The organism is Butyricicoccus porcorum, from assembly GCF_002157465.1.
GTDB lineage: Bacteria > Bacillota > Clostridia > Oscillospirales > Butyricicoccaceae > Butyricicoccus_A > Butyricicoccus_A porcorum.
Window position 1 is genome coordinate 113462 of the sequence record NZ_NHOC01000004.1, and the last position, 56227, is coordinate 169688.

The following is a 56227-nucleotide window of genomic DNA, read 5'->3' on the forward strand; positions in this document are numbered from 1 at the left end:
TACCCTCCAGTGACACGGAGGGAACTGCCATATCGTTCATGGAGGCGATCATGCACCCCATGGTGCACAGCAGCACCGGAACGCTGCCCGGCTTTTCGCCGAACACCTCGTTCATGACCGTGAGGAACGCCCCACCCTTCCACAGCAGCAGGATGCCGCAGACGGGCAGCATCAGGATGCCCAGGCCGCAGTTGAGCATATAGTTGGGGTTGGCGAGAAACCGGGAAAATTCTTTCCCCAGCAGGGCGGAGGAGACGCTTTTCTGCCTGACGGCGGTTTCCTTATAGACCTTCCGTTCCGATTTCCCGGTGGAGGTGACCAGCTTCAAAAAGCTGCGGGAGATGAGCGCCCACATCAGGGCGAACAGTGCCGCCACAACCAGAGAAATAACCAGACACGGGATGGGGTCGCCCACGCCCACTTGGCCGAACAGGTAGAGGGGATAGGCGGCGCCCTTGACGGCCTCGCCAAAAGCCTCTGCGTTGGATAGCAGCTCGCTGATCAGGGTCTGGGCCTTGAACACCGCGAAGTAGTACACGGCGAAAAACGCCAGAGAGACGATGACGGTAATGAGGCTCTTGCGCTTTAGCTTCAGGCTGATCTTGGCCACCACCCAGCCCAGGGCGCAGGAGACCGTCATGACAAAAACGGAGATCAGCGCGGTAAGCAGCAGCGAGCCCAGCACGGTTTGCAAGCCGAATGCCGCCTCTACCCAGTAGACAAGTATCGCCGGAAGGATCACCACGCCGGAATACAGAAGGCCCATGAGGTAAACCGTGGTCATCCGGGAGGCCATCAGCACACTCACCGGAATGGGCAAAGACAGCAGTAAATCGTTGTCCTTGGCCAGGTACAGCGTGGAGTAGGTGGTGAACACGCTGCCGAAAGCCCCCAGCAAAACGGCGATCATCCCCATCATGGCAAAGTAGAGCCAGCCCACACCGGCAGCGTGGAGAGGAGCGCAGAGGGTCTTGGCCAGCATCGCGAACATCCCACCCAGGACACCCGCCATCAGAAGGGCAAAGAGGACAAAATAGGCCGCCGTGGCCCCCTTGGAGCGGGCCTTGTTCTTTTTCGCGTTATAGAAATAGCTGCGGAATATTTCCGCCAGCTCCTTTTTTACCAAGACCTTCAGCATACTTCTCCCTCCAACTCCAGGAACACGTCCTCCAGAGACTCGTCCCCCTTGACCTCCTCCATGGCGCCGGAGCGGATGAGCCTGCCTCCCTTGATGATGGCAACTTTATCGCACAGCTTTTCCGCCACCTCAAGTACATGGGTGGAGAAGAAGATGGCCCCGCCCTCGTCGCACACCTCCCGCATCATTTCTTTCAGCAAGTGGGACGCTTTCGGGTCCAGCCCCACGAAGGGTTCATCCATGAGGATGAGCTTCGGCTCATGGAGCCAGGCGGCGATGATGGCCAGCTTCTGCTTCATGCCGTGGGAGTAGGCGGCGATGGGCTGCGCCAAATCGGCGGTGAGTTCAAAGTCGTCGGCGTATTTGCGGATGCGCGCCTGCCGCTCATTTGCGCCTACGCCGAAAATGTCGGCGATGAAATTCAGGTACTTGATGCCCGTCATGTAGTCGTACAGGTCGGGATTGTCAGGGATGTAGGCAAAGCGCCGTTTGCATTCCAAGGGATTTTCCTTGATGGATATCCCGTCAATGGTGATTTCTCCTGCGTCAAACTGCAAAATGCCCACCACGGATTTTAATGTTGTGGTCTTTCCCGCCCCGTTGTGGCCGATAAAGCCGTAAATCTCGCCGGGGGCGATGTGTAAGCTTAGATTGTCCACGGCTTTCTTCTCACCGTAGGCCTTTGTCAGATGTTCGATGTTCAGCATGGTTTTCTCCTCCATCATTTTCATTTTCTAATATTTTAAGTCCTGTTTTAGCATCCGTTCCCAATAGCTCCTGCGCTTTTTTGAAATCATAAACCTCATTCAGCTTATCGTGGACGTGTAAAAGCTTTTCCTTGCCGTATTTTCTGATAAACAAAGCCTGCGCCTTTGCAGCCCTGCTGTCGCTGCCATTCCACGCAATCGGAAATAGCCTTCTTGATTTCAACTCCATGTCCTGCCATCAAATAATCGCCTCGTCCTCCACGATTTGACCGTCGGCGGTGACGGTGAGATACATTTTCTCCTTGTCAGCGTCAAAATGAAGCTCCCTGGAAGCCAGAACGGTTCCGTTCTTACCTTTTGCGGTGATCGTAAAGGGGACAGGCGCTTCCGCATCCTTTGCGGCCATCATAATATCGTTGTCCAAAAAAATGTATTTGCCGCTCTCCCAAGCGCCGCCGTCCGCGCGAAGCCCGCCGCGGCTGGAGCCGTCATAGGACATGGAAACGGAAAATATGTCGTCCCGCTCCGGCTTTACATACACTCCATATCGCTCCGATTGCGGAAAAAATCCCGTCTCCCGTTCCCACAGCGTTGACTCGTTCATGCTGGTCTTGAGAACCACCTCGCTGATTTCGCCCTTGACGGGGATGGTCACATCAAAATCTCCTGTCTCAAAAAAACCGAACACCGCGCTAAAACGAAATCCCACATAGATCGTCCCGTCCCGTTCCTCGCTATAGCAGCCGCAGAACCCCTCGGGAAAAGAGCCGGGATAAAACCCAGAGATATGTACTTTGTCCTCGCTTACCTCCACGGCTTCAATTCCCGCGCCCTGACAGGCTCGGAAGCCAAGCAGCTTCCACCCATAGCGGCCCGCCAGAAAGACCGCCGCCAGGATAGCCGCGGCGACCGCCAGCGCGATCACGATTCTTTTCCATGCTTTTAGCGGTCTGCTTCCCAATTTCTGTTCTGAAGCGTCCATTTTTGTGGTCTCCTTTTCTCGGTTTTGTTCCCATGCTACCGTAACCGTCGCCGCGCGGATAGTACGTTTCCGCAGACATTTGTGTCTATTTTATAAATCTGAAGAGTCTGCCTGGTGCCATAGACAGAGTGAGAAGCACACCTCTGTGCCTTCGGTGTTTTTGTGAAGGGCACATAACATCCCCGCTATAACGCCAAAGCTCTTTTTCCGGGACGCTCATTTCCATATGCTCCGCTTTTGCCCATTGGGGCATATTCATTATTTTATTCTGTATCTGCTTATATCGCAGGTCATTGTCGTATATCTGCATGTATCCTCCTTCGGTGTCCTGCACTGTAAAAACGCAGCGCACACCGCAAGCCCCGTGTCTAAGCATCAGGCTCTCTTGTCATAAACGCTCTCTTGTACATTGGTAAAACAATTCTCCAAAACAGCAGGCAATGGATCACCAACATTACTCCAAAAAAGATTCTTACAGCCCATTCAGGGAACAACAGTGCAATTCCATTCATATCGCCTCCGCCGAAAAAACCGCACAATATGCTCAGATACAACGGATCAATCAGCAGCATGGCAATCGTAATATAATACAGACAGACTTTGAAGGTTTTAGATTTGACCTTGCAAATTTGAGCTGATGTCAATGTCAGCACATAAGCTGTTATCATTGTCGCCGCAACACCGACACTGCAAAAAATACCAAGCCCTGTTTCACTCATTCGTTCCTCATATATTCCAATCTGCATACCAAGCCCCATAAAATTGATCTTGCGAAACGCTCCGACAGACAGCGCATAAATCAGATGCGCGCCTTCGTGTATGATATAGTACATCAACACCGCGGAAAGCAGCCCAATATATTGACGTATGCGTTTATTCATATAATGTATCCTCCTGCTGCTTAATTTTTGCTCATTTTCCTCGTACTTCATGGATTCGGAATTCTATCCTCCGGAATCCCTGCCTGCTTGAGGAAACTATTACCTGCCTGATGTATCATGCTCATGATTTCTCCTTCCGATAAGTGCATCATACCGGTTGCTAAAAAGGAAGCGATCCCATGTGTATATATTACAGTGTTTTGAACATACTGCTCTGCGCTTTTCTCTGATATCTGAAATTCCGCCGCTATCATTTTGATCAGCTCACGGTTATCTTTATCGTCAAGAATCACATCAGAATCTCCCACAGGATAGCAGTCACTTCCATTCAGAAATACAAATTGAAAAAGATTAGGTTCATACAACGCCATTTTTATATAGGCTTGCCCTACCTGCTCAAAAGCATTGACTGACTCACTGGCTGAGGGGCGCATTTTGCTGTTCGCGTATTTCAGCGCGTGATCGGCTAACGCCTTGCGGAGTCCCTCCATGTTATCAAAGTGCCATACCAGGGGCTGCGTAGAGCAGCCGATTGCCTTTGATAAGGTCTTGATATTGATTGCGGAATACCCATCACGGATCAGCATTTTCAATGCCGCTTCCAAAATAACTTCTTTGGAAATCTGCGTTTTTCTTGCCATTTTAGTTTCCTCCCCCTAATTGTATAAATTATTTTATATAATTTGATTTATATTATAGGCTCGATTTAGAACCTTGTCAAGCACTCTAAATGATTTATTTTTTTCAATCAAATCCTATCTGGACCCGACTTCTTGAGGAGCCTACTTCTTGTGCAAGCAATTCCTTCCTGATCAGGAAGGCCCAAACAAAAAGATTCCGCCCGTAGGCGGAACTTTCTGTTTATGCTTGTTGGGGCAGCCTCGTCTCCCGACTCGATCCGCGCTAAACGGTCTCCACCGGAGACCGGCGCCCCCAATCCCCTTATGAACGAAGATTGCACCTTCGGCGACGCTCGTCCTCGCAAGTTTCAAGTCCTCCACACCGGTAAAGCCGTGCTGCTGATAATAGAGCAAAGCCATGGCCTGTTGTTTTGTGATCTGATTCTGAATCGCCCGGTCGTAATACTGACCACGCCCCTGATTCCGCTTCGCCTCCAGAGAGCTGACCATTCATCTGCTGCTTAAAATTTGTGAGTTTTTAGACTGCACTTTTCTTGACAATTCCAGTATATTGGCTCTGACGGGAGAGAATAGCAAGTCAATCTGACCACATAATTGTCACAAGAATGTGCGTCAAAAACTGTGTAGAATTCTACCGGTTTTTAAGCTCATCACGCTGACAATAGTCCTATCGTCTCAACAGCGAAAAAAGTAGTTTATTGTCTCAACCCTGCCAAAACCCAGGCGATAGAACGATTGTCAAAGCAAAAAGAAAAGGGATTCCGGGAAACTGCCAAATACGGCAATCTCTCGAAATCCCTTTATTTCTGGGCTTTTCAGAACTTTTTTACTTGTTTCGTGACAGAAGAACTACGGTCTCAACATGCCACGAGACAATGGCTTGAATGTCCACAGTACACGGGAATAAATCTACTCCTTATGTATGGGGGAACATATCAGCCTTCGCAAGCCGTGTGAAAGAAGTCTTGGAATAACAGCCCGATTTTGTTTTGACGGGGTGGCTGAAGATTCCTATTACGAAATCAGGTGCAAATACAATGATTTTCGTAATAAGTTAGGCTGCCCATTCAATAGTCATCAGAGTTCATTAACCGACTCATTATGCTGTCCCGAGAAGTAATCGTTCCATAGACACAGTTTCAAAAAATAAAAAAATTTACGATTTTGAAACCGGCATCTTGCATATACTCTTTGCAGACAGTATAATAGCTACAGCAGAGCGGTTTCAAAAACCGAAAAAAAATTTAAGTTTTGAAAGCGGGCGGCTATATGAAAACAATTACGAGGACCAAATATCTCGATCGGATCATTGAACTGAACGGCACTCCCGACATCAAGATTATTACAGGCATTCGTCGTTCCGGTAAATCAAAATTGATGCAGGCATATATCGAGTATCTGAAAAGTCATTTTGAAAGCATCAACATCATCTTCATTGACTACATGGATTTGGCGTATGAAGAGATTAAGGAATACCATGCATTACACGCTTATGTAGAAGATCATTATCAAGCCGGGAAAACCAACTATCTTTTTGTAGATGAGGTTCAGATGTGTCCCAAGTTTGAGCTGGCAATCAACAGCCTTTACTCGAAGGGCAAATATGACATCTATGTGACCGGCTCCAATGCTTTTTTGCTGAGTGCAGATCTGGCAACCCTTTTTACCGGACGCTACATTGAGATTCATGTTTTTCCGTTTAGTTTCCAGGAGTATTGCCAGTATTATGATGGTGTTGGCGATAAAGATAAACTTTTTGATGAATACGCGATAAAAGGCGGTTTGTCTGGCTCTTATGCTTACAGAACGGAGAAAGACAGAACCAATTATATCAAAGAGGTATATGAAACCATTGTGACAAGAGATCTTGTACAGAAATATTCTCTGCCGGATACTCTGGTTTTGCAGCGTCTGGGTGAGTTCCTTATGGATAATATCAGCAACCTGACCTCTCCCAATAAGATCAGTCAGCTGCTGACAGCGAACGACACCCCAACAAATCATGTAACGATTGGCAGATACATGAAATATCTGTGTAATGCGTTCGTGTTTTATGATGTGAAACGTTATGATATTCGGGGGAAAAAATATCTGGAGAGCTCTGAAAAGTTTTACCTCTGCGACAGCGGTATTCGTTATGCAATCCTCGGAAGCAGAAATATGGATTACGGCAGGGTTTATGAAAATATGGTTTGTATCGAGTTGCTCCGCCGTGGATACGATGTTTATGTGGGAAAGCTGTATCAGAAAGAAATTGACTTTGTTGCACAAAGGGGCAGTGAGAAAATCTATCTTCAGGTGAGTGACAACATTTCCGGGCAGGAGACTTTTGAACGGGAAGTATCTCCACTGCTTCAGATTCGGGATGCTTATCCGAAGATGGTCATCGCCCGAACCCGGCATCCGAAGTATAGCTATGAAGGAATTGAAATTCACGATATAGCGGATTGGCTGTTGCAGGAATAAAGAACAATACATTTATATTGACCAAAGTGTGCAGGTCATTAGCAAACCAACCAACACCGCCGCCTTGTAGGGCAAGAAGCTGGTTATAAATGGTATCAATACACATGTATTGATGAGTTCGGGAGGGGCCTGCGGACAAAAAGTTGGACTCCAAAAGGAGGGAACTGAATGTATACAAAAGAGCAGGAAGAAATCGCACTAAGAGAATACGAGCGGCTGGGATCAATAGCTGCTGTAATCCGTCAGTTAGGATACCCGAGCGAGTCTACGCTTTACCGCTGGTATGAGCGCAAAAAAGCCGGGTTAGAGAACAGACATGGCCACACAGAAGAGTCTCCCACAGAGATGGATCATCACTGCAACACATCGGGGCATCCAAGGCATCCCTCAGCAGAATTCAAATATGAGGTAATTCACCGTTGCTTTGAATTAGGCGAAGATGTAGAATATGTATCAAGGGAAATCGGATACAGCCGTATGAGCATATACGTCTGGCGCAGGAAATATCTGAAGTATGGGATGGTGGGTCTGATGGCGAAGAGAAAAAGCATACCAAGGGAGCCGTTGCCTCAGGATCATGCATTGCCTGAATCTGAGGAACTGGAGAATCTTCGAACGCAACTCCAGGAACTGCAGTTTGAAGTAGATGTGCTGAAGGAGACCATCTCAGTTTTAAAAAAAGACCCCGGCATCGATCTAACGGTACTCAGAAACCGTGAAAAGGCAGTGATCATCGATGCCTTGAAGGGGAAATATGCACTGCCAGCGCTGCTGTCCCGTTTTAAGATGGCCAAAAGCAGTTACTATTACCTGCAAGCTGTTATGAACAAACCCGACAAATATCTATCCCAACGGGCACAAATCACCTCGATTTTTCACGAAAACAGGGGCATATATGGTTACCGTCGCATTTATCTGGCGCTGAAGCGCAAAGGGATTATGCTCTCCGAGAAGATCATCCGCCGGATCATGAAAGAAGAAAAACTGGTGGTTTTGCGCTCGAAGAAACGAAAATATAGTTCGTATTTGGGGAAATCACACCCGAAGTAGAGAACATCATTTTACGCGATTTCCATGCAAATCAGCCGTATGAGAAGTTGCTGACGGATATCACAGAATTTGCCCTTTCGAACGGCAAGCTATATCTCTCCGCCATGATCGATTGTTTTGATGGAATGGTTGTGGGCTGGACGATCGGAACCCGCCCCAATGCCGATCTGGTCAACACCATGTTGGATCAAGTGATTGCCGATCTGCCAGAGGGCTGTCATCCGATTGTCCATTCTGACAGGGGCTGCCATTATCGATGGCCCGGATGGATTGAACGGATGAATGGGGCTGGTCTCATTCGCTCTATGTCTAAGAAGGGCTGCTCCCCCGATAACGCAGCCTGCGAAGGTTTCTTTGGAAGGCTCAAAAACGAAATGTTCTATGGCCGCTCTTGGACAGGAGTCTCGCTTGACGATTTTAGCCGGGAGATTGACCGCTATATCAATTGGTATAACCATAAACGCATCAAGTTACCTTTAGGCGGGCTGAGCCCGATTGAGTATAGACATCATCTTGGTTTTGCTGCATAATCAGTCCAAGATTTTGTCCGCAGGCCCTTCACAGCTTTAAAGTTTGTTGAGCGGATTCTGCAAAGACAGACAAAAAAATAAAGCCACTATCATTTGCATGATAATGACTTAAAAAATCCCGTTCCGGTGCTGGGACACTGAAACGGGATCAAAGAGCAGATAAATTGCAAAAACCCATCTGCTCCTCTATTATAACCGATTATAGGAGGAAAAAACAATATGAATGCAGTTATTTACGCAAGATATTCTTCAGAAAACCAATCGGAAGAATCCATTACCGCACAGCTTCGAGCCTGCCGTGATTATGCCCGGCATAATAAAATGGTGGTAGTCGGAGAATACATTGACCGAGCACAATCTGCACGCAGTGACAAGCGTACCGATTTCCAGCGAATGATTGCGGATTCTAAAAAGCATCTGTTTGATGTTGTCATCGTTCATAAACTGGATCGTTTCAGCCGAGACCGATATGACCACGCATATTATCGGCGTGAACTGCGCAATGCCAAAGTACAGCTCCGTTCCGTACTGGAAAATCTGGATGATTCACCTGAGTCCGTCGTTCTGGAATCCGTTTTAGAGGGATTTTCAGAATACTACTCCAAGAATCTTGCCCGGGAAACCCGAAAGGGACTTCGAGAGACTGCGCTGGAAGCACGATACACCGGCGGTAATGTTTTATACGGTTACTATGTTGGTGAAGATCAGAAATATCATATCAACGAAGAAGAAGCAGTCGTTGTACGAAAGATTTTTGACTGCTGTGAATCGCAGTGCGGCTATGGCGGTTTGCTTGAAGAACTGCGGAACAAAGGCATCCATACCCGTCAGGGCAGAGTTTTTACAGCCAGTACATTTTATTACATTCTGAAGAACAGAAGATACACCGGTGATTATGTCTACTCCCCTGTCGGAAATTTGAAAGAGCATCGCTCACAGCCGATTATCGTGGAAAACGCAATTCCTGCAATCGTCTCAAAACCCCAGTGGGAAAAGGTTCAGGCAATTCTGCATAAACGTCAGACCAAGGGAATGGTAACAGCCCGTGAACCGTATCTTCTCTCCGGACTGCTGTTCTGCGGTGAATGCGGTTCCCCGATGTCCGGACATCGAAGCAGAAAGAAAAAGAATGGCGGAGAATATGTTTACTATTCATATGAATGTCAGGCAAAGGTTCGAAAGCACGCCTGCAGAAAACGGTGTGTGCCTCGTGATGAGATCGAAACAAAAATTCTGGACTACGTAAAAATGCTCTTTTCACAGCAAAGTGTTGCATACATTCAGAACTATATCCGGACCCACGCCAATGAATTAAATCTGGATATTCTCACCCAGCAGGAGCAGCTTCGGAAATCTGCCGAGAAACTGGATCGAAAAATTGACAACACGATTGAGCTTCTGATTGACTCCCCGTCTGACCGTCTGCGTGAAAAGCTGGACGAGCTGGAAGCACAGCGCAGAAAAATTGATTATCAGATTGATGAGCTGAACACACACAAGATTGATTCAGATATGCTGAAGGATTATATTGTGGAGGTTCGCAGCCTTGAAAATATGTCTCGTCTGGAGCTTCAGCAGATCATTCGGAAAATCATAAAAAAAGTGACCATCTATGAAGATGGTCACTTTGATGGTTTTTCGGTTTTCTACACCGAAAATGGAGGTGCCACCCAGAATCGAACTGGGGATCAAGGAGTTGCAGTCCACTGCCTTACCGCTTGGCTATGGCACCATATGGAGCGGATGACGAGGCTCGAACTCGCTACCTCCACCTTGGCAAGGTGGCGCTCTACCAGATGAGCTACATCCGCAAATTGTGGTGCCTCCGGGCGGAATCGAACCACCGACACGGGGATTTTCAGTCCCCTGCTCTACCAACTGAGCTACAGAGGCATATGCTTTCTTGTCAGACAACGTTTGTTATTATATCACTTTGTTGACCGATTGTCAAGCATTTTTTCTTCTTTTCAGAAGTTTTATCCCGATTCATCGTCCGAAGACGATGAATCGAAACAAATCTTGCTGGCGACCCAGAACGGGCTCGAACCGTCGACCTCTAGCGTGACAGGCTAGCGTTCTAACCAACTGAACTACTGGGCCAGATGGTGGAAGTTACAGGGCTCGAACCTGTGACCCTCTGCTTGTAAGGCAGATGCTCTCCCAGCTGAGCTAAACTTCCGTACCGTCCAGCGACTATTATAGTATACTCAACGGACGGCATTTTGTCAACAGTTTTTTTCAGTTTTTTGACTTTTTTCGAAAATGTTCTTTTTGGTGTCGAAATTGCGCAGAAATGGCGGAAATCAGCCGTTTTTCTGCTCTCTTGCAGTCGCCGCCGTGAGCAGGACATCGATATCTTCCCGCGTGAGGTTGTAGACCTTGTCGCAGAACTGGCAGGTGACCTCGATGCCGTCCTCCTCATCGCGCAGGCGCGTCAGCTCGTCCTTGCCGAGGCTGATAAGGGCACGCGTCACCTTGGCATGCGAGCAGCCGCAGCGGTAAGAAATCGGCACGCGCTCAAGTACCTCAATCTCAAAGCCATCCAGCACAGCGCGCGCAATGTCCTCCAGGCTCATGCCCTTCTCGAGCATAGTCGTGAAGGCGCCCGCCGCCGTAATGTTATGTTCCAGCCGCGTGATGTCCTCATCTGTCGCGCCCGGCATCAGCTGCACGATATAGCCGCCCGCCTGCTTGACGCTCTGGTCGGTGTCCACAAGCACACCAAGTGCCACAGCGGATGGAACCTGCTCACTCTCCGCGAAATACTTCGTGATGTCCTCGGCAATCTCACCGTTATGCAGCGCCGTGGTACCCGTAAACGGCTCACCTACGCCGATATCCTTGATGACCATCAGATAGCCGCGTCCGACGCCGCTGCCGACGTCCAGATGTCCATTCGGTTTGAGCGGCAGCTCTGCTGCCGGATTCTGCAAGTAACCGCGTACACAGCCATCACAGTCGCCGACAGCCGTAATCGTACCCAGCGGGCCGTTGCCCTTGATTTGCAGCGTCACAGAGCCGTTGTCATCCTTCAGCTCACGCCCCATCATGGACGCCGCGGACAGCGTGCGCCCGAGTGCCGCTGTCGCCAGCGGCAGGGTGCGGTGAATCTGGCGCGCGCGCTCGACCAGTTCAGTCGTGCGCACTGCAGTAAACTTGATCTCCGCATTGCGGCAGATCACGCGAATCAGTGTATCATTCATGCTTGTTCCTCATTTCAATGGTTTGCGCGCAATGAAAAAGATGCGCTCCTCATCCGCGCGCGGCGCGTCATCCGACAGTTCTCCGCGCAGCTCGATTTCTGCAAAGCCCGCCTGTTCCAGCATACCGCGCAGCATATCCGGCTCATAGATGCGCTCGACATGGTGCTCCTGATAGCGGTTCCACGCGCCGTCCTCATTCAGCTCAAAAATATCGAAATCATAGTGGCACAGAGCACCGTTTTCAATCACAGCCTGCCAGACACAGAATACATCCTCATCTTCGCGCACGAAGCTCTGTCCGTCGATGCGCTCGAGCTTTTTCCTCGTGTTGATATCAAAAATAAATACACCGCCCGGTTCCAAAAACAGATGCACGCGGCGGAATGCCTCGCGCAGAACATCCGGGTCGGTCACATAATTAACCGAATCCAGACAGCAGACACACGCGTCTATGCTGCCGTACAGGTCAAGCTGCTGCATCGGCTGGTGCAGCAGCAGGACAGGGGATTTGACATCCAATCCGCAGCAGTTCTCCTGCGCCATCATCAGCATATCCTCCGACTGGTCAGCACCAATCATGTCATATCCTCGCTGCGCGAGAATGCGCGTCAGCGAGCCGGTGCCGCAGGCGAGGTCGAGGATAATATTCGGCTTAACCTGCTTCTGTGCAAAAATCCGCTCAAAAAAATCCGCCCACCGTTCGTATGGTACGTCATCGGTGAAGCGGTCATAGTATTCCGAGAGCAATGCGTACTCTGAATATTCACTCATGCCTGCCGTTCCCCTTCATACGGTCGAGCGCCGTGCGATAGCCGTCCGAACCATAGGTCAAACACTTGTTAACACGGCTGATGGTCGCGGTCGATGCGCCGGTTTCGCGCGCAATATCACTGTAGATGCGCCCTTCGTCCAGCATCTGCGCAACCTGAAACCGCTGCTCCATGGCGCGCAGCTCACTGATTGTGCACAAATCCTCAAAAAAGTTGCTGCACTCGTCGATGTCCTTCAAATTCAGAATGGCCTGAAACAGATCATCCATAGATTTTCCTCTGAGCTTGCTGTTCATCAATTCTATGCCTCCGCCGGGAGTATTCTCCCGTCCCTTCGTTAATATCAGCTATATTGTAACACGTTAGTTCGTGAAAGTAAACATATAACCAATGGAAAGATAGGGACAGGCGCGCCGTTTCACAAAAACAGCACGCCTGTCCGGTTATCTGACGATACGTTTGGGTTTTACAGCTTCGCCAGTGTCTTGTTCAGGCACTGGTTAATCATCTTCGGGTTGCCCTTGCCCTTGGAGGCCTTCATGCACTGGCCAACCAGGAAGCCGACAACATTCTTCTTGCCGCCCTTGTAGTCTTCCACAGACTTCGGATTCGCAGCCAGAACCTCATCGACGAGCTTCTGAATGGCACCCTCGTCGGAGACCTGCTTCAGGCCGAGCTTTTCAACGATGGCATCGACCGAATCGTCCGTCTCAAACAGCTGGATCAGCACCTTCTTGCCTGCGTTGCCGGAGATGACATTCTTCTCAATCAGCTCGATCATATCAACCAGCTTGGCAGCCGTCAGCTTGGTATCCTTCAGCTCAATGCCCTTGTCGTTCAGGTACTTGGAAATATCGGACAGAATCCAGTTTGCAATCGTCTTGGAACCGACACGATTCATGCCAACACCCTCGTCGAGCAGACATGCCTTGTCAAACGCGTCGGAAATGATGCGCGCTTCCTTCGGCTGGAGGCCGATTTCCTCGATATAGCGCTTATAGCGCGACTGCGGCAGCTCCGGAATTTCCGACTTGATCTGTTCCATCCAGGCGTCGTCGATTTCCACTGCAACCAGATCCGGGTCCGGGAAGTAACGGTAATCCTGTGCATCCTCCTTGGAACGCATGACAAGGTTCTTGACCTTGGAGTCGTCCCAACGGCGGGTTTCCTGAATGATCTTGCCGCCGTCCTCGAGTACCTCGATCTGACGGTTTACCTCGTAGTCAATGGCGCGGACAGCCGCGGAAAACGAGTTAATGTTTTTCATCTCGACGCGGGTACCCAGCTCCTCAGAGCCTTCCGGTCTGACCGATACGTTGACATCGCAGCGGATGGAGCCTTCCTCCATGCGGCAGTCACAGATCTGGAGATAAGATAGCGTGGTTTTGATGGTCTCCAAAAACTCCTTTGCCTCGGCGGAGGAATGGATATCCGGCTTGGTTACCATCTCAATCAGCGGCACGCCGCAGCGGTTGAAATCGACAACCGTGCCCTCGCCCTCGTCGTGCAGCAGCTTGCCTGCGTCTTCCTCAAAATGAATGCGCTCAAAGCGGACACGCTTCGGCTCACCGTCGACCTCGAAATCGACATAGCCGTCTTCACAGATCGGTACATCGAACTGAGAAATCTGATATGCCTTCGGCAGATCCGGATAGAAATAGTTCTTTCGGTCGGACTTGCACAGCTGGTTGATGCGGCAGTGGGTCGCAACACCCATCTTCGCGGCATAGTGGACAACCTGCTTGTTGAGCACCGGCAGCGCGCCCGGCTGACCCGTGCAGACCGGGCACACATGTGTATTGATTTCTGCGCCGAATGCAGTGCTGCATCCGCAGAAAATCTTTGTCTTGGTAGAAAGCTCGGCATGGACCTCCAGGCCGATGACTGGCTCGTATCTCATGATTGTTGTTCCTCCCTTACAGCGCGACGATGTTGGACAGGCCGGATGCCTTTTCAAATGCCAGACCTGCGTTGACCAGCTTCTGCTCACCGAAGCGCGGGCCGATCAGCTGCATGCCAATCGGCAGCTTTTCCGCATCATAGCCGCACGGCTGAACCAGTGCCGGCAGGCCTGCGATATTGACCGAAACCGTGCAGATATCGCCCATGTACATCTGAAGCGGATCGCTGGTCTTCTCGCCGATTTTGTAAGCAGTCGTCGGCGCAACCGGTGTCAGAATGACGTCAACCTGCTCAAATGCCTTTGCATAGTCCGCACGGATGGCGCGCTGTGCGGCACGTGCCTTTTTATAGTAGGCATCGTAATATCCGGAGGACAGAACATAGGTGCCGAGCATGATGCGGCGCTGTACCTCCGGTCCAAAGCCCTCGCTTCTGGACTTGACATACAGGTCAACCAAACCGTCAAAATCCTTTGCGCGGTAGCCGTACTTGACGCCGTCGAAACGTGCCAGGTTGGATGATGCCTCCGCGGAGGACAGGATATAATAAATCGGCAGCGCATACTTGGACAGCGGCAGAGAGATTTCCACAACCTCTGCGCCCAGCTGCTTGTAGGTTTCCGCAGCCGCGAGAACAGCCTTGCTGACCTCCTCAGAGATGCCCTCCCCGAAGTATTCCTTCGGCAGGCCGATCTTCATGCCGCGGATGTCCGCATTCATGCCCGCGGTCAGGCTCGCATATTCGCGCGGCACGCTGGTGGAATCCATTTTGTCATGACCCATCAGCACATCTGCCAGCATGGCAGCATCTTCAACACAGCGGCCAAACGGGCCAATCTGGTCGAGAGAGGAAGCAAACGCAATCAGACCATAGCGGGAAACCGTGCCATAGGTCGGCTTCATGCCGACGACACCGCAGAACGACGCCGGCTGACGGATGGAACCGCCGGTATCCGAACCGACTGCAATCGAAACCTCGCCTGCTGCAACCGAGGCCGCCGCGCCGCCGGACGAACCGCCGGTGACATGGTCGAGATTGTGCGGATTGCGCGTCTTCTGGAGTGCGGAATTCTCACAGGAAGAACCCATGGCGAATTCGTCCAGATTGGTCTTGCCGGTCATGACAAGGCCTGCCGCATGCAGCTTGTCCATAACGGTCGCATTGTACGGCGGCAGGAAATTCTCCAGCATTCTGGATGCACACGTGGTCTTGACGCCCTTCGTACAAATGTTATCCTTCACAGAAACCGGGACACCGGCCAGCGGAGACAGTGTCTCACCTGCTGCGCGCTTTTCATCGATCGCAGCGGCATCTGCCAGCGCCTGTTCTTCGGTCAGCGTGATATATGCGCCGACCTTGTCCTCGACCTGCGCCGTGCGTGCAAAGGCCGCCTTCGTCAGCTCGACCGAGCTGACCTCTTTATTGTTCAGCATCGCCGAAAGCTCGGCTGCTGTTTTCTGGTACAGTTCCATTGTGTTGCCTCCCTTATTCTACGACACGCGGTACGCTGACACCGCCGCATTCCACGCTCGGTGCATTCGCCAGAATGGTTTCCTTGTCATACGACGGTACCGGCACGTCCTCACGCATTGCATTTTTGCGTTCGGTATCAATGACGTCCGTGATGTCGCCCAGATCCAGCTCCTGAAGCTGGTCGACCATCGCGACGATGCTCTGCATATCCTCCGCGATTTTGTCAAAGCCCTCGCCTTTCGGGTCGAGCCGCGCAAGATTGGCGATATATTCGACGTTTTCTCTGGTGATAGCCATTATTGTTCATCCTCCTGTATCAAATCCCGGAATTCCTGTTCGGTCAGAACCGGAATGCCGAGGTCATTTGCTTTTTTGAGTTTGCTGCCCGCGTTTTCACCCGCGACAACATAGGTGGTCTTTTTAGAGACTGAGCCGGAAGCGCGCCCGCCGAGGCGTTCGATGATCTCGGTCGCCTGCTTGCGCGTGAACAGCGTCAGCGTACCGGTCAGGACAATCGTCTTCCCAGCGAGCAGGTCGCTCTTGACCGTCTGTTCGCCTTTGAAGTTGACACCCAGCTCGCGCAGCCGCGCAATCAGATGCTTCGACTGCTCCTGTCCGCGCCACGCCACGATGGCCTGTGCGGTTGCACCGCCGATATCGCGCACCTCGGTCAGCTGTTCCACATCCGCTTCGAGAATTGCGTCAAGTGAACCGAACGTACCGGACAGAACCTTCGCCGCCTTCTGTCCGACATGGCGGATGCCGAATGCAAACAGCAGACGCGACAGATCATTCTGTTTGGATTTTTCAATTGCCGCAATCAGGTTTTCCGCCGACTTGTGCCCCATGCGCTCGAGCGGCTCAACCTCCTCCACCTTCAGTGTGTATAAATCCGCGGCAGAGTGAATCAAATCCGCATCAATGAGCGATTGCAGCACCGCCTGCCCGCAGCCGTCGATGTCCATCGCATCGCGCGAAACAAAGTGCATCAGGTTGCGCAGCAGCTGTGCGGGACATTCCGCACCCGTGCAGCGGATTGCGGCTTCATCCTCGTCCTCGAACACCGGCGCGCCGCACACCGGGCACACCTTCGGCATTTCATAGGAAACGCTGTCTGCGGGGCGCTTTTCCGGCACATATCCGAGAATTTCCGGGATAATTTCGCCCGCCTTGCGCACGCGCACAGTATCGCCGATGCGCACATCCTTCTCGCGGATAAAATCGCGGTTGTGCAGCGTCGCACGACTGACCGTCGTGCCCGCCAGCCGAACCGGTTCCAGCACCGCATTCGGTGTCAGCACACCAGTGCGCCCGACCGTTATGACGATATCGCGCAGCAGAGTCTCCTTGATTTCCGGCGGATATTTATACGCCGATGCCCAGCGCGGATATTTTGCCGTCGAGCCAAGCGCCTGCCGTCTGGCAAAGCTGTTGACTTTGACAACCGCGCCGTCGATGTCAAAATCCAGCTCGCCGCGGCTGTCGCCCATGCGCCGGATTTCCTGCTCAATCTCACCCGGGTCAGTATATACCGGATAGCGCGGAGAAACCGGAAAGCCCAGCTGCTTCAGATAATCCAGCGCCTGCACATGTGATGTGAGCGGCAGCTCACTGCTGTTCTGGATGTTAAAGCAGAAAATCGAGAGCTTGCGTGCGCGCGTCACCGCGCTGTCCAACTGCCGCAGAGAGCCTGCCGCCGCGTTGCGCGGATTGGCGAGCAGCGGCTGTCCGTCCAGCTCCCGCTGGGCATTGATGGCATCGAACACCGACCGGCGCATATATACCTCGCCGCGCACCACCAATTCGGGCGGTGCATCCTTCAGCACCTTCGGGATTTCCTCAATGGTGCGCAGGTTGTCGGTGACATCCTCGCCCGTCACGCCGTCGCCGCGCGTCGCGCCGCGCACAAAAATGCCGTTCTGATACTCCAGCGACACTGACAGGCCGTCAATTTTGTATTCGACCACATATTCATCCGCCTGTGCGCGCGTATAGAACTCCGCGAGTTCGTCAAACGAGAACACATCCTGTAAGCTTTCCAGCGGCCACGGATGGGTAACGGATGAAAACTTATCCGACGCACTTCCGCCGACATGATGCGTCGGGGAATCCGGGTCATCGTACTCCGGATACGCCTGTTCCAGCGTTTCGAGGGAACGCAGCATGCGGTCGTACTCGAAGTCCGAAATTTCGGGCGCGTCCTCATCGTAATATTTTTTGTTATGATAGCGCAGGGCTTCGCGCAAAGCCGCGACCTGCTGTGCGATTTCCATGCTGTTCATCCTTTCCAAACGTACATTTTATTATATCAAAAATATTCCTGTTGGAAAAGGGAAAAATACGTGTTTTTCCGCCTGTTTTACGAATTTGCGGCGATAAGGGGCACATCTCCGACAACAATCGTCTCTTCCAGTGGATATTCCGCCGAAACGGTGACTGTTTGCGCCCGTCCGAGCGTGCGAATGGAGAAATCCGCTGTCATACGGATGGTCAGCGTGTGAATCGTCTGGTTGATGCCCGCGTTGGAAAAATCCGACTTTACCTTCGCGCTCACGCAGCCGAGCGCCGTCACGCCGAACGGCAGCTCCGGCCCCACGCCTGCCAGATACTGTGGATCAACCAGTGTCCCAAGTGACACAGCTGTGTGCGCGTTTTCCAATGTGCCGATGTTGTCATACACCTGCCGTACCACAGCTGTGCGCAGACGATTGACTGCCGCCGTGTCCGTCGTGAGTGAGGTGACTGCACCGGTCTCATCCGTCTGCATGCGGCCGATTTCCTCCATCTCTCCGGCGCACGCCGCCACCGATTGCTCCATGATAGACGTAACCTGATACTGTACGTAGTTGACCGCGTATTCCGTCAGCCGCGGACGCAGCGCATGCAGTCCAACCGGGCAGGCAAACAGCACTACCAGAAAAATCCATCCGTATGTGTGGCCGCGTCCCGCGCGCCTTCTGGTGCGGTGGCGCGCCAGTGCCGTTCGTATGTGCAGATTCATACCCATTCCCCTTTCGGCTGACAGCAGGGTATGCGGGCATCGTGCGGGCGGTTCCTCTTTTTTTCCACGCAAAAGGAGCACCCGCAAAGGCGGATGCTCCTCGTGAATTCTTAAAAATTACTCGTCGTCCTGATTCAGCAGAGCGCGGATCGACAGGGAAACTTTCTTCTTCTCGGTATCGATGTCGATGATCTTAGCCTCTACCTCTTCGTCCTTCGTCAGAACCTCTTCCGGCTTCTCGATGCGGCGGTTTGCGATCTGAGAAATGTGGATCAGGCCGTCAACGCCCGGGATGATCTGAGCGAATGCACCGAACGGCATGAACTTCAGGATGCGTACGGTAGCGGTGTCGCCAACCTCATAGTTGGTGGTGAAGACGTTCCACGGATTGTCCTCCGGACGCTTGTAGCCGAGGGAAATCTTCTTGTTCTCGCGATCCAGGCCGATGACGTAAACATTGACGGTATCGCCGACGTTGACAACCTCGGACGGATGCTTGATGCGGCCCCAGGACAGCTCAGAGATGTGGATCATGCCGTCAACACCGCCGATGTCAACAAATGCGCCGTAGGAAGTGAGGGACTTTACGGTACCGGTGTACTCGTTGCCGACCTCGATGGTCTCCCAAACCTTCTCAGCAGCAGCGCGGCGCTCTTCCTGCAGAACCGCACGGATGGAGCCGACAACGCGCTTTCTCTGGCGGTTGATCTCGGTGATGCGGAAGCGTGCAACCTGGCCGACCAGCTGGCTCAGCGGCTGGCCCTTCGGGATACCGGTCTGGGAAGCCGGGATAAAGACACGGACGCCGAATGCGCTTGCAACAACGCCGCCCTTGTTCTCTTCGCTGACCTTGCCCTCGATGACGGTCTTCTCTTCCTTGGCAGCCTCGATGGACTCCCAGCCCTTCATCTGGTCAACGCGCTTCTTGGACAGTACGATGGTACCCTCCGCGTCGTTTACGCGAACAACAACTGCCTCGATCTCGTCGCCGACATGGATGCTCTCCTCCAGGTTGAAGGACGGATCGTCGGACAGCTCATGCATCGGGATATAAGCTGCATGCTTGACGCCCAGGTCGACATGCACTTCATTCTGAGAAATCTTCAGAACGGTACCCGTTACCTTATCTCCTGTATTTAAAGTCTTGAAGGATTCCTCCAGCATAGCAGCGAAGTCTTCGCTGCCGGTTTCAATTCTTGTCTCGTCACTCATCATGTTTCTGACCTCCTTAATTATCCAAGCCGGTGTGGACGCGCCTGCTGTAATCCCGATGAATGGTCGCTCCATACCCCGGACCTCCTGTCCTGTCAGTCCGCTGGCATCTTCGATGTATAGCACACGGTCACAAAGAGATGTGCTGATTTCATACAGACGCTTTGTGTTAGAGCTTTTCCTGTCGCCAATCACAATCATAATGTCCGACTTACCGGCCAGCAAACGAGCTTCCTTCTGACGCTCGTCTGTCGCATTACATATTGTATCAAATATTTTGGCATTTGTACACTCTTTTTTTATAAATTTACTGCAAATATCAAATATTTTTCGATTGATGGTTGTCTGCGCCACGATTCCAACCGGCTTTTCGCGCAGCTGTCTGGCTTTCTCCGTGTCGCCGGAGAGCGCTTTTTCCAGCTCCTCCGGTGTCTCGAAGACGTCCGACGCCCCACACCAGCCCTGAATCCCTACCACTTCCGGGTGATTTCTCGAGCCGATTATGATAATATGCCGCCCATTCTGGCTCTCTTCCCGCACAATATGGTGTATTTTGCCGACAAACGGGCAGGTAGCATCGACCGGTGTACAGCCCTTTTCCTTCAGCCGGAGCATGACCGACTCCGGCACGCCGTGCGCGCGGATGAGCACCGGCACATTGTCCGGCACATCGTCCACATGCTCTGCCTTGTGCACGCCGAGCGCTTCCAGACGCTCGACCTCATGCGTGTTGTGAATGATATCGCCCAGCGCCCAGATGCTGCCGTACTGCGTGCACGCCTGTTCAGCCATTTCGACCGCGCGGCGCACGCCGAAGCAGAACCCCGCCGTTTTGGCAACTGTAACCATCAGTCAGTCTCCTTCAGTGCATAAATGCGGCGCATGATCTCATCGGCCAGCTCACGGTAGCCCTCCTTGGAACGGGTCGGCTCCGGCACAAATGGCTCACCGATAATCACGCACACTTTGGATCGGAATTTCTTGTTTTCCGGAATATAAATCGGCAGAATCGGCGCACCGGTCTTGAGCGCAATGCGCGCTGCGCCTTCCTTTGCCTCGTCGCCTTCCTTGTGCTTGGTCGTCCCCTCCGGGAAAATCAACAGCTTTCTGCCGTCGCGCACCGCCTTGAGTGCCAGCTTGATGGCATTGATGTCGGCACGGCTGCGGTCGACCGGGAACGCTCCCAGCGCCGTAATCAGCGGGGACAGGCCCTTGATATCAAACAGCTCTTTTTTCGCCATTGCGGCGAAATCGTGCTTGTTGCCGAGCGCGGTGGCGACCATTGTCGGGTCTGCCCACTGGCTGTGGTTTGCCACGACAACACATCCGCCCTCCGGGATATTCTCACGGCCGACGACGTGGTAATCGTACTTAATATGGTCATACAACGTCACAAATGGAATGGCAAGCCATTGAAATCTGCGGTGATACTTCATACCTGTCCCTCCAGTACGCGGCGGATGACAGCTTCAACCGCATCCATGGACTCCTCAAGTGTCAGCTCACTGGTATCGACCAGAACGGCATCTTCTGCCTGACGGAGCGGTGCTTCCGCACGGGTGGTGTCATCACGGTCGCGCTGGATCATATCCGCCAGCACCTCATCCAGTGTCACGTTCTCACCCTTCTGTTGCAGCTCCAGATAGCGGCGTCTGGCGCGCGCCTCCGGCGAAGCGGTCAGAAAAATTTTGACCTCCGCATCCGGCAGAATGACCGTGCCGATATCGCGCCCATCCATGATGACGCTGCACTTTTTCGCCATATCGCGCTGGGTGTCCAGCAGGAACGCGCGCACCTCCGGTACAGCGGATACAAATGACGCATATTTCGACATTTCGGGTGTACGAATGAGGTCGGATACATCCTCCCCGTTGAGCAGGACATGCTGCACGCCGTCCTCATAGCTCAGATTGACCTCAATACCCGGCAGCACCGGCAAAATACCCGCCGTGTCGCCCAGCTGTACACCGGCACGACAAACCGCCAGCCCAATGGTGCGGTACATCGCACCGGTATCTACATAGACAAAGCCAAGACGTCCCGCAGCAGCGCGCGCAATCGTACTCTTCCCCGCGCCGGATGGGCCGTCAATGGCAACCGCAATTGATTTCATGTCAATTCTCCTACCTTATCTCTTTATTCTCCCGTGCTCTGTCCGGCATTCAACCCTGCCAGGTAGCCGGTTGACCACGCGATCTGCAAATTAAAGCCGCCGGTATACGCATCCACATCGATGATCTCGCCGGCAAAATACAGGTTCGGCACCTTTTTCGATTCCATTGTCTTCGGTGTGATTTCACGCACCGAAATACCGCCCGATGTGACAATGGCGTCTGAAACCGGGCGTGGCTCCGTGATTTCCAGTTCAAAATGCTTGAGCACGCGCACCAGCGCATGCCGCTGCTTTTTGGTAATTGCATTGACCTTCTGATGCGGATCAATGCCGGAACGCTCCACGACAATCGGAATCAGCTTGCGCGGCAAAAGCGCGCCGAGCGAATTGCGGAAATCCGTGTTCAGCTCACCGGAAAAATCCGAAAGAATGCGCTTGTCCAGCGTCGCCTCGTCCAGTGCGGGCTTGAAATCGATCTCCGCGCGGTATGTCGCCTTATCCCATTTACGCATGTGCGACGATGCGCTGAGCACCAGCGGGCCGGAAATGCCGAAGTGCGTAAACAGCATCTCACCAAAGCCCTCATGCAGCTTTTTGTTGTTTTCAAATATGGTCAACGTGACATTTTTGAGCGACAGCCCCTGCAAACGGGGGCAGTCCTTTCCCGCACAGACCAGCGGTACAAGGGATGCGCGCAGCGGTGTCACTGTATGCCCGAGCTTTTCCGCCCAGACATATCCGTCACCGGTCGAGCCGGTCAGCGGATAGGATTTTCCGCCGGTGGCAACAATCACGCGGTCAGCGCGCCGCAGCCTGCCGCCTGCCATCACACCGCAAACGGCACCCGTTTCTTCTTCCACGCAGAGATCCGTCACCTCATCGTGCACAATCGTCACACCACACCGGCGTACCCAGCCATACAGCGCATCGACGACATCCAGTGCCCGGTCGGAAACCGGAAACACACGGCTGCCGCGCTCGGTCTTGAGCGGTACGCCCAGCTTTTCAAAAAACGCCATGGTGTCCTGTACGGAAAACGCGCCGAGTGCGCTGTACAGAAAGCGCGGATTTTGCGGCACATTGGTCAGAAAGGTCTGCGCATCACAGTTGTTTGTGACATTGCAGCGACCTTTGCCTGTAATGGCGAGCTTGCGCCCGACCTTTTCATTGTGCTCAAACAGCAGCACACAAGCGCCCTGTTGTGCCGCTGTCCCCGCCGCCATCAGTCCAGCCGCACCGGCACCAATGACCGCAACGGTCAGATTATTCATTGTCGAGTTTTTCATATACCTGATATTCGTCCCAAATTGCTTCCAGCTTGTTAAAGGTATCGCTGATTTCATTCTGCTTGCGCATGCCGATGGCGACAATCAGCGCATTGATAACGCTGAGCGGCGCAACGAGGGAATCGACAAACGAAGCCATATCACTCTTTGCAAGCAGCGTATAATCCGCCGTCTGGCTGAGCGGTGACAGGCGGCTGTCGGTCAGCGCAATGACAGTTGCACCGGATTTTTTGGAATACTCCAATGCCTTGAGCGTGCGCTTGGAATAGCGCGGGAAGCTGACGCCGAGCACAACATCACCCTCGCCGACGCGCAAAATCTGTTCAAAAATCTCGCTGACGCTGTTGGTATGGATCAATCTTGCATTGTCAAACAGCAGGTTGAAGTAAAACCCCAAAAAGCTGGACAGCGCAGCCGAAGAACGCACGCCCAGAATATAAATATGTCTGGCTCCCAGAATCGCCTCTACCGCACCTTCAAAGGATCGGCGGTCGATTTCATCCAGTGTCATGCGGATTTTATCAATATCAGACGACAGCACGGTGCGCAGAATATCCTGATCGCCCATACGGTCGCTTGTGACCTCCATACGCTGGACGGCGGTGAGCTTGTTGCGGATCATCTCCTGCAATGCCTTTTGCAGATGCGGATAACCGTCATATCCCAGCTCCGTGGCAAACCGGACCACGGTCGATTCGCTGACGCCGACGGTCGCGCCCAGCTTGCTTGCGGTCAGAAATGCCGCCTTGTCATAATGCTCAATGATATACTTCGCAATCAGACGCTGCCCTTTGGAGAATTTAGACAGATTATTCTGGATTTTGCTCATTAAATCATTCATAGTTTGTGCCTCTTACCCTCACATTTTCTTGATATTCCATGTATCTTTCATTGTATCTGCTGCTGCAAAAAAATGCAAGTGTTTCCGCTTCCAATTGCAAAAATTATGCAGGATTCGCTTCATATTGTATCATTTCTGTAAAGTATCCCGGCGAAGCACAGCCATTTCGCCGCCGGACAGCTCGCGCCACTGTCCCGGACGCAGCGAACGGTCGAGCCGGAGCTTTCCCACCGCGATCCGGCACAACCGAAGCACTTTGAACCCGCACTGTGCACACATCTTCCGAATCTGCCGGTTGCGCCCCTCATGAATGGTCATATGCAGCACGAAGGTACCGTCCGGCTGCCGGGCGGTTACCCGGACCTGTGCCGGGCGGATACGGTAGCCGTCGATGTCCATCGGCTCGGACAATCTGGGGAGATTCTGCTCCTGCCCGCGCACTGTGACTTCATAGGTCTTATCCACATGATATCGCGGATGGGTCAGCGCATCGAGCAGCGCGCCGTCGTTGGTCAGCAGCAGCAGTCCCTCGGAATACTGGTCGAGCCGCCCGACCGGCAGCACGCGTACCGGACAGCGCTGCACCAGCTGCGCCACTGTTCTGCGGTTTTTCTCATCCGACATCGTCGTAACAACACCCGCAGGCTTGTACAGCATGATGGTATGCAGTTCTTCATGTCCGCCGATGCGTTTTCCGTTGACACAAATATCATCGACCTGCGCATCCGCACGGTCTCCCGGTTTTGCGGTCACACCGTTGACGGTCACAGCCCCACTCTCCATCAGCTTTTCCGCCGCCCGGCGCGAGCATACGCCCGCCCCGGACAGGATTTTCTGTAATCTTTCCTGCACGTTTTTTCCTCTTTCCGCTCTAGGCTTCTCTATTTTCTATCAATGCATCCTCACTGCATTTCTTCTATTTCCCGTCCGCGTATACGGTCGAGCCACAGCAGAAACCGTTCCCACCAGCCGGTGTCCGCCTGCGTTTCATCGGCGGCGACGGCGTTTGCGCACAGCAGCTCTGTCTCACACAGCACGGTATCACCGCACACCACCTGTGCGAAGCCGCAGACCATACCCTTCTCGACAGGCGCATACAAAAATGGTGCACAGAAAATGCGCAGCTCTGCCTGTTCCCCCGCCAGCATCGTCGCACTGAGATCGTCTGCATACACCGCAGAAACCGTCTCTGCCTGCCCGGTCTGTACCGAAATCTCGCAGGCAGCTTCTCCCTTCTGCGCCCAAGAGGTTTCTTTCATACCGGCAAATGCCGCGTCCAACATGGAAATATGATCGTTCCAATCATTTCCGTCGTTCAGCGTCACAACGACAACGGTGCGCCCGTCCCGCTCTGCCGCACTGACCAGGCAACGCCCTGCTGTCCGGGTAAATCCGGTTTTGACCCCGATTGCACCGTCATACAGCCGCAGCATTTTGTTGTGGTTGACCATGGTTCGCGTGCCATACGTATGGCTTGTCGTTGCAACGACTTCGGCAAATGTCTCATTTTTCAGGGCAAATGCCGCGAGCTTCGCCAGTTCATACGCGGTTGTGTAATGCGTCTCGCCGTCCAGCCCGCTCGGATTGTCAAAATGCGTGTTGGCCAGACCGAGCTGCTCTGCGCGCGTGTTCATGCGCGCAATGAAATCCTCGCGCCCGCCGCATACCGCTGCGATACATTCTGCCGCGTCATTACCGGAACACAGCATCAGTCCATACAGAATCTCTCGCAGCGGCAGTTTTTCCCCCGCCTTGAGGTACATTGATGAGCCTTCCACACCTGCACACGCCGCGGGAACCGTGATTTCCCGTTCCAGATCGGGGTCCTCCGCCGCAAGCAAACCGGTCATGATTTTTGTCGTGCTCGCCATAGGCAGGCGCTGGTTTTCCTGTGAGCCGTCCAGCAGGACGCCGGTATCCGCCGACAGTACGGCATAGGCCGACGCGGAGTAGGCCAGCGCATGCCGCGCGCACAGCAATACTGCCAGACAGATACAAAAGAGCAGCCGTTTTCTCATGCGCATCCCCTCCCCCTCATTTTTACGGATCAAGGCGGAGATTTATGCGCACAACCAAAAAGAGGAGCAGCGCATCCTGCCCCTCTTTTGTTCGGTTTATTCCGCTGTCGGTGCAGTCTCTCCCGTCTGAACCGGCGCAGAGGAATCACTTTCATCCTGCTTGCCGCGGCGTCCGGATACAAAGTTCTGAATGCCGTTGATTGCACCCGGAATCATCTCAATCAGGCGATCCGTGCTGTTTTCTGCCGGCATATTGACCGGAAGAATGCGCGCATCCCCGCCGTTGACAATCAGAAACGCGATCGGCGTGATGCTGACGCCTGCACCACCGCCGCCGCCAAAGCACAGCGGCGCATTGTCCGAGCTGTTTCTCGATTTAAAATCGCTGCCGCCGGAACCAAAGCCAAATGTGACCTTGGAAATCGGTATGAGCGTCGTGCCGTCCTGCGTAACAATCGGGTCGCCGATGATCGTATTGACATCCACCATCGAACGGATTTTTTCCATTGTCTCTGCCATCAGGCCATTTACTGCATGTTCTGCCATTTCGTCCTCTTCCTTTCTGCCGGGCGTGTTCGTAAAAATGTCCCCGCCCTCATTCTGTATTTGTTATCTCTGCTCCATGGGCTGTGAAGCTGCGTGCTCCGCTTCCCATTGTTTTGCTTCTTCCTTTGTCGTGCGGATGGATTTCCACAGCGCCCAGAGTGCCTTCCTCCTGCGCCAGAAGACGCGCGGAAAGCGGCCAATGCGCGTCATAACGGAACAATCCACGCCCCAAACGGTCTGTTCCGCGTCAAAATCCGCATCGAGTACAATTTTCGTATCCTTCAGTACAAAGGCGCGCTCGAAATACGGATACAGATTGCCGATCAGTGCAGACAGAGCACCCAGCAGGTTGCCTGTCTGTGCCGCGTCCGGCGTGTGCAGGATGACGGTGACATGCAGCCGCTCCCATGTCATGGTTCCCGCCATATCGTCAATCAGATCGAGTGCGAGCGAAAGCGCCTGCTCGTAATCCAGCTTCCTGACGTCAATCATCGGGGCGCGCGGCTTTTTTTCTTTGGGCTTTGCGGGCGCTTTTTCCGGCTTTTTCTGTCGTTTTTGTTTGCTTTTTCCCGTCTGTCCCAGCGTCCACACCCGTCTGACCGGGCCGAAGCCAATGCGCACACGCAAAGGACCGTCCGGCAGGCGCCGCCTGACCTCAACACGCGCCGGCAGGCACATCAGCAAAACCGCAAGCACAATCCCCAGACCGAGGACTGCCAGCAGCAAAATGCCGATGATTTTGAGAACAATCATGCCTGTTCCTCCGCGCGTTCTGCCTCTCTTTTCTGTTCCAGCTCCGTCAGCTCCGGCAAGTCAGGCAGGTCATCCAGCGAGGAAATGGAGAATGCCCGCAAAAACGCCGTTGTTGTGCGGTAAATCATCGGCCTGCCCGGCACATCCAGCCGCCCACAGCCCTCAATCAGGCCTTTATCCAGCAGCGTCAGGATGGTGTTTGAGCTGTCCACGCCGCGCAGCTGTTCGACATAAGCGCGTGTGACCGGCTGTCGGTATGCGACAATCGAAAGCACCTCAAGTGCCGCTGCCGAAAGTCCCGGCGCACGCCGCACCTCCAGTGCGCGGCGGATGGTATCCGCATATTCCGCGCGCGAAACCATCTGATAGCTGTCCTGCAAATGGATCAGCTGAAAGCCACGTTTTTCCGCGTCATAGCTGTCCGCAAGGTTCTGTGCCAGGCGGTGCAGCATGTCCGCATCGATGCCGAGCACCTGCATCAGCTTTTGCTCATACACAGGTTCACCCGATGCAAATAAAATGCCCTCCAGCAGGCAGGACAATTCATTCATGAAATGCGTTCCTCCCGAATTTCTGTGCGCTCCTCACCGGTGCACAGCGAAAGCTCTGTCTCATCGCCCTCGCCGTCAATATGGATGCGGCGCGTCTTGGACAGCTCCAGCACGGCGAGAAATGTCGCAACAATCTCCGACCGGCTGTGCGTATCGTCAAACAGGCTGCGGAAATTCAGTGTTGCCTTCCGGCGAAACCGCAGCAAAATCGATGTAATGCGTGTATGCACCGGCACGTGCTCACGTCCGACAATGCCGGAAAATGCACTGACTGGCGGCGGCAGCTTGCGCCCGATGCGCGTCAGCATGCGCCGCGCGGCATCCGGCAGCTTCTCCGGCGGCAGCGTGCCTTCAAACTTTTTTTTGCGCTCCAGCGGTTCAGGCGGACGCGTCAGAATATCGCGCGCCGCGTCGCTGTGCGCACGGAAAAACGGCTGTACCTCACGGATGCGCTGGTATTCCAGCAGCTGCTCCACCAGCTGTGCGCGCGGGTCGTCGTCTTCGTCTTCTTCGTTTTTTTCCTTCGGCAGCAGCATACGCGATTTAATCAGCATCAGCTGCGCCGCCATTGTGATAAAGTCGCCTGCAACCTCCATATCCGCCGACTGTACCTCACGCAGCACCTCCATGTACTGCTCGAGAATCAGCGAAATCGGAATGTCATAGATATTGACTTTGTTTTTCGCAATCAGATGTAACAATAAATCCAGCGGGCCGTCAAAGGCGGTCAGATGGAAGGTCATTTTCTCCGTCATAAATCACAGCACCAGTCCGACAACCGCAGACAGGATGCGGTAAACAAAATTGATGACAACATTGATCGGCGTATCCAACACACCGAGCAGCAGCAGGATCAGCAGGCCGAACTGGATATACTGCTGATACCGCGCAAATTTAAATTCAGCCTGATACGGCAGAAAGGAAAACAGAATTTTCGAGCCGTCCAGCGGCGGCACCGGGATGAGATTGAACACACCGAGACCGATACTCATAACCGCGGTCGAATAGCAGAACAAGCCGAGAGCAAGCAGGATCGTCGAATTGCCTGACATGAAGATCCGCTGTAAAAACAGCGCGATGAGCGCAAGCAGAAAATTGGACAGCGGCCCTGCCAGTGAAACCAGCGCAATATCGCGCCGTGGCTTTTTAAAATAACGCACATCGACCGGAACCGGCTTTGCCCAGCCGACATGGAACAGAAGCAGGCAAATCGTGCCGATCGGATCCAGATGATGAATCGGATCGAGCGTCAGCCGCCCCGCATTTTTCGCGGTTGGATCGCCCAGCGCATTCGCCGCAAAGCCATGCGCGGCTTCGTGCACGCTCAGGCACAGCAGCACAGCCGGGATGCTGATAAGCAACTCTATCAAAATGTCGTTCCAATTGCCCGAAAACATAAATCAATCCTTCTCCTGAAAAGCAAATTGACACCTGTATTGAAAAATACAGGAATATGCATTATAGTATAGCCGGAAAACAGGCAGATTTCAAGCAAATCAGGGGGATTTTACAAACCGGACAAAAACAGAGGGCAAAGCGCCATGCACTCTGCCCTCCTCCGTTTGTGATAAAAATCAGTCGATGTTCAGCTCTGCCTTGAGCTGTGCGATCATTTCGGCATACTCGTCGTCAGACAGGAATACCGGATTCTCATAGCTGATTGCGAACGAACCGCCGAACTCCGGGCCGCCCTCGTACTTCGGTACGATGTGGAAATGCAGGTGCGGCAGCTTGTCGCCGTATGCACCCAGATTCACCTTGGTGCAGCCCCACAGCTTCTTAACAGCTGCGGCAGCGGCAGCAACGTCGTCCATGTAATCCTTGCGCTGCTCTTCGGTCAGGTCAAACAGCTCGGACTTGTGATCGTTGAGCGAAACGATGCAGCGACCCTTATGAGCCTGATCCTTGAACAGGTGCAGGGTGCTGACCTTCATCTTGCCAACCGGGATCATCAGCGCCAGACGGCCCTCATGATTCGGATCACAATAAAAACAATTCGGTGCAGTTGCCATTGGTATCGTCTCCTTTTCCTACTATTTCTCTTTTCGTTTCTTTGGGGTATCTTCAGTATACCGCAATCACACCGAATTTTCCAGACCTCTGGAAAAAGTTACATAAAAATTTGTCTCCCACGCCGGGACATACGGATGATGCAGCATCCCGATGTATACCTCCGGGCACATATCGTGCAGCAGCAGCGGCAGCTCATATAAATCCTCACTGCGGTGATACGCGGAAAGGGCAATGCGCGGGCGGTATTCCTGAATGGTATCCCGTGCGCCCACAAGGGCCTGATATTCCGCACCCTCGACATCCAGCTTGAGCAGCGTGCACGGCGCGCCGTCCAGCACATGGTCAACCGATTCAACCGGTACGGATACCGTATGTTTGTCATGCGAAACCGCATGCATGACCGGTGTGAGTGCAGAATTGCGCCCCGCCTTGCCGCCGAACAGCATCTCTCCCGGCTCTGACCACGCACCCGCATTCAAAATACGGATATGTTCCAGTTCCGCCTGTTCCACATATTTTTTCAGCTTTTTGAACGTCTTTTTATCCGGCTCCAGCGCAGTAATCGACGCATATTTGCCGTCCGTATACTCCAGTAGCTCACGAATGGTATCGCCGTTGTATGCGCCGAGATCAACAAAATGCTCCTGCTCATGCGGCTTGAGATACGTCCGGAACGCGTTTTCCCGGCTGTCGGTATAATCGCGCAGCCAGTGCAGCTTTCCGCTCAGCTTGAAGTTGACCGTCGCGGCGAACACAGCGCGCGAACGGTCATCTGCAAGCAAATCATACGCCTGCTCCAGCTGTTCGCAGTGCGCCTGTACAAAAGCGAGGTCGAACAATGCGCCATCCGCGACCGGAACATCCGGCGCATATGTCGTATGCGTGCGATCCAGGTCGTCAAACAGAGTCAGTACTTCCGGGCGGCTGGACGCAAACGCAATCACGGCGACAAAATCGCCCAGCTCCTGCTCCAGCTGCGACCGCTTTTTCACCGGATAACCCGCAAAGCTGTGCCCGCGTACAAATTCATCCGATGCAAAAATACCTGCAATTTCGATGCCACGCTCCCCGCACACGCGCAGAATTTTCTCCGCACCGTCACCCATGCCGTACAGTGCAATCGGGCGTGTTTCGCGCTGCAAAACGTCCCAGATCGACTCGGTTTCGGTCACAAAATGCGGCAGACAGTTCATTCCCATGTCTTCCACACATCCGGACAGTAGCCGACAGTCGCCTGCTTTCCGTTGCGCACAATTGGGGTGCGCAGCAGCTTCGGGTTTTCCATCAGCTTTTCCATTTTCGCCTCATCGGACGCGAGATAGGGCAGCATCGCCGCATCCGGATCCTTTGCCTTCGGGTCAATCATCGCCTCTAGTCCAACCGCACGGCAGACAGAAGTGAATTCCCCCTTGCTCATGCCGTAGCGCAGCAGATCGACCGACTGGTATTTGACACGGCGCTCTTTGAAATATCGTTCCGCCTTCTTTGTATCAAAGCATTTGCTCTTGCCAAAAATCTGAATGTTCATGTTATTCTCCTTTGATTTCTGTCCCTTTCCGCTCTGCACACAGGCGACAAATGCAAGAAGGACAGATTCCATCTTGCTATCATCTTACCACAGCGGCTTGCAAAACACAATGTCCGATACCCTCCGCCGTGTCCTTCGCTCACGGGCATGTCTATCGCATGAATACATCGTGTGTACATTTGTTCAATCTGCCGCACCATTGCATCGAAATTTTCCATATTTTATGAATCCTGTCCATTGCTTTCGCGCTTTATTCTGCGTATACTATAGGTGTACTAAAGAGAAGGCAAAACAAAAGAAAAAAACCGTTTTCCTTCACTTTAAGGCTTCTTTTCTTAGCCTGCCACCGCACAGTTTTCCCATTCTGTGCTTTCATATATCTCTCTCTTTACTGTATGGCGCGCCGAATCTCCTACCAAATCGGCGCGCCGCTTTTCTGCCTATTTTTCGCCGGTTATGTGATTGTATTTTCCGGCGAGTTATGTTATATTAAATATGTATGCGCCGCATATTGTTGTCGGCGCTTTTTTACTGAATTATTCTGAATCACCCTGATCGGAGGTTATTCATTTGTCAGATCTGAAATCAGAAATCACCAAACGCCGCACGTTTGCGATTATTTCGCACCCGGACGCCGGTAAAACGACCATCACGGAGAAATTCCTGCTCTACGGCGGAGCCATCCAGCTCGCCGGCACCGTAAAGGGCAAGAAAAACACCCGCCATGCGGTTTCCGACTGGATGGAAATCGAAAAGCAGCGCGGTATTTCCGTCACCTCGTCCGTCCTCCAGTTCGAGTATGCAGGCCACTGCATCAACATTCTGGACACGCCAGGCCATCAGGACTTCTCGGAGGACACCTACCGCACGCTGATGGCGGCAGATTCCGCTATCATGGTCATCGATGCCTCCAAGGGTGTCGAGGCTCAGACGCGCAAGCTGTTCAAGGTCTGCTCCATGCGCGGTATCCCGATTTTTACGTTTATCAACAAGATGGACCTTGAGTCGCGTGATCCGTATGACCTGCTGGATGAGCTGGAAAAGGAACTCGGCATCGACACCTATGCTGTCAACTGGCCGATTGGCTGCGGCAAGGAGTTCAAGGGCGTCTATGACCGCCAGAAAAATCACATCATGGCGTTCGAGGCAGCTTCTGTTTCCGGCGTCAAGGAGGCAAAGTCCACCATCTATCCCATCGATGACCCGGCACTTGAGTCGCTGATCGGGGAACGTCTGTGGGATACCCTTCAGGACGACATTGAGCTGCTGAGCGGCGCCGGCGAGGACTTCGACCTCGACCGCGTGCGTGAAGGCACACTGTCCCCTGTCTTCTTCGGCTCTGCCCTGACCAACTTCGGCGTCGAGCCGTTCCTCCAGTACTTTTTGGAGATGACGCCGCCCCCGACCGCGCGTACTTCGCATGGTGAGATTGTCGACCCGTTTGACGAGCATTTCTCCGCCTTTGTTTTCAAGATTCAGGCGAACATGAACAAGGCGCACCGTGACCGCATCGCGTTCATGCGCATCTGCTCGGGCAAATTTGAAAAGGGCATGGATGTCTACCACGTGCAGGCAGGTAAAAAAATCCAGCTCGCACAGCCGCAGCAGATGATGGCACAGGATCGCGCCATTATCGACGAGGCGTACGCAGGCGACATCATCGGCGTATTTGACCCGGGCATTTTCTCCATCGGTGACACGGTCTGCACCCCGGGCTTTGACTGCAAATTCTCCGGTATCCCGACCTTCGCCCCGGAGGTCTTCTGCCGCATCCGCCAGAAGGATACCATGAAGCGCAAACAGTTCATCAAGGGCATGGAACAGATTGCACAGGAAGGTGCCATCCAGATTTTCCAGGAGCCGCACACCGGCATGGAAGAGGTCATTGTCGGCGTTGTCGGCACCCTTCAGCTGGACGTGCTCGAATACCGTCTGAAGAACGAATACCGCGTAGATATCGTCATGGAGAGCCTGCCGTACCAGTACCTGCGCTGGATTGAAAACGAGGAAGTTCAGCCGGATGAGCTGAAAATCACCTCGGACAGCAAGGTTGTTCAGGATTACCGTGGACGCTACCTGCTGCTGTTCACCAGCATGTGGAACATGAACTGGGCGATGGACAAAAACCCCGATCTGCGCCTTGCCGAATTCGGCCGTGCAGAGGAATAAATTCATACAGACGCAAACAGCGCTTCGCACTGAGGTGAAGCGCTGTTTTTTGCTATCTTTTTGTCATCCGAAGCTGTCTGTTTTATTTTGTGGTCAGACCTGCGCGTGCCAGCTGGCGGCGAACCTGCGGGCCGATGACCGCGGCAATCACCATCTTGACGAGATCGCCGATGATAAACGGCAGAACACCTGCTGCCAGTGCCGCATAGAACGACATCCCAGCCTGATATGCCAGCCAGACCGTGCCGAACACATAGCACACAATCGTGCCAAGCACCATGCCGACAAAGCTGGGCACCAGCTTGCAGTCAAATTTGTCGATAAACCAGCCGCAGATCAGCGCCATAAAAATGAAGCCGATGAGGTAGCCGCCGGTCGGCCCAAACAGTTTGCCGACACCGCCGGTAAAGCTGGAAAAGACCGGCACGCCAACCAGTCCGATCAGCAGGTATACGATGTAGCTGATTGTGCCGCGCTTGCAACCGAGCACATAAATCGCAAGGTAAACCGCGAGGTTGGTAAACGAAATCGGAACGACGCCGATCGGGACGGACAGCGGGCCGAGCACACAGGTGACTGCCGCCATAACCGCAATCAGTGCCATTTCACGTACATTTGTCTTGGTTTTTTTCTGTTCCATTGTCTTTTTTCACTCAATTCATTTAAAAAATCCCTGTCCGATTTTCCGGACAAGGATTAGTATACACGCATGCAAAGCGATTGTCAACCTATTTTTATTTTCAGGTTAACGATAAATTATTTATGTATTTTCTTCGCGGTGTTCCTCCATTGCGGCGCGGCGGAACTGTTTGGGTGTACAGCCGACATGCTCACGGAACGAGCGAATGAAGTTCGTCGTACTGTGGAAGCCGCACTCCTCCGCGATGCGTTCGACCGATTTCTGTGATACAGTGAGCAGCTGGCGCGCCATGGTAATGCGCAGATTGACCAGATAGGCGTGTGGCGACATGGATGTACAGCGGCGGAACAGACGGCTGAAATAATATTCACTCAGGTTGACCTGATCTGCAATCTGCTCGATTGTGAGCTTTTCAAAGAAATGATGCTCCATATATGCAATCGCATGCAAAACAGCGGCGTTCTGCACGGATTCGCCGCGCCCATCCGAGCCGGAGAGTTCAGCAAGAATCCGGTACAGCTGTACCGAGACTCGGTGCTCGTCGTACATGGTATCGGTAACAAGCGCGAAAATGCTCTGGATCGCACTCTGAACCTCGACGGAGCGCGCCGGGCGGGTAAAATATCCGTTTTCTCCCGCCAGCAGCCGGTAATACGCATCGCTGCTGCCGCCGCGGAAATAGATATACCGGAACGAAACGCTGTCAATCGCGCCATAGGTATGCGGTCTGCGGCAGTCGAGCAGGATCACTTCCCCCGCATGCACTTCAAACCGTTCGCCATTGTACTGAAAAAACATCCCTCCGCTGTCGACAACGGCAAGCATATAATAGTCGAACTGGTTGCGGTGGACGGTATAGGTATGATCGCAAAAGTAGTGCCCGACATAGGCTGCGTAAATCAGCGCAGACCGCGCAAACTCTGACGGAAGGTGCAGAAACATCTGCGAGGACGGCAACACACCGCCGTTGTCCATTCCCCCGTTTTTGTCCTGAAACTCGGCGGAAACCGCCGTATCATCGTAATTTCTCATGTAATTATCATACCATGCGGCGGATTTTCTGTAAAGGCTTTCCGGAGAAATTTATTCCAGATTTTGGATATTATTTTTTGAGCTGGATCCGCACGGCTGCCCGAAGCGTATGTCACTGCGCGCGATGCTGTAAAAAGTTATTCAGGAATGCCTGTGCGAGACTGTTCTGTGCGATTGCCTGCGATGCCTCCTCCAGTGGAAACCATGCCGCGCGGTCAACCTCGTCCGTGATGCCGCTCAGATCTTCGCTGTCTGCCACACAGGAAAAATTCAGCATGAGTGTATTACTCGGCTCAAAAAACTGGCTCTTCCGAAAGGTAATATCGTGCACATGCAGTCCGGTTTCCTCCTGTACCTCACGTGCTACAGTCTGCTCTGCCTGCTCACCGCGGCTGACATAGCCCGCAACAAGGATATTCCGCGTTTTGCCGTACTGCTGGATCAGCAGCACATGTGTCTGTGCCGGGTTGAGCACTTCCATGCTGACGGCGGTATGAAAGATCGGAAATCGGAACTGTTTACATTTCGGGCAAAACTGCACCATGCCCTCTCGTTCGAGATATTTTTCCGTCAGCTCGGTGCCGCATTCATAGCAAAATTTCATGTTCATCTACTCCTTTTGTCCTATGTTCTGTCTGTCACCTCCCATTATACCGCGATATTTGCGCCTTGCAACCGTTTTTCGCGCGCGGTATACTGAGAGACAGCAGGAGGGATTTTTCCATGAACACGATCGAAGCACGCATCTGCCGCATTCTCGATGACCATGCGTCCGAACTGGCGGCATTTGCCAACGATATTTATGCGCACGCCGAGCTGGGCTATACCGAACACCGCACAGCACAGCGCGTTGCAGACTGGCTGGAGCATCTCTGTGGGCTGCACCCGGAAACCGGCCTCGCTGTCACCGGTGTGCGTGCACAGGTGGGTACAGCGCGTCCAGCCGTCTGTCTGATCGGCGAGCTGGACGGCATTCGCTGCCCGGAACATCCATTGGCGGTACCGGAAACCGGTATGTCCCACGCCTGTGGCCACCATATGCAGCTGGCCGCCCTTGCGGGCGCAGCACTTGCACTGAGCGACCCGGAAATTGCAGCAGAGCTGGGTGGAAGTGCGGTATTTTTCGCCGTCCCATGCGAGGAGCATGTGCCGATGAACCGCATGGCACAGCTGCAGCAGGATGGCGTGGCAGATTACTGCGGCGGCAAGCCCCAGCTGTTGATGGACCGTGCTTTTGACGGCATCGATGTGGCAGTGACCACACATGCACACATGGTGCACTGTGACAGCGATTTCCTGCTCGGCAGCAACTCGACCAGCGGTTTCCTGTCCAAGCTCATCCGCATCAAAGGGCGCGCTTCACACACCGCCATTTCACCGGAAAAGGGCATCAATGCGCTGGATGTCGTGACACTCGCGCGCAGTGCCATCGGCATGCTGCGCAGTACCTTCCGCGACGAGGACTGTATCCGCATCGGCGAAGTCGTGCGCATGCGCAGCACGGCAGTCAACGTAGTGCCGGACGAAGTCATTGTGGATTTGCAGGTGCGCGCAAAGACCTGGGATGCTCTGCTGGAAACCGACAAAAAAATTGACCGCGCCTACCGCGGCGCGGCGTATGCCTTCGGTGCCGACGTTGAAATCACCGACGGCATGGGTTATCTGCCCACAGTACCGTGTCTGCCGTGCGAAGCGCTGACACAAGCCGCTTCTCTGCTCGCAGACGCGGACGGAAATACCTTTGAATCGGTCAGCCCGCTTGTGCACAACGCAGCATCGACTGATGTCGGCGATCTGTCACACCGCATGCCGGTCGTAAACTTCACGTTTTCCGGCTTTTCCGGCACACTGCATGGCGCGGATTTCCGCATTACTAATGAAAAAGCGGCCTATGTACAGCCCGCAAAGCTCGCTGCACTGACAATATACCGCCTGCTGCGCGACAATGCTGCGCAGGCGCGTGCGCTGACCGACCGCTTCCAGCCGACCATGACCGCAGAGCAGTACCGTGCGTATGCCGCGCGGTTTGACAGCGGCTTTGTCGGTGAGCCGTCCCCATTCTGATCCTTCCGGTAGATACACAAAAGCTGCCCCCGCTTGCGGGCAGCTTTTGATTTCATTACCGGGTAACCTTGTGAATCCACTTGAACGAGCGGATGCGCAGGAACACAACCGGGCATTTTCCGAGCTGATCCATCTTCAGGCAGAAGAAGACAACAGCAGGTGGAAAATGGAACACAAATGCGCACAGGAACGCACTCGGCAGACAGATGAGCCATGTCCAGATATTGTTGTTAATCATGCTGAATTTTGTGTCGCCGCCGGCGCGGAGGAAGCCGCAGTCGGTCGCCATCTGGTAACATGTGCCGACCGTCGTGACCGCCAGCACTGTGATAAACTGACCGGTCAGCTCCGCAGCGCGCGGGGTCAGCGTGTTGTAGATCATCAGAATTGGCCACTGAGACAGGTACAGAACCACGCCCGTGACTACGCCGATGGCAAGAAAGACAATTTGCAGCGTGTGCAGCACGGGCTTAATGCCGGCGACCGGGTCATCCTCATGCTCACCCAGCGTGCGCCCGGTGACAATCGCCGCCGCGCTCGCTGCGCCATACCCGACAACAGAAATAATCTGATAGACGATAACTGAAATTGAGTTTGCCGGCAGAACCGATGCAGAATCGTCCATGTTGCCGATGATTGCGGTCTGGAAAATGGAATTGATGCCCCACAGTGCCTGTGTAACGAGCAGCGGCAGGGAAATGCGGATATAATCCGCCATATACCGTGTATCAATGCAGATCAGCTTTTTCAGCGTGAGGTTGAGCGTATGCTCCCGGTATTTCAAATACCAGATGACAATCAGCAGCTCTACTGTGCGCGAAACCAGAGTGGCAATGGCAGCGCCGCGCACACCGAGCGCAGGTGCACCGAAATGGCCGTAAATCAGGATGTAATTGAGTACGATGTTAATGCACAGCGTAGAGCCCGCAATGATATATCCAATTTTTACAATGCCAATGGAGCGCAGCGAAGACGCCAGCATATTGGTGATGGCAAAAATAATATAAGTAAAGCAAATAATGCGCAGATATTTGATCGCTTCTTCTGCAACCGCCGCGTCATTGGTCATCAGACCGATAAGTTGATGCGGGAACAGCAGTGCCAGTACAAACAATACTGCCGCCAGTCCGCCGCCGAAGCGCAGGCCGCAGCCGATGATGCTGGGAATCGGCTTGATCTCCTTTTTGCCCCAGTACCGTGCGCCGAGTACGACAATGCCCTCACTCACACCGACAACCAGCATCTGTAAAAAGAACTGGAACTGGTTGCACAGTGAGACACCGGACAGGGCATCCTGCGAATATCGCCCGATCATGATATTATCTGCCAGATTGACCGAATAGGTCAGCAAGTTTTGCAGCGCGATACTGAGCGTCAGAATCGCAAAGGTTTTATAGAACTTTTTGTCCCGAATCATAGTGAATCCTTCCCTTTTTTCCCGTTATTTGATGCAAATATTTAGAAAAAACGCGATCCAATCCCATCCGCAATACATGCGGTACGTTCGCGTTCTTCCGGTTCTTTTCTTACAGTATATTCATTTCTTTTTTTAAAACAATAAAAAAATCAACCAATTCATTTTGATTTTGTGCTATAATAAAAAAAAGGAGGAATGTGCTGTGGGAAAATGCAATGAACCCGGTGTTCTGCTGGAATCCGACCGTTTTTTCAACACCCCCAGTGCGGCCGCAAGCCAGCTGTTTTACTATATCACGCGCTGTGGCCACTACTTCTGCACAACCGAATACAATTTCACCGATGACTCTGAGGTTGCCCGCCTGCCAAGCCACCGGAATTGCATGCTTTTTTATATCTGCTCCGGTTCGCTGTTTGTCGAAAACGCAGGTATGAGCGCCATTGTGATGCCCGGACAGGTGGCCCTGATCGACTGCACGCTGCCGCACCATTATTACGCGCGTGAGGATACGGAAGCGCTCTGGATGCATCTGGAGGGCTGCAATACAAAGGATTTCTTCTCCTATATCCGCACGATGAACGGCGAACGGCTGGTACTGACTCCCCCGTCCTCGCACAATACCAAGACCGCCATGCTTCAGCTCATCAATGCCTTCCGCCTGCCGGGACGCATGAGCGAAGGCGAGCAGTCACAGCGCATCCACCGCCTGCTGTGCGAGCTCATTGTCGTGCCGCATTCCATGCAGCAGGACGATGACAGCGACGCAGTCTCTCAGGTCATCGATTACATCACGCAGCACCTGTTTGAAGACCTGTCGGTCAGCGATGTGGCTGCTTCCGTCAACCTCAGCCCATCGCACCTGTCGCGTTTGTTCAAAGTACGCACAGGCTTTTCCCCGCATGAGTTTATCACGCTGCGCCGCATCGACGCCGCCAAGGAACTGCTGCTGACCACGAAGCTGTCGGTCAAGCAGATTGCTTTCCGCGTCGGTTATCACAGCGAAGCGAATTTTATCACATCTTTTTCCGGAAAAACCGGTCTGACCCCCGCGGTCTTCCGTAAAAATCCGATTTGATTTGGAGGAATGCTTTATGTCTGACTGCTGTGACATTGTCATTGCAGGCGCTGCCATTATCGATATCCCTGTTGTGCCAGCAGATGCATCTGTCTTCACACGGATCTCGACGCCCGCCGGACGCATTATCCTTACCTCCGGCGGTGACGCGATGAACGAAGCGCTCGTGCTGTCCCGTCTCGGCAGGCGTGTGCGGCTGGTCACCCGCATTGGATGCGATGACGCAGGCGCATATCTCAAGCGCACCTGTGCTTCTGCCGGAATCGACACACAGCATTTTCGTGAAATGGAAGGTCTGGACACGGGTATCAATGTCGTGCTGGTCGACAACAACGGCGAACGCCGCTTTTTCACCAATCCACACGGCAGTCTGCGCGCACTGGAGGCGTGCGATATCACGCCGGAGGCGCTGGACGGGGCAAAAATCTTCTGCTTTGCGAGTATTTTTGTATTCCCGCTCATCGGTCCCGATGAGCTCGAGCAGCTGTTCCGCAGCGTGCGCGGGCGCGGGCTGATTACCTGCGCAGACATGACACTGCCCAAGCACGGCGAAACACTCGCCGACCTCGCACCTGCCCTGCGCTATCTGGACTATTTCTTCGCAAATCTCGCAGAAGCACAGCAGATCACAGGCATGACATCGCCCAGCGCTGTCGCAGACGCGCTGCTCGACACAGGCGTGCGGCATGTCATCATCAAGCTCGGCGCAAAGGGCTGCCTGATCGCTGACGAAGCCGGACAACAGCACATCCCAGCCTGCCCCACAAACTGCATCGATACCACTGGTGCGGGTGACAACTTTGCCGCCGGCTTTCTCTCCGCCCTGCTCGATGGACACAGCTTTGCAGGCTGTGCGCGCTATGCCAACGCATGCGCTTCCGTTTCGGTGGAAACAGTCGGCGCAGCGACCGGCGTGACTGATGCCGAACAGGTTCTGCATCGATTGCGTTCCGTCTATCCGGATTGCTGAACATACCGGAATTTGACAATTCTGTCTTTTTATCGCAGACAATCCGCGAACAGCTTGTGCAAAATGCCCCGAATCGGTTGCAGATTCGGGGCGTTCATGCTATAATATATCGCAATATCGCAATCGGTTGCTCCAGGGACGCGGAAATGCCGCCGCATTCTCTGAAATCCATTAGGAAGAGTGAGTGTATGAGTTTCTTTAACCAGTTGAAAGACGAAATAAACGACCGCAACATTGACAAATCGAAAATTCATCCGGTATCCGACGAGCCGGAGGAGACCGAAGTCCAGCCGGAACCGGTCAAAGAGCCGGAAACCGATCCGGACTATCCGGTACATCCGGATTACATCGCGCTGAAGCCCAATTTTACCGAACGTCAGCTGTGGCGCATGCCCGCCATCCGTTTTTATATGGCCATTATCGGCTTCTGTGCCGGTATGGTTGTATTCGGTGTCATCAACCAGGTATTTGCCCTCGGCATGATAAAGGGCTCTGTCGGCTGGTACCAGCTGTTTGGCGCCGCCATCGGTTTCCTGTTCAGCCGGGAATATCTCGAACCGCACTGGAAAATCCCGTTCGCCCAGGGCACGCCGGAGCAGAAAAAAGCGGCTGCCGAAGCCTATGTTGCAGAAATGGACGCACTGGATGAACACATCAAGGAACTGCGCAGAATGCGCGGCGTGGAGGAAAATGAAGAAGACAATTCTTCTGAGTCCTTATAAAAGAAAAATTCCGCCATTGCTTGCACAATGGCGGAATTTTTTGTGGGTACGCTGCAATCGAGAGTCAGAGAGAATTGATCTGTTCTTTCATAACAACAAGGATAAGGAGAGAAGAGAGAATTATTTCAACATTCAGCGAACAGTTCTCCCGACGCTTATGTACCCTGCGGCCCCCACCGCATTTATCAGAATATAGTAGAAAAGGAAGGTAAAAGAAAGGATGTTTTTGAAGGGCTTTCTGTGTGTGTGTTGTTCCCTTCAACGATCTTTATTATAGTCATTTACGACAAAAACGCAACAGATGAATTGTTCAATATTACGAACCCAAAGACAATTGTATTTGGCAAGTGTGCATATCATGTCGAAAACACGGCGTAAATTGTTCTTCACTGTTGTTACAATATACAAATATTTTTGTCAAAATTTCAACAAAAGCCAAAAAATCACGTGATGTATGCCTGTTTTTGTGCCGGATTTTGTGCATTTTTGATTTTCGGACACGAAAATTTTTTCTCAATTCCTTGTTTTTTGCGGTACTCCTGTAAAAAGAAGCTATCGAACTCACGAAATCAGAAAGGATGTTACTATGTATTTACAGATCGGGCTGTGCGGTGCGCTGGGCGCCGTCAGCCGGTACGCCATTTCCTGCTGGGTCGGAACGCATCCGTTCCCACTTTCCACCCTCATTGTCAATCTGGCCGGCTGCTTTGCACTTGCGCTGGTGAACAATCTGTCAGGTGTCCCGCAGAAGGTCAGAACCGCTGTCGGAACGGGCTTCATCGGCGCATTTACCACGTTCTCGACGTTTTCAAAGGAAAACGCCGTGCTGCTGCTCGGGCACAACTATATCCTGCTCGCCCTGAATATCGCAGTCAGTATGCTCGGCGGTCTGTGCGCGGCCTATGTAGGCACACGCTGTGGGCTGATGCTGTGCGCGCGCGCAAAGGAGGGCAAACAATGACACCGGCATGTATTCTTTCTGTCGCACTGGGCGGCGGTATGGGCGCTGTCTGCCGCGCGGCTTGCTCTCATTTCATCAAAGCGTATTGGCATGGCAGCTTTCCGCTCGCCACGTTCTGTATCAACCTGCTCGGCAGCTTTGTGCTCGGCATTCTGGGTGCATGGAGCCTGTCTGCCCAGCTGTATGCGCTGCTCGGCACCGGCTTTCTCGGCGGCTTTACAACATTTTCCACACTGCATGTGGAAGCGCTGAATCTATTGCGCGGCAAACTTCCTGCTGTCGGCATGGGGTATCTGTGCGCAAGTTATCTCTGCGGCATCGCCGCAGCTGTTGCGGGGCTTGCACTGGGCATGCAGTGCCTGTAAACGCCATCAGTAAAAAATTTCCTCCAGCATCAGGCCTTGCGGCGGCATGGTCATGCCCGCCTGCTGGCGGTCACGGCTGATTAAAATGTCCGGCATGGACTGAGGGGCGCGTTTGCCTTCCCCGACTTCTACGAGCGTTCCGACGAGAATGCGAACCATATTATACAAAAATCCTGTGCCCTGTACGGAGATCCAGAGCTCCTGTCCCTTCCGTTCGATTTCCAGTGCGGTAATCGTGCGCACAGTGGATTTCTTAAACCGCTTGTTGACGGAGGAAAACGCGCGGTAATCATGCGTCCCGATGAGATATGCTGCGGCCTCCCGCATGGCAGACTCATCCAGCCGGTTGTCCCACGCACATACATAGCTGCGTGTGAACACATCCGGCACGCCGCTGTCACACAGTCGGTAGCAATACCGCTTTCCCTTTGCATTCAGTCGCGCATGAAATCGCTCCGGCATTTCCGCACATGCAGTTATGGCAATATCCGCCGGAAGGTATTGGTTCAGATATGCCATAATTTCTGCGGCAGTTTTATCGGTATTCATCTTTCCATTTGCAACCTGTGCCCGCGCATGCACTCCCGCATCTGTGCGTCCTGCGCCGTTGATCTCCACGGCATGCCCGGTCATACGGCTCAGAATCTGCTCTATTTTTCCCTGTACGGTTTTGTCCGTATTCCCCTGCCGCTGCCAGCCGCTGTATCTCTTGCCGTCGTATTGTACGGTCAAGCGAAAATTCTTCATGTTTGTGCTCCTCCTGCGTTCTTTCTGTTCTGATTGTATCATATCATAAAACGGATATCCTGCAACAGAAAACTGTTTCGCAATACGCAAAAAGTGGTATTTTACTCCGTCATGCCTGCACTTTTTCTTCTTGTATGTTATTTTAAGCAGCAATTTACAAATTATTAACAAAATTTCTGAATTTTTCTTGAAATCATCCTGCAAATACGGTATGATAAGAATAACCTACCAAGTGCATGATTGCAGACAGACAATGGCGTCTCGTTCCCGCTATTTGTATGTCTGCATTTTTTGTACGCTTATGAAGGGAGTTAAAAAACTATGGAAACATTTTCAAACATTGTCTCCGCTGTAGACAGCTTTGTCTGGGGTCCGGTCATGCTGATCCTGCTGGTCGGCACCGGTATTTTCCTGACAGTCCGCATCGGTTTCCGCACCTGGCTCAATCTGCCCTATGCACTGAAATCCGTCCTGAGCAAGGAAGCCAGAACGACAAACCGCGGTACCGGTGATATCTCACCGTTCGCTGCACTGATGACGGCGCTTGCCGCTACCATCGGTACCGGCAACATCGTCGGCGTTGCAACTGCTCTTGTCAGCGGCGGCCCGGGTGCTCTGGTTTGGATGGAAATTTCCGCAATCTTCGGCCTGACCAGCAAGTTCTCCGAGTGTATGCTCGCCATCAAGTACCGCACAGTAAACGATCAGGGCGAAATGCTCGGCGGCCCGATGACCACGATGAAGCGCGGCTTCAAGAATAAAACCGTTGGTGCTGTTCTGGCCATGCTGTTCGCAATCTTCGCTGTCATCGCATCGTTTGGCATTGGCAACATGACGCAGGCAAACTCCATTTCCTCCGCCCTGAAGAACACCTTCTCCGTTCCGACCTGGGTTACCGGCGCACTGATTACCGTTCTGGTTCTGATTATCCTGCTCGGCGGCATCACCCGCCTGTCCAAGGTTTCCTCTGTCATCGTACCGATTATGGCGGTTTTCTATCTGATTTTCGGTATCATTGTTATCATTGGCAATATCACCCAGATCCCGGCAGCCATTGTTCTGATGTTCAAGTGTGCCTTTACACCGGGCGCTGTCACCGGCGGTGTACTCGGTACGATTGTTTCCGGCATGATGAATTCCATGCGTTACGGTGTTGCCCGCGGCGTATTCTCCAATGAGGCCGGCATGGGCTCGGCAGCAATCACCGCAGCGGCTGCCACCACGGATGATCCGGTGCGTCAGGGCTATATCAACATGACGGGTACCTTCTTTGACACCATCGTTATCTGCACCGTCACCGGCCTTGCGATTTGCAGCTCCGGTGTTCTGGGTACGATTGATCCAGCTACCGGCGAACTGCTCACCGGTTCTGCACTGACCATCGCAGCCTTTGAATCCGTTCTGGGTACCTTCGGCGGCTGGATGGTTACCATCGGCATCGTCCTGTTCGCCTTCTCGACCATTCTGGGCTGGGAGTACCACGGCGAAAAGGCACTGGAATACATCGTCAGAAAGCCGTCTATCTGCATGGCTTACCGTGTTATCTTTGCACTTATCGCTTTTGTCGGTGCAACGACTTCCCTCGATCTGGTCTGGAACCTGTCCGATATCGCAAATGCGCTGATGGCAATCCCGAACCTGATCTCCCTGCTTGCACTGTCCGGTGTCATTGCCAAGGAGGTCAAGCGCTTCCAACCGACCATTGACGCGGAGCGCGCAGCCAAAAAGACCGCAAAAACAAGATAAGTTGCTTCCTCAGGAACGACATTTGCCCTTCCCTGCATCCACTGCGGGGGAGGGTTTTCTTGTTCTGCCGGATATGCTACAATAAAAGAAAAAAACAACTTCAGGAGCTATTCTTTTATGATTCGATTACTTGCAAGCGATATCGACGGTACGCTGATGCGCGAAGGCGAATATGCGATCCCGCCCGCCCTGTTTCCGCTCATCCGCGAGCTGCGTGCACGCGGGGTCTATTTTGCCGCATGCAGCGGCAGACAATACAGCAATCTCCGTCATCTGTTCGCACCGGTTGCCGATGAAATCGGCTATATTTGTGAAAACGGCAGTCTTGTTGTTTGGCAGGGAGAAATTCTCTCGAAGGAAACCATTGACCGCACCATTGGACAAGCATTGATGCGGAAGATTCTTGCACAGCCGGACAGCGAAGCGCTGCTCTCCGGCGTGCACACCTGCTATACCCAGCCAAACAACCCGGACTTTGTCACCCACCTGCGCGATTATGTGGGCAACGACACAACCGTTGTCGATGATATCTGTGCGGTTGAAGAGCCGTTCATCAAAATTTCTCTCTATCGCAAACGCGGTGTGGACGCTGCGCTCGCGTCGCAGTTCACCGAATTTGCCCCATACCTCGTCCCGGCTGTGGGGCGCAGCAGCTGGATGGATTTTCTGCGCGAAGGCTGCGGCAAGGGCACGGCATTAGATGTGCTGTGCACCCACCTGCATGTAGCGCAGAGCGAATGCGTTGCCTTCGGCGACAACGAAAATGACCTCCCGCTTGTCGGCCACACGGGCACGCTGTACGCGATGGCGGACGGACATCCGGCACTGATTGCGCAGGCGGACAAAACGACGATGGATGTCGTGGAGGAAATCCGCACATTATTCTCAATATAATAACGAAAGCTCCCCTGTTCGCCGCAAAAAGCGGCTGGCAGGGGAGTTTCCGATTTTCTCTTTAATCATGTATAACCTTCCACGTGTATGATCCAGTTTCCATTTTCATCCTGTGTCAGAATCCATTCAAAAAAGTCATACGTCTTACCAGATTTCAAAAATTCAAAATCGTTGTTTCCTTCTTCGCTATTTACATCAAAGACTGTTCCAAGAAGCATTGCCCTGTCGGCATCAAACTGTTCTGCCCAGTCTTCTCCCTGCATTTCATTGATTTCCTCGTCATACGTTACCTTGGTCAGCGTACATCCCTTCATATCTTCTTCAAAATAAGCAATCACAGCGTCCATTGCAACATCAATTTCCTCCGCACTGTATATTGATGAATCGGAAAAAGATTTTTCTACTGTACTGGCTGATTCCCTGCTTCCGCACGCACCTAGTAAAATACCTGCAATAAGCAATCCCACGCACGCCAAAACTTTCCTTTTCATATACATGCTCCTTAAATATTTTTTATTGAAAATATTTTATCACGATTTTATATATTTGTCAATGAAAAATATTATTTATCAAAAATTCCCGCTGGTTTTGCCAAGCAGGAATTTCTATTATGAAATTTTCCCGTTTTTGCTGCATGAGAGGGTTAACCGAACTGTTTTTTCTGTTTCTCCATTGGAAAACACTGCCTTTGCATGTTTTCCGTCAAAGCTGTCCTCCTGTTTCTCCCAGCCCTCTGAGACATAAAACATAGTAAAGTGTCCTGTGTCCTCTGCTTTTGTTCCGTCATAAACATATCGTGTCTTGATGATATAGGAAAACAGGACGTTTCCCTGCGGATCATAATAGGTAAACTGTTTTGATCCCATGACCATCTCTGTCCAATCCTTTGCCCGTTCTTCTGTGCCTGTTACCTCCGCATAGGAGCCATCGAAATATTGGACAGCTCTGGTTTCCGTATCACTGGCTGACGCAGCTACGCTGCTGCACAGACAAAGAATGCACAACAGGGAAAGGATTCTTTTTGCTCTATGTATCATTCTGTTTCCTCCGAAAGAGTTCCGTCTGCTGACTCATACTTTAATTGATCTAACGGTATACCATTCTGATCGATTTCAACGGTATTTCCGTCTCTATCTGTTGCTGAAATAATATTTCCCTCTTCATCCATTTCATAACTTAATCCATACTTTTCCGCATATTTCCAATATTCCGGTATATGATCTTCATCTTCATATATGACAGTTGTAATCTCAGCCGTATATGGGTATCGGATAAAATAGGCAACCGTACCGCATGCGCCGACCGCCACAGCCGCCAGACAGGCTGTCAACGCAATCCGAATCCACTTTCTGTTGCGCTGAACGCCTGCAATTTCCTGTTCCGGCACATCGCGCAGCATCTCTGCCGCCATCTCTGCAGGGCTGCCGAACGCCTCCAGAAAATCCTCATACGAGGCATCCGGACAGTCGTCCAGAAAAATCCCAATCGTCCGTTTCAGGTCGCTCATCAGCCTGTGTTTCTGTCTCATGCCGCAGGTCAGCTTCCTGCCCGTCTGTTTCAGGTACTTCCGCGCCGCTGTATTCTTCCTGTTCATATGTCTCCCCCTCAGATGCCAGAATGGTATCTACTCCCTCAGAAAACTGTCGGAACAATCCTCGCAATTCCTTCAAATATGTCCTGCCCTTTTCGGTAATCGCATAATACTGCCGTTTTCTGCCGTCCGGTGCAATGCGCTTCTTGCACTCGTCGATATACTCGAATTTCACCATCCGGTAGATGATCGAATACGGGAACACGATCTGGAACGTGCCGCCGCTGCGGCGGTTCAGCTCCTCCGGGATTTCCCCAATATACATATCGCGCTCGTTCAGCAGAAACAGCACCAGCATCTCTGCAACGGCCTTTTTCAGGTTGTCTTCCATGCCGGCGACCGAGCCGCTCCGCTCCGGTGCGCCACTCTCATTTGGCTTTCTCGGCATACGATCCACCTTCTCCATTTTTATTTTACTTAATTATATAGTATAGCCAATCTTTCAAATTTTATCAACAATACGAAAAGTTTTTTATTAAAAATTTACTATGGCGCAGAGCAATCCCCGTCTGTTTACCATTGATAAACAAACGGGGATCCATATCTGTTTATTGTTAGTTTTCAATTCTGCTCAATAGCAGCTTAAACGGGTTAATTTCATCCGGATTCAAACTTTCCGCAACTGCCAACGCTTCGTCAAATGTCTCATATTCTGTCAAACAAGTTTGTTCTACATATTCGTCAATGGTTTCCATCTGCTTGACCTGATCATCAGAGTACGCACTGATGGCTACAGTCTCCTCTCTTTGTTCCTCCAGTTCATTGATCGCATCTCCAGCAAATTCCACATTCATCTCGTCAATATTCTGGAGCTTCCACAGACCATCCTCTTTTACCATCGTTGCAGTTATAGTATTTTGATTGATTGGAGCAGTAACTTCTAATTTATCATTTTCATTTTGTTCTACCCAGTTCCCCCATACCTGACATACAGCTTTTACAGTTGCTGTCTGTCCATCTTCACTAATATTCACGTTACGAAATGTATAATCAAGCACTCCTGCATCTGCAACATAACATACTCTATTCTTTCCAATTTCACGAAGTATCTTCTCATTTGTCTCTTTATAAGTTTGACGGCAAACATTGCTCTCAGCATAATACTGATCCATTTTTGTGTTAAAATCATCAATATATGCCTGAATATGTTCCTCTGTCAACATATCAGTCTTGCCATTTTCTGATTCAAAATATCCAATCTGATATGAAATATCCTGAGAGCCGATAAATGCCTCTTTTACCGCTTCTACTTCTGGCGATGTCTGCGAGTCTGCCCATGCGGTTCCACCGACTAAACAGGCGCTTATCAACGAAATAGCCAACGCTCGCTTCCATTTTTTCATCATAGGTCAACTCCTTTTGTCAGTGAATTACGCGGGCAGTTCAAACGCATAGATTCTTGTATATTTTCTCTGTGCGTTTGCTTTATCTCGGTTCCATATAACATGATACCGTTCGTTGCTATGTTGATTTATCAAATCACCAGTCACGTTTCCATCCAAGGAAGTATTCGATGTTTTCGCATTATTAACAACATAAAAAGAAGAGTGATTCATCTCTCCATTCCCAGTCCAGTCATAAAAAATAACAACCTTTCCGGTATTAGAAGCTGTAAGATTTGCGCTATTATTTACATATGCATACGTTCCTGTAACGCCATTTTTGCTCCAATTTCCCAATCTATTCCAACTTAAACTCTTCACATAATTCTTAAATGAATCGGCCTTGTTCCAATTCGTTGTCCCACACTGTTGACCATCATTATTGTAGCTGGTAGTCCAACTCGCAGTCTTTTTCATACCACCTGCGTAAAAGCATTGTGAAACGAAATTTGTACAGTCCGCTCCTCCATAAAACTTATATGTTGGATTAGGATCAAGCGCATATTGGTTTGAATAATTGATAGCTGCCGTTCTGCTGTATGCAAATGCCGATGATGCTAAACAAAGCAGTGTACAAAACATACACAAAATTCCCCTTTTTCACTTCTTCATCATAATACATCCTTCCTACACGATTCAGCTTCTATAACCTTCTTTACTCATATTATAATCATAAAATATATTTTGTCAATACAAAATTACAATTCTTAAAAATATTTCTTCATTAAAAATCCCCGCCTGCCGCAGCAGACGGGGGATGAAAACGCAATTGCTTTGTGCTTACTTGAGGACAGCGCCCTTGTTCGCAGAGGTGACCAGACGCGAATAGCGTGCCAGCCAGCCGGTCTTGATCTTCGGCTCCTTCGGAATGAAGGCCTCGCGGCGCTTTGCAAATTCCTCATCGGAAACCTTTGCATTGACGGAATGCTCCGGGATGTTGATTTCGATGATATCGCCTTCCTGAAGCAGGCCGATTTCACCGCCCATCGCAGCCTCCGGGCAGACATGGCCGATGGATGCACCACGGGACGCACCGGAGAAACGGCCGTCGGTAATCAGTGCAACATCCTTATCCAGCTTCATGCCGGCCAGTGCAGAGGTCGGGTTAAGCATTTCGCGCATACCCGGACCGCCCTTCGGGCCCTCATAGCGAATGACAACGACATCGCCCTTGTTGATCTTGCCGCCGTAAATCGCTTCGATTGCCTCTTCTTCGCTGTCGAACAGACGAGCCGGGCCGGTATGCTTCATCATTTCCGGTGCAACTGCGCTCTGCTTGACGGCACAGCCTTCCTTGGCAATGTTGCCCCACAGAATTGCAATGCCGCCGGTCTGCATGTACGGATTGTCAATCGGACGGATAACCTCCGGATTGGTGTTATAGCAGTGTGCGATGTTCTCGCCGACCTTCTTGCCGGTAGCAGTGATCTGATCCAGCTCGATCAGATTCTTTTTGGACAGCTCATTCATAACTGCATAGATGCCGCCTGCCTCATTCAGCTCCTGAATGTAGGTACGGCCTGCCGGTGCCAGATGGCACAGGTTCGGCGTGCAGGCAGAAACCTCGTTCAGCTTATTCAGATCCAGCTCCAGACCTGCCTCATGTGCGATGGCAAGCAAATGAAGAACCGTATTGGTCGAACAGCCCAGTGCCATTTCACATTCCAGTGCGTTGTGGATGGACTTTTCGGTGATGATATCACGCGGCTTGATGTCCTTTTCCAGCAGCTCCATGATCTTCATGCCAGCATGCTTGGCAAGCTGGATGCGGTCGGAATAAACCGCCGGAATCGTGCCGTTGCCCGGCAGTGCCATGCCGATTGCCTCACACAGGCAGTTCATCGAGTTTGCGGTGTACATGCCGGAGCAGGAACCGCAGCCCGGGCAGGAATGCTGCTCAATATCAGCCAGCTCAGTATCGTCAATCAGGTTTGCCTTGCGCGCACCGACTGCCTCGAACGTGTAGGACAGCGAGACATTCTCGCAATTGTGATGGCCTGCCAGCATCGGGCCGCCGGAGCAGACGATAGCCGGGATGTTCAGACGAGCTGCCGCCATGACCATGCCCGGAACGATCTTATCGCAGTTCGGGATGAGTACAAGTGCGTCAAACTGGTGTGCCTGTGCGAGCGTCTCAACAGAGTCCGCAATCAGCTCACGGGACGGCAGCGAAAACTTCATGCCGATGTGGCCCATTGCAATGCCGTCGCATACGCCGATGGCCGGAACCAGAACCGGCGTACCGCCAGCCATACTGACGCCAGTCTTGACTGCATTGGCAATTTTGTCCAGATTGATGTGACCCGGGATGATCTCACTGTACGCAGAAACGACGCCGATAATCGGGCGGTTCATTTCTTCCTCGGTCATGCCGGTCGCACGCAGCAGCGAACGATGCGGTACACGCTCCACGCCCTGCGTGACGTTATGACTTCTCAATTCCATAAGTACCTCCTGACAGGCGGCAGCTGCCGCCGATTAAAAAACGGGGACGGAGACCTGATGTCCCATCCCCGTTTGTCTGTTTGGATGATGTGGTATGTATATCCTTACTTCTTCAGCCAGGACATCATGCCGCGCAGCTCCTTGCCGACCTCTTCCAGCTGGGACTCAGCTTCCATCTGACGGGTAGCCAGGAACTTCGCACGGCCGCCCGCACGGTTCTCCTGAATCCACTCGGAAGCAAAGGTGCCGTCCTGAATCTCACGCAGGATCTGCTTCATTTCCTTGCGGGTCTCCTCGGTGATGATACGGCGTCCGGTGCGGTAATCGCCGTACTCAGCGGTATCGGAGATGGAATAACGCATCTTTGCGAAGCCGCCTTCGTTGATAAGGTCAACGATCAGCTTCATCTCATGAACGCACTCGAAATAAGCATTCTCCGGTGCATAACCTGCTTCTACCAGCGTCTCAAAGCCAGCCTTCATCAGTTCGCAGACGCCGCCACACAGGACAGCCTGCTCACCGAACAGGTCAGTCTCTGTCTCGGTGCGGAAGGTGGACTCGATGATGCCCGCACGGCCGCCGCCGATACCGGAAGCGTATGCCAGCGCGATGTCCAGTGCCTTGCCGGATGCATCCTGCTCTACGCATGCCAGGCACGGAACACCGTGACCCTCAACATACTGGCTGCGAACGGTATGACCCGGGCCCTTCGGCGCGATCATAATAATGTCGACATCCTTCGGCGGGATGATCTGCTTATAATGAATATTGAAGCCGTGTGCAAAGGCCAGAACATTGCCGGACTCCAGATTCGGCTCGATTACATCCTTGTAGATGTCAGCCTGCTTCTCATCCGGGCACAGCATCATAATGATATCGCCGGCCTTGGCAGCCTCTGCCGGGGTCATAACCTTCAGGCCATAGCCCTCTGCCTTTGCCGTGTGGCGGGAACCCGGACGCAGACCTACAACGACATCGACGCCGGAATCCTTCAGGTTCATTGCATGTGCATGACCCTGCGAACCGAAACCGATGATTGCAACGGTTTTGCCGTCCAGCAGCGACAGATTGCAGTCAGCATCATAAAACATCTTAACAGTTGCCATTTTGCTTTCCTCCTAATTCGCGGAACCAAAGTCCGCTAACTTGTATATTATAAAATAATACAGCCCACAAATCAAGCCCGAAAGCCGATAACATCCGTCTCAGGCGTTGTTTTTGTCCTTATGGACAGCTGTGACGCCGGTGCGGCTGGATTCCACGATATCAAAGCTGCTGATGACAGACAGGAACGTGTCAATGCGGGAAGGTGTGCCGTCCATGCGGACAATAATGGTCTCATCACTGGAAGAGACAACGTCTGCATGGTATACGCCGCAAAGCTCACGAACCGCCTCGCGGTCGTTGACATCGCCGCGGATTTTGACCAACACCAGTTCCCAGCAGAATGCCTCGTCCTCTTCAATGTGAACGACCTCGATACACTCTTCCAGCTTTGCCATCTGCTTGAGTACCTGACCGAGTGTGTACTCATCGCCGATGACAACAATGGTAATGCGGGAAATCTCAGGATCCGTCGTCGGAGATACCGTCAGCGAATCGATGTTAAAGCCGCGGCGTCCAAACAGGCTGGAAACACGCGCCAGAACGCCGGAATGGTTCTGAACGAGGGCTGAAATAATATATTTTTCCATATTTTACTACCTCCGTCAGTCAATCACAACGTTGTTGATGGTCTGGCCTGCCGGGATGAACGGCAGAACACGCTCGTCCTTATCAACAATCGCATCGATGATAACCGGGCCGTCCGCCTTCAGAGCCTCGCGCAGCGCCGCTTCAAATTCCGCCAGCGTCTTGCAGCGGATTCCCTTTGCACCGAATGCCTCTGCCAGCTTGACGAAGTCGGTCTTTCTGTGCGGATCGGTATTGGAATAGCGGTGGCCATAGAACGAGGTCTGCCACTGGCGAACCATGCCGAGTACAGCATTGTCGACAATGACCGTGACAACCGGCAGATGATAGCTGACAGCGGTGCACATCTCCTGCAAGTTCATGTGGAAGCTGCCGTCGCCGGTGATATGTACAACCTTTCGGTTCGGGCATGCCACCTGTGCGCCGATGGCTGCACCGTAGCCATAGCCCATTGTGCCGAGGCCACCGGAGGACAGGAAGGTGCGCGGCTTTTCACGGCCGGTGAACTGTGCCGCCCACATCTGATGCTGGCCGACATCGGTTGCAACGATATCGTCCTTATCCAGCAGCTCGTTGATCTTCTTCATCAGCTGGTGCGGACGAATGACGGAATCGTCGTCCTTCGGCCGATAATCCATGCGCTTCTTCCAGGTTGCAATCTGCTCCTTCCACGGAGTGTGATCCGCGTGATCGATGAGCGGAAGAACAGCCTCCAGTACATCGCGCGCATCGCCGATGACGTTGTGGTCAACCTCAATGTTTTTGTTGACCTCTGCCGGGTCGATATCAACCTGGACAATCTTTGCCGAGGTTGCGAAATCGCCCATCTTGGTGGCAACACGGTCAGAGAAACGCGTGCCGAGTGCGATCAGCAGGTCAGCCTTGTCGACCGCGCGGCCCGCAGAAACCCAGCCGTGCATGCCGATCATGCCCATATTCAGCGGATCGTCACACTTGAGTGCGCCGATGCCCATCATGGCATGGCATGTTGGAATGTCTGCGCGGTGAATCAGCTGTTCGAGCAGGTCGGATGCACCGGATGTGATGACACCGCCGCCGAAGAAGATAACCGGGCGTTCACTCGCGTTAATCATATCCGCCATCTTCTTGATCTGTTCGTGCTGAATCTGCGGATGCGGGCGCGGCTGAACGGCCGGCTTGTGCTCAAATTCACAGACCGCTGCGGTGACGTCCTTCGGAATATCGATCAGAACCGGGCCCGGGCGTCCGCTCATTGCAATTTCAAATGCGAGGCGAACGGTATCCGCCAGCTCCTCGACCTTGCGGACAACAAAGTTATGCTTGGTAATCGGCATGGTGATGCCCGCGATATAGACCTCCTGGAAGCTGTCGCGGCCGATGAACGACGTGCCGACGTTGCCGGTGATGGCAACCATCGGGATGGAGTCCATATACGCCGTTGCAATGCCGGTGACCAGGTTGGTTGCACCCGGTCCGGAGGTCGCAAGGCATACGCCAACCTTGCCGGTCGCGCGCGCATAACCGTCCGCTGCATGGGACGCGCCCTGCTCATGTGCCGTCAGGACATGGTGCATGCGGTCGGAATACTTATACAGTTCGTCATAAATGTTGAGTACTGCGCCGCCCGGATAACCGAAAATGGTATCGGTTCCCTGTTCCAGCAGCGTCTCAATGAGAATCTGTGAACCATTGAGTTTCATAGCAATCTCTCCTGAAATATTTTTTCGTATCTTGCGCGCCCGGACGGAAAACGCCATCGCGCTCCGCGCCGACGCCCGATGCAGGCAAATAAAAAAGCCCTTATCTCCTGAAAAAGAGACAAAGACTGTGCTCTGCGGTACCACTCTTATTGCCGCCTCAAATGCGGCCACCTCAACGCATCGATGCAGAATCTGCACGTAATGCTTGCCCGTTAACGGAGGCTGACCCGATTCCGGTTACTAAAGCCAAGGCCTGTTCGCCCGAACTGCTCGCGGATGACGTTCACTTCTCCTCCCCTGCTGCCTTGCACCAAGCGACAGCTCTCTGAAAGCTTCGGGGAAGCTACTCCTTCCGGTCTCTGCATTTACATATCTCGTAAGATTTATTATATCTCGTATTTCCAAAATGTCAACCGATTTTTCGATTTTTTTCATATTGGCTGCCAGATGTGACAGATACAGGAAATCTTTCGCGCGGGATGCATGCTTTTGCGCAATGTGTGAAATACTGTATCCATATCCGTTTTGGCGAGGTGATTTTGCTTGTTTCTGCTCTTTCTGCGCACACTTCTGGTCTATGCCGCTGTCATCGGCGGGCTGCGGTTTACCGGGAAGCGGCAGCTCGGCGAGCTTTCCACCTCGGAATTTGCCGTGACCATTCTGGTTTCCGAGCTGGCATCCATCCCGCTTCAGGACACCGCCGTTCCGCTGCTCGGCGGCATTGTCCCGCTTGTGACGCTGCTCGCAGTAGAAGTCCTGCTGTCCTGTCTGTGCCGTCGCAGCCGCCGTGCCCGCCGGCTGTTGTGCGGCAATCCATGCGTCGTCATCCGGGATGGGACGTTTGACACAAACATGCTGCGCATGCTCCGGCTCGCGCCGGAGGACATTCTGGAAGGTCTGCGCATTGCGGGTGTGACACGCATGGAGGATGTGCGATATGCCATCATCGAGACCAACGGACAGCTCAGTGTCATCCCGCGCGCTGCACAGCAGCCGCTGACGCCGGATGACCTCCATATGCAGCCCAC

The 56227-nt window shown here is 52.6% G+C and carries 57 protein-coding genes, 5 tRNA genes, 1 pseudogene and 1 other annotated feature (2 of these 64 cut by a window edge); of the genes and pseudogenes, 14 read left to right on the plus strand and 49 right to left on the minus strand.

The genetic code is table 11. The features are described 5' to 3' along the window. The 6 genes from CBW42_RS04860 to CBW42_RS04890 all read right to left on the minus strand — a co-directional run. Nucleotides 1-1138 carry the 5' portion of a hypothetical protein gene (locus tag CBW42_RS04860; protein ID WP_087018317.1) on the minus strand. The gene continues 464 nt to the left of window position 1, outside the view, so 1138 of the gene's 1602 nt are visible here — the first part of the coding sequence; it begins with the start codon at nt 1136-1138; its stop codon lies off the left edge, out of view. Then, nucleotides 1132-1845, minus strand: coding sequence for an ABC transporter ATP-binding protein (locus CBW42_RS04865; protein ID WP_087018319.1), 714 nt, complete (start codon nt 1843-1845; stop codon nt 1132-1134). The genes CBW42_RS04860 and CBW42_RS04865 overlap by 7 nt, the downstream gene beginning before the upstream one ends. Then, the gene (locus CBW42_RS04870) at nt 1808-2074 is read right to left on the minus strand and encodes a hypothetical protein (protein ID WP_087018321.1); all 267 of its coding nucleotides are present in this window, start codon (nt 2072-2074) and stop codon (nt 1808-1810) included. The genes CBW42_RS04865 and CBW42_RS04870 overlap by 38 nt, the downstream gene beginning before the upstream one ends. Before the next feature lie 9 nt (nt 2075-2083). Next, nucleotides 2084-2827, minus strand: a complete 744-nt coding sequence (locus CBW42_RS04875) for a hypothetical protein (protein WP_087018323.1) — start codon at nt 2825-2827, stop codon at nt 2084-2086. A gap of 368 nt (nt 2828-3195) precedes the next feature. Beyond that, nucleotides 3196-3708, minus strand: coding sequence for a hypothetical protein (locus CBW42_RS04885; protein WP_087018327.1), 513 nt, complete (start codon nt 3706-3708; stop codon nt 3196-3198). Between the two features lie 47 nt (nt 3709-3755). Continuing rightward, a complete protein-coding gene (locus CBW42_RS04890; protein ID WP_087018329.1) occupies nt 3756-4349 on the minus strand; it encodes a TetR/AcrR family transcriptional regulator in 594 nt (197 codons plus the stop codon). A gap of 1269 nt (nt 4350-5618) precedes the next feature. Here CBW42_RS04890 and CBW42_RS04900 point away from each other — a divergent pair. From CBW42_RS04900 to CBW42_RS15325, 4 genes and pseudogenes are all read left to right on the plus strand, one after another. Then, nucleotides 5619-6815 carry an ATP-binding protein gene (locus tag CBW42_RS04900; RefSeq protein ID WP_087018333.1) on the plus strand — a complete coding sequence of 399 codons (1197 nt, stop codon included), beginning with the start codon at nt 5619-5621 and terminating at the stop codon, nt 6813-6815. 168 nt (nt 6816-6983) lie between these two features. Then, nucleotides 6984-7865: an IS3 family transposase gene (locus tag CBW42_RS14950; RefSeq protein ID WP_242969797.1), complete on the plus strand. Its 882-nt coding sequence runs from the start codon at nt 6984-6986 to the stop codon at nt 7863-7865. 8 nt (nt 7866-7873) lie between these two features. Further along, a complete protein-coding gene (locus CBW42_RS14955; protein WP_242969809.1) occupies nt 7874-8395 on the plus strand; it encodes an IS3 family transposase in 522 nt (173 codons plus the stop codon). Nucleotides 8396-8614: 219 nt separating this feature from the next. Next, nucleotides 8615-9631, plus strand: a pseudogene (locus tag CBW42_RS15325) (recombinase family protein); the annotation flags it as partial. Nucleotides 9632-10053: 422 nt separating this feature from the next. On the opposite strand, the gene CBW42_RS04935 reads toward CBW42_RS15325, so the two are convergent. From CBW42_RS04935 to CBW42_RS05070, 28 genes are all read right to left on the minus strand, one after another. After that, nucleotides 10054-10127, minus strand: a tRNA-Cys gene (locus CBW42_RS04935). Nucleotides 10128-10130: 3 nt separating this feature from the next. Then, nucleotides 10131-10206, minus strand: a tRNA-Gly gene (locus CBW42_RS04940). A 6-nt stretch (nt 10207-10212) separates the two neighbouring features. Next, a tRNA-Phe gene (locus CBW42_RS04945) sits at nt 10213-10288 on the minus strand. Nucleotides 10289-10418: 130 nt separating this feature from the next. Further along, nucleotides 10419-10495 (minus strand) — tRNA-Asp (locus CBW42_RS04950). 3 nt (nt 10496-10498) lie between these two features. Then, nucleotides 10499-10574, minus strand: a tRNA-Val gene (locus CBW42_RS04955). Between the two features lie 124 nt (nt 10575-10698). Then, nucleotides 10699-11598: an Hsp33 family molecular chaperone HslO gene (hslO, locus tag CBW42_RS04960; RefSeq protein ID WP_087018341.1), complete on the minus strand. Its 900-nt coding sequence runs from the start codon at nt 11596-11598 to the stop codon at nt 10699-10701. Between the two features lie 9 nt (nt 11599-11607). Continuing rightward, entirely contained in the window at nt 11608-12369 is a 762-nt protein-coding gene (locus CBW42_RS04965; RefSeq protein WP_087018343.1) for a class I SAM-dependent DNA methyltransferase, read from the minus strand. Further along, nucleotides 12362-12664, minus strand: coding sequence for a YerC/YecD family TrpR-related protein (locus tag CBW42_RS04970; RefSeq protein WP_087018345.1), 303 nt, complete (start codon nt 12662-12664; stop codon nt 12362-12364). The genes CBW42_RS04965 and CBW42_RS04970 overlap by 8 nt, the downstream gene beginning before the upstream one ends. A 170-nt stretch (nt 12665-12834) precedes the next feature. Then, nucleotides 12835-14268, minus strand: a complete 1434-nt coding sequence (gene gatB / locus CBW42_RS04975) for an Asp-tRNA(Asn)/Glu-tRNA(Gln) amidotransferase subunit GatB (RefSeq protein WP_087018347.1) — start codon at nt 14266-14268, stop codon at nt 12835-12837. Nucleotides 14269-14284: 16 nt separating this feature from the next. Next, nucleotides 14285-15742 (minus strand): Asp-tRNA(Asn)/Glu-tRNA(Gln) amidotransferase subunit GatA, encoded by a 1458-nt coding sequence (gene gatA / locus CBW42_RS04980; RefSeq protein ID WP_087018349.1) that lies wholly within the window; start codon nt 15740-15742, stop codon nt 14285-14287. A 13-nt stretch (nt 15743-15755) separates the two neighbouring features. Further along, nucleotides 15756-16040, minus strand: a complete 285-nt coding sequence (gene gatC, locus CBW42_RS04985) for an Asp-tRNA(Asn)/Glu-tRNA(Gln) amidotransferase subunit GatC (protein WP_087018351.1) — start codon at nt 16038-16040, stop codon at nt 15756-15758. Beyond that, on the minus strand, nt 16040-18016 hold the full coding sequence (gene ligA, locus CBW42_RS04990) for an NAD-dependent DNA ligase LigA (protein WP_087018354.1): 1977 nt from the start codon (nt 18014-18016) through the stop codon (nt 16040-16042). Before ligA ends, gatC begins: the two co-directional genes overlap by 1 nt. A gap of 86 nt (nt 18017-18102) precedes the next feature. After that, nucleotides 18103-18744 carry a sporulation protein YunB gene (locus CBW42_RS04995; protein ID WP_165761065.1) on the minus strand — a complete coding sequence of 214 codons (642 nt, stop codon included), beginning with the start codon at nt 18742-18744 and terminating at the stop codon, nt 18103-18105. A gap of 117 nt (nt 18745-18861) precedes the next feature. Continuing rightward, on the minus strand, nt 18862-20805 hold the full coding sequence (locus CBW42_RS05000) for a bifunctional 4-hydroxy-3-methylbut-2-enyl diphosphate reductase/30S ribosomal protein S1 (protein WP_242969798.1): 1944 nt from the start codon (nt 20803-20805) through the stop codon (nt 18862-18864). Continuing rightward, the gene (locus CBW42_RS05005; RefSeq protein ID WP_087018360.1) at nt 20805-21392 is read right to left on the minus strand and encodes a lysophospholipid acyltransferase family protein; all 588 of its coding nucleotides are present in this window, start codon (nt 21390-21392) and stop codon (nt 20805-20807) included. The genes CBW42_RS05000 and CBW42_RS05005 overlap by 1 nt, the downstream gene beginning before the upstream one ends. Further along, entirely contained in the window at nt 21389-22069 is a 681-nt protein-coding gene (cmk, locus tag CBW42_RS05010; protein ID WP_087018362.1) for a (d)CMP kinase, read from the minus strand. The genes CBW42_RS05005 and cmk overlap by 4 nt, the downstream gene beginning before the upstream one ends. 23 nt (nt 22070-22092) lie before the next feature. Continuing rightward, a complete protein-coding gene (locus tag CBW42_RS05015; protein ID WP_242969799.1) occupies nt 22093-23355 on the minus strand; it encodes a BaiN/RdsA family NAD(P)/FAD-dependent oxidoreductase in 1263 nt (420 codons plus the stop codon). Then, nucleotides 23333-24196, minus strand: coding sequence for a MurR/RpiR family transcriptional regulator (locus CBW42_RS05020; protein WP_087018367.1), 864 nt, complete (start codon nt 24194-24196; stop codon nt 23333-23335). Before CBW42_RS05020 ends, CBW42_RS05015 begins: the two co-directional genes overlap by 23 nt. A gap of 129 nt (nt 24197-24325) precedes the next feature. Further along, on the minus strand, nt 24326-25048 hold the full coding sequence (locus CBW42_RS05025) for a pseudouridine synthase (protein ID WP_087018369.1): 723 nt from the start codon (nt 25046-25048) through the stop codon (nt 24326-24328). A 50-nt stretch (nt 25049-25098) separates the two neighbouring features. Then, complete coding sequence (locus CBW42_RS05030; protein ID WP_165761066.1) at nt 25099-26214, minus strand: D-alanyl-D-alanine carboxypeptidase family protein; 1116 nt, start codon at nt 26212-26214, stop codon at nt 25099-25101. Nucleotides 26215-26310: 96 nt separating this feature from the next. Beyond that, the gene (gene ytfJ / locus CBW42_RS05035; protein ID WP_087018373.1) at nt 26311-26760 is read right to left on the minus strand and encodes a GerW family sporulation protein; all 450 of its coding nucleotides are present in this window, start codon (nt 26758-26760) and stop codon (nt 26311-26313) included. 63 nt (nt 26761-26823) lie between these two features. Beyond that, on the minus strand, nt 26824-27513 hold the full coding sequence (locus tag CBW42_RS05040; protein ID WP_087018374.1) for a DUF2953 domain-containing protein: 690 nt from the start codon (nt 27511-27513) through the stop codon (nt 26824-26826). Continuing rightward, nucleotides 27510-28064 (minus strand): SMC-Scp complex subunit ScpB, encoded by a 555-nt coding sequence (scpB, locus tag CBW42_RS05045; RefSeq protein WP_087018376.1) that lies wholly within the window; start codon nt 28062-28064, stop codon nt 27510-27512. Before scpB ends, CBW42_RS05040 begins: the two co-directional genes overlap by 4 nt. After that, a complete protein-coding gene (locus CBW42_RS05050) occupies nt 28061-28819 on the minus strand; it encodes a segregation and condensation protein A (protein WP_087018378.1) in 759 nt (252 codons plus the stop codon). The genes scpB and CBW42_RS05050 overlap by 4 nt, the downstream gene beginning before the upstream one ends. 3 nt (nt 28820-28822) lie before the next feature. Continuing rightward, nucleotides 28823-29461, minus strand: coding sequence for a site-2 protease family protein (locus tag CBW42_RS05055; RefSeq protein ID WP_087018380.1), 639 nt, complete (start codon nt 29459-29461; stop codon nt 28823-28825). A 177-nt stretch (nt 29462-29638) separates the two neighbouring features. Beyond that, on the minus strand, nt 29639-30076 hold the full coding sequence (locus tag CBW42_RS05060; protein WP_087018382.1) for an HIT family protein: 438 nt from the start codon (nt 30074-30076) through the stop codon (nt 29639-29641). 66 nt (nt 30077-30142) lie between these two features. Next, nucleotides 30143-31276, minus strand: a complete 1134-nt coding sequence (locus CBW42_RS05065; protein ID WP_242969800.1) for an FkbM family methyltransferase — start codon at nt 31274-31276, stop codon at nt 30143-30145. Continuing rightward, nucleotides 31267-31605, minus strand: coding sequence for an arsenate reductase family protein (locus CBW42_RS05070; protein WP_087018677.1), 339 nt, complete (start codon nt 31603-31605; stop codon nt 31267-31269). Before CBW42_RS05070 ends, CBW42_RS05065 begins: the two co-directional genes overlap by 10 nt. Before the next feature lie 570 nt (nt 31606-32175). Between CBW42_RS05070 and CBW42_RS05075 the strand changes: the two genes are divergently transcribed. Further along, on the plus strand, nt 32176-33774 hold the full coding sequence (locus CBW42_RS05075) for a peptide chain release factor 3 (RefSeq protein ID WP_087018386.1): 1599 nt from the start codon (nt 32176-32178) through the stop codon (nt 33772-33774). A gap of 82 nt (nt 33775-33856) precedes the next feature. Here the strand turns inward: CBW42_RS05075 and CBW42_RS05080 are convergent, their stop codons facing one another. The 3 genes from CBW42_RS05080 to CBW42_RS05090 form a co-directional block, all read right to left on the minus strand. Continuing rightward, nucleotides 33857-34414 (minus strand): biotin transporter BioY, encoded by a 558-nt coding sequence (locus CBW42_RS05080; protein ID WP_087018388.1) that lies wholly within the window; start codon nt 34412-34414, stop codon nt 33857-33859. Between the two features lie 120 nt (nt 34415-34534). Then, nucleotides 34535-35446 carry a helix-turn-helix domain-containing protein gene (locus tag CBW42_RS05085; protein WP_087018390.1) on the minus strand — a complete coding sequence of 304 codons (912 nt, stop codon included), beginning with the start codon at nt 35444-35446 and terminating at the stop codon, nt 34535-34537. A 112-nt stretch (nt 35447-35558) separates the two neighbouring features. Further along, nucleotides 35559-36050, minus strand: coding sequence for an NAD(+) diphosphatase (locus tag CBW42_RS05090; protein ID WP_087018391.1), 492 nt, complete (start codon nt 36048-36050; stop codon nt 35559-35561). 119 nt (nt 36051-36169) lie between these two features. On the opposite strand from CBW42_RS05090, the gene CBW42_RS05095 reads away from it, so the two are divergent. Next, a complete protein-coding gene (locus CBW42_RS05095; protein WP_087018393.1) occupies nt 36170-37510 on the plus strand; it encodes a M20/M25/M40 family metallo-hydrolase in 1341 nt (446 codons plus the stop codon). Nucleotides 37511-37565: 55 nt separating this feature from the next. Here the strand turns inward: CBW42_RS05095 and CBW42_RS05100 are convergent, their stop codons facing one another. Then, nucleotides 37566-38927, minus strand: coding sequence for an MATE family efflux transporter (locus CBW42_RS05100; RefSeq protein ID WP_087018395.1), 1362 nt, complete (start codon nt 38925-38927; stop codon nt 37566-37568). Between the two features lie 202 nt (nt 38928-39129). Here CBW42_RS05100 and CBW42_RS05105 point away from each other — a divergent pair, with 202 nt between their 5' ends. The 5 genes from CBW42_RS05105 to CBW42_RS05125 all read left to right on the plus strand — a co-directional run bounded on the left by CBW42_RS05105 (nt 39130) and on the right by CBW42_RS05125 (nt 43020). Then, the gene (locus CBW42_RS05105) at nt 39130-40002 is read left to right on the plus strand and encodes a helix-turn-helix domain-containing protein (RefSeq protein WP_087018397.1); all 873 of its coding nucleotides are present in this window, start codon (nt 39130-39132) and stop codon (nt 40000-40002) included. Nucleotides 40003-40018: 16 nt separating this feature from the next. Then, nucleotides 40019-40972, plus strand: coding sequence for a carbohydrate kinase family protein (locus CBW42_RS05110; protein WP_087018399.1), 954 nt, complete (start codon nt 40019-40021; stop codon nt 40970-40972). Between the two features lie 188 nt (nt 40973-41160). Then, on the plus strand, nt 41161-41694 hold the full coding sequence (locus CBW42_RS05115) for a hypothetical protein (RefSeq protein ID WP_087018401.1): 534 nt from the start codon (nt 41161-41163) through the stop codon (nt 41692-41694). Nucleotides 41695-42280: 586 nt separating this feature from the next. Beyond that, nucleotides 42281-42655 (plus strand): fluoride efflux transporter FluC, encoded by a 375-nt coding sequence (locus tag CBW42_RS05120; protein WP_087018405.1) that lies wholly within the window; start codon nt 42281-42283, stop codon nt 42653-42655. Then, the gene (locus CBW42_RS05125) at nt 42652-43020 is read left to right on the plus strand and encodes a fluoride efflux transporter FluC (protein WP_087018407.1); all 369 of its coding nucleotides are present in this window, start codon (nt 42652-42654) and stop codon (nt 43018-43020) included. The genes CBW42_RS05120 and CBW42_RS05125 overlap by 4 nt, the downstream gene beginning before the upstream one ends. A gap of 6 nt (nt 43021-43026) precedes the next feature. On the opposite strand, the gene truA is transcribed toward CBW42_RS05125, so the two are convergent. Beyond that, nucleotides 43027-43767, minus strand: a complete 741-nt coding sequence (gene truA, locus CBW42_RS05130) for a tRNA pseudouridine(38-40) synthase TruA (RefSeq protein WP_087018409.1) — start codon at nt 43765-43767, stop codon at nt 43027-43029. 321 nt (nt 43768-44088) lie between these two features. Between truA and CBW42_RS05135 the strand changes: the two genes are divergently transcribed. Then, nucleotides 44089-45513: an alanine/glycine:cation symporter family protein gene (locus CBW42_RS05135; RefSeq protein ID WP_087018411.1), complete on the plus strand. Its 1425-nt coding sequence runs from the start codon at nt 44089-44091 to the stop codon at nt 45511-45513. Between the two features lie 117 nt (nt 45514-45630). Further along, nucleotides 45631-46407, plus strand: a complete 777-nt coding sequence (locus CBW42_RS05140) for an HAD-IIB family hydrolase (protein ID WP_087018413.1) — start codon at nt 45631-45633, stop codon at nt 46405-46407. Between the two features lie 65 nt (nt 46408-46472). Here CBW42_RS05140 and CBW42_RS05145 read toward each other — a convergent pair whose 3' ends face one another. From CBW42_RS05145 to ilvB, 10 genes are all read right to left on the minus strand, one after another. Beyond that, complete coding sequence (locus CBW42_RS05145) at nt 46473-46898, minus strand: hypothetical protein (protein WP_133058263.1); 426 nt, start codon at nt 46896-46898, stop codon at nt 46473-46475. Between the two features lie 117 nt (nt 46899-47015). Continuing rightward, on the minus strand, nt 47016-47444 hold the full coding sequence (locus CBW42_RS05150; protein WP_087018417.1) for a hypothetical protein: 429 nt from the start codon (nt 47442-47444) through the stop codon (nt 47016-47018). Further along, nucleotides 47441-47818, minus strand: a complete 378-nt coding sequence (locus CBW42_RS05155) for a hypothetical protein (RefSeq protein WP_133058264.1) — start codon at nt 47816-47818, stop codon at nt 47441-47443. The genes CBW42_RS05150 and CBW42_RS05155 overlap by 4 nt, the downstream gene beginning before the upstream one ends. A gap of 34 nt (nt 47819-47852) precedes the next feature. Then, nucleotides 47853-48386: a PadR family transcriptional regulator gene (locus CBW42_RS05160; protein WP_165761067.1), complete on the minus strand. Its 534-nt coding sequence runs from the start codon at nt 48384-48386 to the stop codon at nt 47853-47855. A gap of 166 nt (nt 48387-48552) precedes the next feature. Further along, nucleotides 48553-49344 (minus strand): hypothetical protein, encoded by a 792-nt coding sequence (locus CBW42_RS05165; protein ID WP_087018423.1) that lies wholly within the window; start codon nt 49342-49344, stop codon nt 48553-48555. A 24-nt stretch (nt 49345-49368) separates the two neighbouring features. After that, nucleotides 49369-49962 carry an amidase domain-containing protein gene (locus CBW42_RS05170; RefSeq protein ID WP_087018425.1) on the minus strand — a complete coding sequence of 198 codons (594 nt, stop codon included), beginning with the start codon at nt 49960-49962 and terminating at the stop codon, nt 49369-49371. A 198-nt stretch (nt 49963-50160) separates the two neighbouring features. Further along, nucleotides 50161-51819: a dihydroxy-acid dehydratase gene (gene ilvD, locus CBW42_RS05175; RefSeq protein ID WP_205703615.1), complete on the minus strand. Its 1659-nt coding sequence runs from the start codon at nt 51817-51819 to the stop codon at nt 50161-50163. Nucleotides 51820-51929: 110 nt separating this feature from the next. Further along, a complete protein-coding gene (ilvC, locus tag CBW42_RS05180) occupies nt 51930-52931 on the minus strand; it encodes a ketol-acid reductoisomerase (RefSeq protein ID WP_087018429.1) in 1002 nt (333 codons plus the stop codon). 99 nt (nt 52932-53030) lie between these two features. Beyond that, on the minus strand, nt 53031-53519 hold the full coding sequence (gene ilvN / locus CBW42_RS05185; protein ID WP_087018431.1) for an acetolactate synthase small subunit: 489 nt from the start codon (nt 53517-53519) through the stop codon (nt 53031-53033). Nucleotides 53520-53534: 15 nt separating this feature from the next. Then, the gene (gene ilvB / locus CBW42_RS05190; RefSeq protein WP_087018433.1) at nt 53535-55199 is read right to left on the minus strand and encodes a biosynthetic-type acetolactate synthase large subunit; all 1665 of its coding nucleotides are present in this window, start codon (nt 55197-55199) and stop codon (nt 53535-53537) included. A 111-nt stretch (nt 55200-55310) separates the two neighbouring features. Next, nucleotides 55311-55568 (minus strand) — a binding site (T-box leader). A 174-nt stretch (nt 55569-55742) separates the two neighbouring features. Between ilvB and CBW42_RS05195 the strand changes: the two genes are divergently transcribed. Beyond that, nucleotides 55743-56227: the 5' portion of a DUF421 domain-containing protein gene (locus CBW42_RS05195; protein ID WP_087018434.1), read on the plus strand. Its footprint extends 199 nt past the window's final position; only the first 485 of its 684 coding nucleotides appear in the window; its start codon is at nt 55743-55745; its stop codon lies beyond the right edge, outside the window.

Excerpts from the sequence above, each read along its gene's own strand:
- ytfJ (WP_087018373.1), bottom strand. The coding sequence starts at position 26,760 with ATGGCAGAACATGCAGTAAATGGCCTGATGGCAGAGACAATGGAAAAA.
- truA (WP_087018409.1), bottom strand. The coding sequence starts at position 43,767 with ATGAAGAATTTTCGCTTGACCGTACAATACGACGGCAAGAGATACAGC.
- CBW42_RS05145 (WP_133058263.1), bottom strand. The coding sequence starts at position 46,898 with ATGAAAAGGAAAGTTTTGGCGTGCGTGGGATTGCTTATTGCAGGTATT.
- CBW42_RS05030 (WP_165761066.1), bottom strand. The coding sequence starts at position 26,214 with ATGAGAAAACGGCTGCTCTTTTGTATCTGTCTGGCAGTATTGCTGTGC.
- CBW42_RS04885 (WP_087018327.1), bottom strand. The coding sequence starts at position 3,708 with ATGAATAAACGCATACGTCAATATATTGGGCTGCTTTCCGCGGTGTTG.
- CBW42_RS05055 (WP_087018380.1), bottom strand. The coding sequence starts at position 29,461 with ATGTTTTCGGGCAATTGGAACGACATTTTGATAGAGTTGCTTATCAGC.
- hslO (WP_087018341.1), bottom strand. The coding sequence starts at position 11,598 with ATGAATGATACACTGATTCGCGTGATCTGCCGCAATGCGGAGATCAAG.
- CBW42_RS04965 (WP_087018343.1), bottom strand. The coding sequence starts at position 12,369 with ATGAGTGAATATTCAGAGTACGCATTGCTCTCGGAATACTATGACCGC.
- CBW42_RS05090 (WP_087018391.1), bottom strand. The coding sequence starts at position 36,050 with ATGAAATTTTGCTATGAATGCGGCACCGAGCTGACGGAAAAATATCTC.
- cmk (WP_087018362.1), bottom strand. The coding sequence starts at position 22,069 with ATGAAATCAATTGCGGTTGCCATTGACGGCCCATCCGGCGCGGGGAAG.
- ligA (WP_087018354.1), bottom strand. The coding sequence starts at position 18,016 with ATGGAAATCGCACAGCAGGTCGCGGCTTTGCGCGAAGCCCTGCGCTAT.
- CBW42_RS05000 (WP_242969798.1), bottom strand. The coding sequence starts at position 20,805 with ATGGTTACAGTTGCCAAAACGGCGGGGTTCTGCTTCGGCGTGCGCCGC.
- CBW42_RS05040 (WP_087018374.1), bottom strand. The coding sequence starts at position 27,513 with ATGATTGTTCTCAAAATCATCGGCATTTTGCTGCTGGCAGTCCTCGGT.
- ilvC (WP_087018429.1), bottom strand. The coding sequence starts at position 52,931 with ATGGCAACTGTTAAGATGTTTTATGATGCTGACTGCAATCTGTCGCTG.
- CBW42_RS04890 (WP_087018329.1), bottom strand. The coding sequence starts at position 4,349 with ATGGCAAGAAAAACGCAGATTTCCAAAGAAGTTATTTTGGAAGCGGCA.
- gatC (WP_087018351.1), bottom strand. The coding sequence starts at position 16,040 with ATGGCTATCACCAGAGAAAACGTCGAATATATCGCCAATCTTGCGCGG.
- CBW42_RS04875 (WP_087018323.1), bottom strand. The coding sequence starts at position 2,827 with ATGGACGCTTCAGAACAGAAATTGGGAAGCAGACCGCTAAAAGCATGG.
- CBW42_RS05110 (WP_087018399.1), top strand. The coding sequence starts at position 40,019 with ATGTCTGACTGCTGTGACATTGTCATTGCAGGCGCTGCCATTATCGAT.
- scpB (WP_087018376.1), bottom strand. The coding sequence starts at position 28,064 with ATGAATGAATTGTCCTGCCTGCTGGAGGGCATTTTATTTGCATCGGGT.
- CBW42_RS05015 (WP_242969799.1), bottom strand. The coding sequence starts at position 23,355 with ATGAAAAACTCGACAATGAATAATCTGACCGTTGCGGTCATTGGTGCC.
- CBW42_RS14950 (WP_242969797.1), top strand. The coding sequence starts at position 6,984 with ATGTATACAAAAGAGCAGGAAGAAATCGCACTAAGAGAATACGAGCGG.
- CBW42_RS05080 (WP_087018388.1), bottom strand. The coding sequence starts at position 34,414 with ATGGAACAGAAAAAAACCAAGACAAATGTACGTGAAATGGCACTGATT.
- CBW42_RS05150 (WP_087018417.1), bottom strand. The coding sequence starts at position 47,444 with ATGATACATAGAGCAAAAAGAATCCTTTCCCTGTTGTGCATTCTTTGT.
- ilvB (WP_087018433.1), bottom strand. The coding sequence starts at position 55,199 with ATGAAACTCAATGGTTCACAGATTCTCATTGAGACGCTGCTGGAACAG.
- CBW42_RS05140 (WP_087018413.1), top strand. The coding sequence starts at position 45,631 with ATGATTCGATTACTTGCAAGCGATATCGACGGTACGCTGATGCGCGAA.
- CBW42_RS04865 (WP_087018319.1), bottom strand. The coding sequence starts at position 1,845 with ATGCTGAACATCGAACATCTGACAAAGGCCTACGGTGAGAAGAAAGCC.
- CBW42_RS04995 (WP_165761065.1), bottom strand. The coding sequence starts at position 18,744 with ATGAATCTGCACATACGAACGGCACTGGCGCGCCACCGCACCAGAAGG.
- CBW42_RS05165 (WP_087018423.1), bottom strand. The coding sequence starts at position 49,344 with ATGATGAAAAAATGGAAGCGAGCGTTGGCTATTTCGTTGATAAGCGCC.
- CBW42_RS05135 (WP_087018411.1), top strand. The coding sequence starts at position 44,089 with ATGGAAACATTTTCAAACATTGTCTCCGCTGTAGACAGCTTTGTCTGG.
- CBW42_RS04900 (WP_087018333.1), top strand. The coding sequence starts at position 5,619 with ATGAAAACAATTACGAGGACCAAATATCTCGATCGGATCATTGAACTG.
- CBW42_RS05065 (WP_242969800.1), bottom strand. The coding sequence starts at position 31,276 with ATGGGAATGAACTGTCTGCCGCATTTTGTGACCGAAACCGAGTCGATC.
- gatB (WP_087018347.1), bottom strand. The coding sequence starts at position 14,268 with ATGAGATACGAGCCAGTCATCGGCCTGGAGGTCCATGCCGAGCTTTCT.
- CBW42_RS05120 (WP_087018405.1), top strand. The coding sequence starts at position 42,281 with ATGTATTTACAGATCGGGCTGTGCGGTGCGCTGGGCGCCGTCAGCCGG.
- CBW42_RS05085 (WP_087018390.1), bottom strand. The coding sequence starts at position 35,446 with ATGAGAAATTACGATGATACGGCGGTTTCCGCCGAGTTTCAGGACAAA.
- gatA (WP_087018349.1), bottom strand. The coding sequence starts at position 15,742 with ATGGAACTGTACCAGAAAACAGCAGCCGAGCTTTCGGCGATGCTGAAC.
- CBW42_RS04970 (WP_087018345.1), bottom strand. The coding sequence starts at position 12,664 with ATGAACAGCAAGCTCAGAGGAAAATCTATGGATGATCTGTTTCAGGCC.
- CBW42_RS05100 (WP_087018395.1), bottom strand. The coding sequence starts at position 38,927 with ATGATTCGGGACAAAAAGTTCTATAAAACCTTTGCGATTCTGACGCTC.
- CBW42_RS05160 (WP_165761067.1), bottom strand. The coding sequence starts at position 48,386 with ATGCCGAGAAAGCCAAATGAGAGTGGCGCACCGGAGCGGAGCGGCTCG.
- CBW42_RS05050 (WP_087018378.1), bottom strand. The coding sequence starts at position 28,819 with ATGACGGAGAAAATGACCTTCCATCTGACCGCCTTTGACGGCCCGCTG.
- CBW42_RS05115 (WP_087018401.1), top strand. The coding sequence starts at position 41,161 with ATGAGTTTCTTTAACCAGTTGAAAGACGAAATAAACGACCGCAACATT.
- CBW42_RS05170 (WP_087018425.1), bottom strand. The coding sequence starts at position 49,962 with ATGTTTTGTACACTGCTTTGTTTAGCATCATCGGCATTTGCATACAGC.
- CBW42_RS05020 (WP_087018367.1), bottom strand. The coding sequence starts at position 24,196 with ATGAATGATTTAATGAGCAAAATCCAGAATAATCTGTCTAAATTCTCC.
- CBW42_RS05095 (WP_087018393.1), top strand. The coding sequence starts at position 36,170 with ATGAACACGATCGAAGCACGCATCTGCCGCATTCTCGATGACCATGCG.
- CBW42_RS04870 (WP_087018321.1), bottom strand. The coding sequence starts at position 2,074 with ATGGAGTTGAAATCAAGAAGGCTATTTCCGATTGCGTGGAATGGCAGC.
- CBW42_RS05155 (WP_133058264.1), bottom strand. The coding sequence starts at position 47,818 with ATGGCGGCAGAGATGCTGCGCGATGTGCCGGAACAGGAAATTGCAGGC.
- CBW42_RS05070 (WP_087018677.1), bottom strand. The coding sequence starts at position 31,605 with ATGAACATTCAGATTTTTGGCAAGAGCAAATGCTTTGATACAAAGAAG.
- CBW42_RS05125 (WP_087018407.1), top strand. The coding sequence starts at position 42,652 with ATGACACCGGCATGTATTCTTTCTGTCGCACTGGGCGGCGGTATGGGC.
- CBW42_RS05060 (WP_087018382.1), bottom strand. The coding sequence starts at position 30,076 with ATGGCAACTGCACCGAATTGTTTTTATTGTGATCCGAATCATGAGGGC.
- CBW42_RS05005 (WP_087018360.1), bottom strand. The coding sequence starts at position 21,392 with ATGAAGTATCACCGCAGATTTCAATGGCTTGCCATTCCATTTGTGACG.
- ilvN (WP_087018431.1), bottom strand. The coding sequence starts at position 53,519 with ATGGAAAAATATATTATTTCAGCCCTCGTTCAGAACCATTCCGGCGTT.